This is a genomic window from Salinispora sp. H7-4 (assembly GCF_013416675.1).
GTDB classification, from domain to species: Bacteria; Actinomycetota; Actinomycetes; order Mycobacteriales; family Micromonosporaceae; genus Micromonospora; species Micromonospora vitiensis.
On the sequence record NZ_JABZED010000006.1, the window covers coordinates 1 to 57,671 of the forward strand.

Annotated in this window: 47 protein-coding genes, 4 pseudogenes and 3 riboswitches (1 of these 54 running past the window's edge); of the genes and pseudogenes, 18 read left to right on the forward strand and 33 right to left on the reverse strand. The window is 70.7% G+C overall.

Features of this window, described 5'->3' with window-relative positions; translation table 11 throughout:
* Positions 1–654, forward strand: a 654-nt coding sequence (locus tag H0524_RS06310; protein ID WP_180197813.1) for a S1 family peptidase, incomplete at its 5' end; no start/stop codon positions are given.
* Positions 655–700: 46 nt separating this feature from the next.
* Here H0524_RS06310 and H0524_RS06315 read toward each other — a convergent pair.
* Positions 701–1,396 (reverse strand): pentapeptide repeat-containing protein, encoded by a 696-nt coding sequence (locus H0524_RS06315; RefSeq protein WP_180197814.1) that lies wholly within the window; start codon positions 1,394–1,396, stop codon positions 701–703.
* Between the two features lie 101 nt (positions 1,397–1,497).
* On the opposite strand from H0524_RS06315, the gene H0524_RS06320 reads away from it, so the two are divergent.
* Positions 1,498–1,695: a hypothetical protein gene (locus H0524_RS06320; RefSeq protein ID WP_180197815.1), complete on the forward strand. Its 198-nt coding sequence runs from the start codon at positions 1,498–1,500 to the stop codon at positions 1,693–1,695.
* 36 nt (positions 1,696–1,731) lie between these two features.
* Here the strand turns inward: H0524_RS06320 and H0524_RS06325 are convergent, their stop codons facing one another.
* Positions 1,732–2,070, reverse strand: coding sequence for a hypothetical protein (locus H0524_RS06325; RefSeq protein WP_180197816.1), 339 nt, complete (start codon positions 2,068–2,070; stop codon positions 1,732–1,734).
* Positions 2,071–2,572: 502 nt separating this feature from the next.
* Between H0524_RS06325 and H0524_RS06330 the strand changes: the two genes are divergently transcribed.
* The 3 genes from H0524_RS06330 (at position 2,573) to H0524_RS06340 (ending at position 4,814) form a co-directional block, all read left to right on the forward strand.
* Complete coding sequence (locus H0524_RS06330) at positions 2,573–3,382, forward strand: helix-turn-helix transcriptional regulator (RefSeq protein ID WP_180197817.1); 810 nt, start codon at positions 2,573–2,575, stop codon at positions 3,380–3,382.
* Positions 3,379–3,561: a DUF397 domain-containing protein gene (locus tag H0524_RS06335; RefSeq protein ID WP_026184770.1), complete on the forward strand. Its 183-nt coding sequence runs from the start codon at positions 3,379–3,381 to the stop codon at positions 3,559–3,561. The genes H0524_RS06330 and H0524_RS06335 overlap by 4 nt, the downstream gene beginning before the upstream one ends.
* Positions 3,562–3,740: 179 nt before the next feature.
* Positions 3,741–4,814, forward strand: coding sequence for a nitroreductase/quinone reductase family protein (locus H0524_RS06340; protein ID WP_180197818.1), 1,074 nt, complete (start codon positions 3,741–3,743; stop codon positions 4,812–4,814).
* Positions 4,815–4,996: 182 nt separating this feature from the next.
* Here the strand turns inward: H0524_RS06340 and H0524_RS06345 are convergent, their stop codons facing one another.
* From H0524_RS06345 to H0524_RS06400, 12 genes and pseudogenes are all read right to left on the reverse strand, one after another.
* Entirely contained in the window at positions 4,997–5,500 is a 504-nt protein-coding gene (locus H0524_RS06345) for a hypothetical protein (RefSeq protein WP_180197819.1), read from the reverse strand.
* Between the two features lie 13 nt (positions 5,501–5,513).
* Positions 5,514–7,115 (reverse strand): alpha/beta hydrolase, encoded by a 1,602-nt coding sequence (locus tag H0524_RS06350; RefSeq protein ID WP_180197820.1) that lies wholly within the window; start codon positions 7,113–7,115, stop codon positions 5,514–5,516.
* The gene (locus tag H0524_RS06355; protein ID WP_180197821.1) at positions 7,112–7,426 is read right to left on the reverse strand and encodes a type VII secretion target; all 315 of its coding nucleotides are present in this window, start codon (positions 7,424–7,426) and stop codon (positions 7,112–7,114) included. The genes H0524_RS06350 and H0524_RS06355 overlap by 4 nt, the downstream gene beginning before the upstream one ends.
* Before the next feature lie 119 nt (positions 7,427–7,545).
* Positions 7,546–8,316: a MerR family transcriptional regulator gene (locus H0524_RS06360; RefSeq protein WP_180197822.1), complete on the reverse strand. Its 771-nt coding sequence runs from the start codon at positions 8,314–8,316 to the stop codon at positions 7,546–7,548.
* A gap of 26 nt (positions 8,317–8,342) precedes the next feature.
* The gene (locus H0524_RS06365) at positions 8,343–9,104 is read right to left on the reverse strand and encodes an ABC transporter permease (RefSeq protein WP_180197823.1); all 762 of its coding nucleotides are present in this window, start codon (positions 9,102–9,104) and stop codon (positions 8,343–8,345) included.
* Positions 9,101–9,943 (reverse strand): ABC transporter ATP-binding protein, encoded by an 843-nt coding sequence (locus H0524_RS06370; protein WP_180197824.1) that lies wholly within the window; start codon positions 9,941–9,943, stop codon positions 9,101–9,103. The genes H0524_RS06365 and H0524_RS06370 overlap by 4 nt, the downstream gene beginning before the upstream one ends.
* Before the next feature lie 69 nt (positions 9,944–10,012).
* Positions 10,013–11,065: a ribonucleotide-diphosphate reductase subunit beta gene (locus H0524_RS06375; RefSeq protein ID WP_180198048.1), complete on the reverse strand. Its 1,053-nt coding sequence runs from the start codon at positions 11,063–11,065 to the stop codon at positions 10,013–10,015.
* The gene (locus H0524_RS06380; protein WP_180197825.1) at positions 11,062–13,500 is read right to left on the reverse strand and encodes a ribonucleoside-diphosphate reductase subunit alpha; all 2,439 of its coding nucleotides are present in this window, start codon (positions 13,498–13,500) and stop codon (positions 11,062–11,064) included. The genes H0524_RS06375 and H0524_RS06380 overlap by 4 nt, the downstream gene beginning before the upstream one ends.
* Before the next feature lie 130 nt (positions 13,501–13,630).
* Positions 13,631–13,848, reverse strand: a riboswitch (cobalamin riboswitch).
* A gap of 48 nt (positions 13,849–13,896) precedes the next feature.
* Complete coding sequence (locus H0524_RS06385) at positions 13,897–14,694, reverse strand: alpha/beta fold hydrolase (protein ID WP_180197826.1); 798 nt, start codon at positions 14,692–14,694, stop codon at positions 13,897–13,899.
* Between the two features lie 48 nt (positions 14,695–14,742).
* Positions 14,743–15,543 carry an inositol monophosphatase family protein gene (locus tag H0524_RS06390; protein WP_180197827.1) on the reverse strand — a complete coding sequence of 267 codons (801 nt, stop codon included), beginning with the start codon at positions 15,541–15,543 and terminating at the stop codon, positions 14,743–14,745.
* 29 nt (positions 15,544–15,572) lie between these two features.
* On the reverse strand, positions 15,573–16,289 hold the full coding sequence (locus tag H0524_RS06395) for a hypothetical protein (protein ID WP_255435818.1): 717 nt from the start codon (positions 16,287–16,289) through the stop codon (positions 15,573–15,575).
* 143 nt (positions 16,290–16,432) lie between these two features.
* Positions 16,433–16,723, reverse strand: a pseudogene (locus tag H0524_RS06400) (esterase); the annotation flags it as partial.
* On the opposite strand from H0524_RS06400, the pseudogene H0524_RS06405 reads away from it, so the two are divergent.
* A pseudogene (locus H0524_RS06405) lies at positions 16,682–16,934 on the forward strand (hypothetical protein); the annotation flags it as partial. The pseudogenes H0524_RS06400 and H0524_RS06405 sit on opposite strands and share 42 nt — an antisense overlap.
* Before the next feature lie 372 nt (positions 16,935–17,306).
* Here H0524_RS06405 and H0524_RS06410 read toward each other — a convergent pair.
* The gene (locus H0524_RS06410) at positions 17,307–17,774 is read right to left on the reverse strand and encodes a hypothetical protein (protein ID WP_309225033.1); all 468 of its coding nucleotides are present in this window, start codon (positions 17,772–17,774) and stop codon (positions 17,307–17,309) included.
* A gap of 616 nt (positions 17,775–18,390) precedes the next feature.
* On the reverse strand, positions 18,391–18,783 hold the full coding sequence (locus tag H0524_RS06415) for an SCO5389 family protein (protein ID WP_180197828.1): 393 nt from the start codon (positions 18,781–18,783) through the stop codon (positions 18,391–18,393).
* A 167-nt stretch (positions 18,784–18,950) separates the two neighbouring features.
* Positions 18,951–19,098: riboswitch (cobalamin riboswitch) on the forward strand.
* Between the two features lie 97 nt (positions 19,099–19,195).
* Here H0524_RS06415 and H0524_RS06420 point away from each other — a divergent pair.
* From H0524_RS06420 to H0524_RS25570, 6 genes and pseudogenes are all read left to right on the forward strand, one after another.
* Positions 19,196–19,687 (forward strand): hypothetical protein, encoded by a 492-nt coding sequence (locus tag H0524_RS06420; RefSeq protein WP_180197829.1) that lies wholly within the window; start codon positions 19,196–19,198, stop codon positions 19,685–19,687.
* 88 nt (positions 19,688–19,775) lie between these two features.
* Positions 19,776–19,914: riboswitch (cobalamin riboswitch) on the forward strand.
* A gap of 134 nt (positions 19,915–20,048) precedes the next feature.
* A complete protein-coding gene (locus H0524_RS06425) occupies positions 20,049–21,494 on the forward strand; it encodes a prenyltransferase/squalene oxidase repeat-containing protein (RefSeq protein ID WP_180197830.1) in 1,446 nt (481 codons plus the stop codon).
* Positions 21,491–22,378 (forward strand): hypothetical protein, encoded by an 888-nt coding sequence (locus tag H0524_RS06430; protein WP_180197831.1) that lies wholly within the window; start codon positions 21,491–21,493, stop codon positions 22,376–22,378. The genes H0524_RS06425 and H0524_RS06430 overlap by 4 nt, the downstream gene beginning before the upstream one ends.
* Positions 22,379–22,415: 37 nt before the next feature.
* Positions 22,416–23,564, forward strand: a complete 1,149-nt coding sequence (locus H0524_RS06435; protein ID WP_180198051.1) for a CbiQ family ECF transporter T component — start codon at positions 22,416–22,418, stop codon at positions 23,562–23,564.
* Positions 23,561–25,192 (forward strand): ABC transporter ATP-binding protein, encoded by a 1,632-nt coding sequence (locus tag H0524_RS06440; RefSeq protein ID WP_180197832.1) that lies wholly within the window; start codon positions 23,561–23,563, stop codon positions 25,190–25,192. Before H0524_RS06435 ends, H0524_RS06440 begins: the two co-directional genes overlap by 4 nt.
* A gap of 218 nt (positions 25,193–25,410) precedes the next feature.
* A pseudogene (locus H0524_RS25570) lies at positions 25,411–25,752 on the forward strand (ECF transporter S component); the annotation flags it as partial.
* A gap of 270 nt (positions 25,753–26,022) precedes the next feature.
* Here H0524_RS25570 and H0524_RS06450 read toward each other — a convergent pair.
* The 3 genes from H0524_RS06450 to H0524_RS06460 are packed head-to-tail and all read right to left on the reverse strand — an operon-like array spanning position 26,023 to position 29,857.
* Positions 26,023–28,500, reverse strand: a complete 2,478-nt coding sequence (locus H0524_RS06450) for an FtsX-like permease family protein (RefSeq protein WP_180197833.1) — start codon at positions 28,498–28,500, stop codon at positions 26,023–26,025.
* Positions 28,497–29,219, reverse strand: a complete 723-nt coding sequence (locus tag H0524_RS06455) for an ABC transporter ATP-binding protein (RefSeq protein ID WP_180197834.1) — start codon at positions 29,217–29,219, stop codon at positions 28,497–28,499. The genes H0524_RS06450 and H0524_RS06455 overlap by 4 nt, the downstream gene beginning before the upstream one ends.
* On the reverse strand, positions 29,216–29,857 hold the full coding sequence (locus H0524_RS06460) for a PadR family transcriptional regulator (RefSeq protein WP_180197835.1): 642 nt from the start codon (positions 29,855–29,857) through the stop codon (positions 29,216–29,218). The genes H0524_RS06455 and H0524_RS06460 overlap by 4 nt, the downstream gene beginning before the upstream one ends.
* Before the next feature lie 173 nt (positions 29,858–30,030).
* Here H0524_RS06460 and H0524_RS06465 point away from each other — a divergent pair, with 173 nt between their 5' ends.
* Positions 30,031–30,438: a RidA family protein gene (locus H0524_RS06465; protein ID WP_180197836.1), complete on the forward strand. Its 408-nt coding sequence runs from the start codon at positions 30,031–30,033 to the stop codon at positions 30,436–30,438.
* Here the strand turns inward: H0524_RS06465 and H0524_RS06470 are convergent, their stop codons facing one another.
* Positions 30,439–30,831 carry a helix-turn-helix domain-containing protein gene (locus H0524_RS06470; RefSeq protein WP_018728202.1) on the reverse strand — a complete coding sequence of 131 codons (393 nt, stop codon included), beginning with the start codon at positions 30,829–30,831 and terminating at the stop codon, positions 30,439–30,441.
* A gap of 191 nt (positions 30,832–31,022) precedes the next feature.
* Between H0524_RS06470 and H0524_RS06475 the strand changes: the two genes are divergently transcribed.
* From H0524_RS06475 to H0524_RS06485, 3 genes are all read left to right on the forward strand, one after another.
* The gene (locus H0524_RS06475) at positions 31,023–31,856 is read left to right on the forward strand and encodes an alpha/beta fold hydrolase (protein WP_180197837.1); all 834 of its coding nucleotides are present in this window, start codon (positions 31,023–31,025) and stop codon (positions 31,854–31,856) included.
* Positions 31,857–31,912: 56 nt separating this feature from the next.
* Positions 31,913–32,938: an alpha/beta fold hydrolase gene (locus tag H0524_RS06480; RefSeq protein WP_180197838.1), complete on the forward strand. Its 1,026-nt coding sequence runs from the start codon at positions 31,913–31,915 to the stop codon at positions 32,936–32,938.
* 114 nt (positions 32,939–33,052) lie between these two features.
* A complete protein-coding gene (locus tag H0524_RS06485; RefSeq protein ID WP_180197839.1) occupies positions 33,053–33,523 on the forward strand; it encodes a DNA starvation/stationary phase protection protein in 471 nt (156 codons plus the stop codon).
* A gap of 76 nt (positions 33,524–33,599) precedes the next feature.
* On the opposite strand, the pseudogene H0524_RS06490 reads toward H0524_RS06485, so the two are convergent.
* From H0524_RS06490 to H0524_RS06505, 4 genes and pseudogenes are all read right to left on the reverse strand, one after another.
* Positions 33,600–34,222 (reverse strand): annotated as a pseudogene (locus H0524_RS06490) (sigma factor).
* Positions 34,219–34,629, reverse strand: a complete 411-nt coding sequence (locus H0524_RS06495; protein ID WP_180197840.1) for a YciI family protein — start codon at positions 34,627–34,629, stop codon at positions 34,219–34,221. Before H0524_RS06495 ends, H0524_RS06490 begins: the two are co-directional and overlap by 4 nt.
* A 154-nt stretch (positions 34,630–34,783) precedes the next feature.
* On the reverse strand, positions 34,784–36,196 hold the full coding sequence (locus tag H0524_RS06500) for an alpha/beta hydrolase (RefSeq protein ID WP_180197841.1): 1,413 nt from the start codon (positions 36,194–36,196) through the stop codon (positions 34,784–34,786).
* A 148-nt stretch (positions 36,197–36,344) separates the two neighbouring features.
* Positions 36,345–39,098 (reverse strand): penicillin acylase family protein, encoded by a 2,754-nt coding sequence (locus H0524_RS06505; RefSeq protein WP_180197842.1) that lies wholly within the window; start codon positions 39,096–39,098, stop codon positions 36,345–36,347.
* A 104-nt stretch (positions 39,099–39,202) separates the two neighbouring features.
* Between H0524_RS06505 and H0524_RS06510 the strand changes: the two genes are divergently transcribed.
* Complete coding sequence (locus tag H0524_RS06510) at positions 39,203–39,868, forward strand: hypothetical protein (RefSeq protein WP_180198052.1); 666 nt, start codon at positions 39,203–39,205, stop codon at positions 39,866–39,868.
* A gap of 21 nt (positions 39,869–39,889) precedes the next feature.
* On the opposite strand, the gene H0524_RS06515 is transcribed toward H0524_RS06510, so the two are convergent.
* Positions 39,890–41,929: an ABC transporter ATP-binding protein gene (locus H0524_RS06515; protein WP_180197843.1), complete on the reverse strand. Its 2,040-nt coding sequence runs from the start codon at positions 41,927–41,929 to the stop codon at positions 39,890–39,892.
* Positions 41,930–42,135: 206 nt separating this feature from the next.
* Here H0524_RS06515 and H0524_RS06520 point away from each other — a divergent pair, with 206 nt between their 5' ends.
* Positions 42,136–42,639: a helix-turn-helix transcriptional regulator gene (locus tag H0524_RS06520; RefSeq protein WP_180197844.1), complete on the forward strand. Its 504-nt coding sequence runs from the start codon at positions 42,136–42,138 to the stop codon at positions 42,637–42,639.
* On the opposite strand, the gene H0524_RS06525 is transcribed toward H0524_RS06520, so the two are convergent.
* The 8 genes from H0524_RS06525 to H0524_RS06560 form a co-directional block, all read right to left on the reverse strand.
* Positions 42,561–44,312 carry a discoidin domain-containing protein gene (locus tag H0524_RS06525; RefSeq protein WP_180197845.1) on the reverse strand — a complete coding sequence of 584 codons (1,752 nt, stop codon included), beginning with the start codon at positions 44,310–44,312 and terminating at the stop codon, positions 42,561–42,563. The two genes, H0524_RS06520 and H0524_RS06525, sit on opposite strands and share 79 nt — an antisense overlap.
* A gap of 62 nt (positions 44,313–44,374) precedes the next feature.
* Positions 44,375–45,439: a methyltransferase gene (locus tag H0524_RS06530; RefSeq protein WP_180197846.1), complete on the reverse strand. Its 1,065-nt coding sequence runs from the start codon at positions 45,437–45,439 to the stop codon at positions 44,375–44,377.
* A gap of 12 nt (positions 45,440–45,451) precedes the next feature.
* Positions 45,452–46,861, reverse strand: a complete 1,410-nt coding sequence (locus tag H0524_RS06535) for an MFS transporter (protein ID WP_180197847.1) — start codon at positions 46,859–46,861, stop codon at positions 45,452–45,454.
* Complete coding sequence (locus H0524_RS06540; protein WP_180197848.1) at positions 46,854–51,350, reverse strand: non-ribosomal peptide synthetase; 4,497 nt, start codon at positions 51,348–51,350, stop codon at positions 46,854–46,856. Before H0524_RS06540 ends, H0524_RS06535 begins: the two co-directional genes overlap by 8 nt.
* Positions 51,347–54,661: a non-ribosomal peptide synthetase gene (locus tag H0524_RS06545; protein ID WP_180197849.1), complete on the reverse strand. Its 3,315-nt coding sequence runs from the start codon at positions 54,659–54,661 to the stop codon at positions 51,347–51,349. The genes H0524_RS06540 and H0524_RS06545 overlap by 4 nt, the downstream gene beginning before the upstream one ends.
* Complete coding sequence (locus H0524_RS06550; RefSeq protein WP_180197850.1) at positions 54,658–55,392, reverse strand: DUF6875 domain-containing protein; 735 nt, start codon at positions 55,390–55,392, stop codon at positions 54,658–54,660. The genes H0524_RS06545 and H0524_RS06550 overlap by 4 nt, the downstream gene beginning before the upstream one ends.
* Before the next feature lie 5 nt (positions 55,393–55,397).
* Complete coding sequence (locus H0524_RS06555; protein ID WP_180197851.1) at positions 55,398–56,762, reverse strand: NAD(P)/FAD-dependent oxidoreductase; 1,365 nt, start codon at positions 56,760–56,762, stop codon at positions 55,398–55,400.
* On the reverse strand, positions 56,759–57,671 hold the 3' end of the coding sequence (locus tag H0524_RS06560) for a non-ribosomal peptide synthetase (protein WP_180197852.1). 4,259 nt of this gene lie beyond the right edge of the window; the window shows 913 of its 5,172 coding nt (coding positions 4,260–5,172); the start codon falls outside the window, past its right edge — the gene reads right to left on this strand; its stop codon occupies positions 56,759–56,761. Before H0524_RS06560 ends, H0524_RS06555 begins: the two co-directional genes overlap by 4 nt.

Consider the following 57,671-nt stretch of genomic DNA (forward strand, 5'->3'; position numbering starts at 1 on the left):
AAACTCACCCAAGTCAAAGCAGCAGCCGCCCGCACCAACGGCGCCGTCCGCATCGAAGCCCACACCGGCACCCTCAGCACCGACGTCATCGGCGGCGAAAAGGTCTGGAACCAGAAATACCGCTGCAGCCTGGGCTTCAATGTGAAGGACGACAACGACTACTACTTCCTCACCGCCGGGCACTGCATCACCGGGACCGAAAACTGGTATGCGGACTCCAGCAGGACAGACCTGATGGGAGCCGCGATCCACAAGAGCTGGCCGGGAGACGACTACGGCATCGTCCGCTACGAAGAAGGAAAGCACGGCTACGGCCACGTCAAGGTCGACGGCAGCTGGCGGGATATCACCGCCCGCGGCTACGCCTGGGTCGGCCAGGACGTCACCCGCACCGGCTCCACCACCGGGACACACAGCGGCACAGTGCTCGCTGTTGACGGCACGGCCAACTATCCGGAAGGCCCAGTCTACGACCTGATCGTCACCGACATCTGCTCCGCCTCGGGCGACAGCGGCGGCGCTGTCTTCGCTGACAACTTCGCACTTGGAATCCACTCCGGCGGCCAGGGTGGCGGCTGCCCCAACGACAACGCCCGCGGCTACCACCAGCCGGTGGTGGAGGCCCTGGACGCGTACGACGCCTGGGTCTACTGACCCACCAGTGCCACGGCGGGCCGCCAGCAGTGTCGGCGGCCCGCCGTCAGCCCTCAACGCGGATGCCGGCCGCCTGGGCCAGGCCGTACGAGAGGCTGATCAGATCTTCGTGGTCCACCACGGCGCCACGCCAACTGGAGAAGTCGCCGACACCGGCCAGGGTGCAGCCCCGAAACCGGGTGCCCTCCATCGACGCGTGATGGAACACCGCCCCGGTCAGGTCGCAGCTCCGAAACGTCGCACCCCGCAGGTCCGCGTTGGTGAAGTCGGCGCCCTGAAGGTTGCAGTCCTCGAACCGCACCGCGTCAAAGGTCGTCATCCGCCACGCCGACAGGTCCACGCGGCACCCCACCAGGGTCACATCCCGCAGTACGCCGTCCGCCACCGTCACGCCGGTCATCCTGCACTGCTCCAGCCGCACCCGGGCCAGCTCTCCGCCGTCGGCGCGCAGATTTGCCCAGCTGGAATCCGTCACCAGGCAGTCGGTCAACACCACCTGATCCAGCCGGCACTCGGAGAGGTCCGCCCCACGGAACCGGCACTGCCGAAAAGTCACCGTGGCGGCGTCCTGGCCGGCCAGCCGCACCCGGTAGAGCGCCTGGCGTTCCAGCGTCGACTCCGGCTCCAGCGCCGTCGCCTCGCAGTGGCTGACCTCGGTCGGGGGGACCGGGCTACGGGGTTCTCGCTGCTTCCGTGAGCCGGTGGCACGTCGCGGCGCAGAGGATCGGGCAGGCACACCCACATCCTAGGACCTGGCTGTGACCGTACGGCCGACGTGTCGCGCACCGACGTGGGCGCTGGCGCGACTAAACTCGGTGCTCGAACAAACGTGCCAATCCGGGGGTGCAGGTGTCGAACAATCCCGTAAACCTGAACTGGGTCTTCCGGCCCGATCGCGCCGACCAGGACCGGATCGCCGAGCATGCCGGTAAGCCGATTCACGCCGTGCAGCGGCACGCCGACGATGGGAGCCGGGTGGAGGTTGTCCTCGTTGACGGCGCCCGGGTGCAGGCGTACCGACATGAGGTCGTGCTCGGCTGACCGGCGACTGGGGCTCGCGGTCCGCCACCGCGGGCCTCACCCCGGGCCCGTTCCGGCCGACCGCCGGAACGGCCCCCAGGCGACGAAGCGGTCGAACAGCTCCCGTGGGTTTGGTCCGTCGTGGGGGTTGAGGTGGTAGAGGTCGTGCATGGCTTCGTAGCAGAGTCCGGCGAGGTAGATGGTGAGGCTTGGGTGCCGGGTGTCGTATTCGGCTTTGAGGAGGAGGCGGGCTTCGGCGCAGGGCCAGGGGTGGCCGCAGGCGCGGCAGGCCCACATGGGTCGTAGTGGTGTGTGGGGTGGCCGGTTTCCTGTTCGGTGGCGGGGGTGTTGGGGGTGGGGGCCGAGTCGTGGTTGGGGGAGGTGGTGGTGGTTCACCAGCGGCCTCCGTTGGCTCGCCACTCCTGGGCGGGGGTGAGTCGGCCGACGCGTCCGGGTTGGGGTTCGGCGAGGGTGGGTTGGGTCATCCACGCCGGCAGGTTGACCGGCAGGCTCGCTGGCCGGGTTGGTGGCCGATTTGGTGGCCGGTTCGCCGGCCGGTTTGGTGGTGGTACCGCGGGACGGTACGGGGCGTTCGATCGGTGCGCCCCGGTCGGCGGCTTGTTCCTCCGGCGGCGGCTGAACCAACGGATCTTCACGACTACCTCCTGGTGTCCTTGGACAGGGCCCCACCCGCTCTTGCCGAATGCGGGCGGGGCCCTGGGCAGGACCCATCCCCGCTACCCTCGGCGAAGAACAGGTCCGCATGAGTGACAGTCTCGATAGGACCGGCCGGGTTTCGATACCTGCTCACGCTGATCGAGCAGATCTTGGGCCTGATTGGGCAGCGATGGGCAGCCGTGAGGAGACGCGCGAAAAACCGAGCAGAAAGTGGGCAGCGATGGGCAGTGTCATGGACTACGTGCTGATGGAGCTTCGCTTACTTCGCCAAACCCTGGCTCTCAGTCAGGAGGACTTCGGCCGCAGCATCGGCTACTCGGCGTCGCACGTGAGCGCCGTCGAGACCGGCGGCCGTCCCCTCACGCCGGACTACGCGGTCGCGGTCGACCGGGCCCACGACCCCGCGTTCCGGGAGGGTCAGGACGGCCGATTCAGCCGGATGCTCCGGCAACTCGCCAAGGCCGACCCGGACTGGTTGCGCGAGTGGATCGAGTTCGAGCAGGAAGCGACCCTACTCCGCTGGTACGAGCCGGCGTGGGTACCCGGCCTGCTACAGACGGAGGCATACGCGCGGGCAACCCTGTCGCACAACCTGCTCTACACCGATGACCTTGAGCAGCGGGTATTTTCCCGACTTGGGCGGCAAGCGATTCTCTCCGGTGACCAGCCCGTCCAACTCGTGGCGGTCATCGACGTGATGGTGCTCCGCCGGCCGGTGGTCGGCCAGCCGGGCGTGCTGGCCGAGCAGGTCGCCCACCTGGTGAAGATGGCGGAGCTACCGCACGTGCAGATCCTCGTGGTGCCAGACGAGGCCGGCATCTACCCTGGGCTACAGGGCGGCTTCATCCTGGCCACTCTCGGCGACGGCTCGATGGTGACCCACCTCGATCACCAGGTGCGCGCGCAGGTGGTGAACGGAGCCGATGACCTTGCTACCCTCCAGCGAACGTGGGAGGCGGTCCGGGGTGAGGCCCTCCCCCGCAGGCAGTCCCTCGACCTGATCAAAAAGGCGGCGCAGACATGGACATGACTGGTGCCCGGTGGCACAAATCAACGCGGTCCGGATCCAACGGCGGGTCGTGCGTCGAGGTGGCCGACAACCTGCCCAGCGTCGTGCTCGTGCGCGACACCAAGGACCGGGACGGCGGCACCCTCCAGTTCCACCCGACGGTGTGGCAAACCTTCGTCGACTTCGCCAAGCGACACTGACCAGCCCCGGAAAAGGCCCGGCTCCCTCACGGAGGCCGGGCCTTTTCCGCGTCTACTGCCGTTAACGACGGACCCTAACCCGCTCGGTGATCCGCGCCTCGCGCATGGCACAGCCCCTACTGAATTCCAGCGGGGAACTGCTTGACCTCAATCTAGGTTGAGGTTAAAAAATTGGACTCATGAGCAACGTGGACGGCAAGCTACACGTGGACATGGTGCTGGACTTCATCTGCGTGCACTCGTACATCGGCTTCACCAGGCTGGAGCGCGCCGTGGCCCGATGGCGAGAGCAGGGCGGTGACATCGAGATCCGGTTCGCGCCGTTCGAGCTGGCACCCGGGGCGCCGACAACGGGATCGCCACTGTTGGAGGCGCTGGAGCAAACGTTCGGCGCAGCGGCCGTCGGCAGCGTTGGTCACCTGGCTGCCGCAGCCACGCAGGACGGCCTGGAGTTGCACTACGAGCGGGCGATCGCCACCGGCACCTTCGGCGCGCACACCCTGGTCGCTCGCGCGGCCCGGCAGAATCTGGCGGAGCGGGCGGTTGAGCGGCTCTTCCGGGCGCATTTCACCGACGGGCTGAACATCGGCGACCCGCACACGCTGGACCGGCTCGCGGAGGAGTTGGGCGTAACATCCGACGACGCAGGAGTCGAGCAACAAGTACGCGAAGGCCTGCGCCTGGTTCGGGAGGCGGGGGCCACCAGTGTGCCGATCGTCCGCTTCACCGACGACCGGACCTTCGTGGGTGAACAGCCTGAGGAGGTCTACTGGAACGCCATCCAGGCGACGGCCAGGCCGGGGGCCGCTCCGGAGCCGGCTGCCAACGGGGTGGAGAACAGTAAGGTGCCCTGGGTGTCCAGCCACATTCAGCAGTACCTGGCCACCGGCGGCGAGGTGGGCCACGACTATTACGGGTACCCGTCGCTGCTGCTGACGTACAAGGGACGGCGCAGTGGCAAGCTCTACCGCACTGCCCTCATCTACGGCCGCGACGGCGACAGCTTCGTGGTGGCCGGTTCAAACGGAGCCAAGCCCCGCAACCCGCTGTGGTACGAGAACCTGATGGCCGAGGCCGAGGCGTCGGTGCAGGTGAAGACGGAGAAGTTCACGGTCACGGCGCGCCCGGCAACGCCGGACGAGCGCGAGCGGCTCTGGCCCTTGATGACGGGCATCTTCCCGCAGTACCTCGAGTACGAGAAGCAGACCACCCGCGAGATCCCGGTCGTCGTCCTGGACCCCCGCCAGGACTGAGCGCGGGGTGCAGGCCGCGCCCCTGGATCGCCGGCTCCCGGGCCTGCCCCGGCGTCCGCTGAAGATCTATCGACATGACCCCAGCGTGCAAGGTTGACGCTGCGTCAAGGTCAAGCCCGAAACCACCCGCGTTTCGCTACCGACCGCACCACCTCGCCGGTCGACTGGATGTGACCCCGCCACTACTGCGGCCCAGGCGTCCCAAACTCCCACACACAAGGTGAGCTAGCACCCAGGCGGACATCGTAATGCCCACCCCGATCATAAGTACGAACCGAAAGCTTGTAGCCATCGTCGGTTCGGACGAAGTAGCGGTGCTGGTTGCTAGAATTCTCGTCGATAAATGCCGTGTAGCCCCTGCGCTCCCAGAACTCGGAAAGGATCGACAAAACATCGGTCTCCGACCACGTGCCGGAGACGGGCGGGATAACCTGAGCGCTTCGCTCCGAGAGCACCGGCCCGGTGGAAAGATCGCACGGGACACCATCCAAGTTAGGACGTCTATCGATAGTAGCGTCGGACGGCAACTGGGCGATCGCCTCCTGCAGAATCTCCTCAACTCGTTCAGCCGCTTGCGCAAGCGTCTCGGTAGGTTGCATAGCGCTATCCTTTCCCAAACAGCCAGCCGTCGTAAATGCGATCAAGACAGCCGCGGTCAGCACGGCACCTACCCGCCGATAAGCCATGTCAGTTCACCTTTTATCCAGCTTGACCGGTGACAATCTCTGCAATATTTGTGCGCGCAGTATTATTTTCTTCCCAGTAGGCGGAGTGGGCGCCGGTCATATCAGAGAAGCTACCCGGGTCACTGCGGAAAACCCGCGCCCCGAAGTCAGCCTCACTGGGATCCTTGCCGTGCGTGGAACCCCAGTCCGGAACCAAACCAATAATGTCATGCTTCGCCGTGGTGGCCCAAACCTGATCGGGGCGCAGGCCAGCCAACTCGGAAGCGTGATCAACGCCAACACCAGGCGAACCGACGAACACCACAGCATCAGCATCGAAGTCAGAGTCCCGAGCGGCGTGACCGATAACCGTAGAGCCATAACTATGACCAAGCACCGTGTTGCGCGACGGGCTCTCCGCATCGTGAGTAGCCCGCAGCCCACTCTGGAACCTGTCTAGGACCGGACCGCCGCCCTCGGCGTATGATTCTCCACCAGCATCAGAAATCGCGTCCGGCGCGTCGTAGCCATACCAGTAGACCACCGACGTCTTCTCACCCCCCGCCGCCCAAGCGGCGTCCTGGGCCATGGCGTCCATACGCTTCAGCCCGCCACCGGCACTGGAAAGTTGCTCGCCAGTGCCCGGCACGTAGGTGAGCACATTCTCGGCGGTGTCCGGGTTGCCGACCGAGACGATCGCCCGACCGTCCCCGTCGCTGGAGAACCCGATGAGGTACGCCTCCGGCCGATTCGGATCGTTCAACCGGGAGGTAATCGCGTCGATGCCCCGCAGCTTACTGGCCAGCTCAGCACGCCCGCGCTCGAGCAATAGCCTCGTATCGGCCGGCAGGAGTTCGTGATCGTAAGGATGCTCATTAGCAGCGCGAAACGCCTGTTGCAATAGATCACTCTGACGCTCCAACACCGTACGGTTGGCCACGTCCCGATCAGAGATCGGAATGCCGTCCAGCTGCCCGACCAGGTCCGGGAACTCCCGCAACGCCTGCTCCTGCTGCAACGGAGTCAACGACTCCCACCACGCATGAATCTCAGCCGGACTCCGCCCCGCCTGCGCCTCCAACACCCCACGAGAAACCCCATCGAGCTGACCCGTCCCGAAACCCACCCGCGGCGACGGCACATTAACCGCAATGGCATTAGCAGTCGCATCATCCTGCGCCCGCGCATACTCCACCACCGTCGGCAAATACTGAAGCACCGACTCGGTAGCCCGACTGGCACGATCCAAGCCACCAGCCATGTCCGCCGACGGCGGCGGCGCAGTCGCCCCAGTCACCATGTCCACCCGATAACCAGCCACCCGCGCCGAAGCGACAATCTCCTCTGCCTGCCGCCGCAACCCCACCATCGCGTACGCGTGCTGCTCCAACGCATCCGCGACCCGCTTCGCCGGGTTGTACGCGTTACTCACCTCAGCCCGCAACGCCTCGCCCTTGCCCACCGCAGCCGCCGAAGCCCGACCGTCCGGCCACACATGAACAAGATCCCGGCTCCCCCGGATCAGCTGCTCAGCGGCATCGTCGATCCCCTGCGCAAGCTGACCCCACACCCGCGCCGACTCATGCCACGGATCCGGCCGGAAATCGAGCACATCCCGCAACGTCAGATCACTCACCGCGGTAGCACCCCCGAGCGCCGCAACCCATCAGCGTTCACCTCATCCGCGGCCCGATACTCCCGCGCCGAAGCGCTCAAATCCGCACCGAAGCCATCCAACTCCTCCACCAGCCGGCGCAGCTCCGCCAGCCATGCCCGCTCCGCACCCTGCGCCGCGACCACCGCAGCCGAACCCGGCGGCGACGCCGGCGCCAGCCCGGCACCAGCCACCCGCACCGACTCCCGCAACATCGCCGCCGTCGCCTCCACCTGCGCCCCCACACTCTCCAGGGCGTCCACATCAACCGCGAATCCCGGATGCATCAGCACCTCCCCCTCGTGCGACCCCGCACAGTATCGAAGGTTCGCCAGCTTGGATGTAACAGCAGCCGTCGCGATGGATCATCCAGAGTGACCATGAGTGCACGGGTTCGGCCGCGGGCTCGGGCTCAGGGCTTGCGCCTCTCCACCCGACTCCATCCGGTCCAGCCACGTTCGGCGAGCAACTCGGCCAGCCGGGCGACGACGGGGTGGGCACCAAAGGAGAACGAATCCAGCAACCGGACGAACGCCTGGTCCGGAATCAACTCGTCCTGCTGGTCCAGCACCCCGTTCGCCGCCGCCTCCTCGTACTGGTCGCTCAGCAGGTCCGCGATCTCGCGCAGTAGATCGTCGTTCTCCGATTCCACCTCGAGTCGGCTGAGGAGCTGGTAGAGCCGGCGGACCTTCGGGTCAGCGAGCTGAGCCACCTTGTCGGCGATGATCTCCGTGATCGTCTCCGGGAAGCGCGCGGCCATCAGGATCCACGCGTCGCGCTCCGCCTCGACGAGCATCGGCGGTGCGCCGATGCCCCGGAGCCGCTTCAGGTAGTCGGCCACCTCCTCGGGGACCGCCAGCGACTCGACGGAGCCCAGCTGCGCGACCCGCCGCCGGTGCTCCTGGAGGGTGCGGATCCGCGCCCGCAGCTCCCGGTCGACCTCGATCCTCGCAGCGGCGAACGTCTCCGGGTCGGCATCGAGCAGCTCCCGGACCCGGGCCAGCGGGACGCCGGCCTCGGCGAGGGTCCGGATCCGGATCAGGCGCAGCACCGCGGCGGCGTCGTAGCTCCGGTAGCCGGAGGCGTCGCGTTCCGGCTCCGGCAGGAGCCCGATCTGGTGGTAGTGCCGCACCGCACGGATGGAAACCCCGGCGTAGGAGGCCAGCCGCCCGATCGTCAGCATGGCTACCTCCCCGCCGGGTCCCAACGTCACGTGACCTTGCGATGGTAGACGGCCCTGGCTACGACGTACGCGACCGCGAACAGGCCGACGCACCAGGCGAGGGCGACCCACAGGTCGGCGCCGACCTGCTGCTGCGCCAACAGACCGCGGACCGTGTCGATGATGGAGGTGACCGGCTGGTTCTCGGCGAAGGCGCGTACCGGGCCGGGCATGCTCTCCGTGGGCACGAACGCCGAGCTGATAAACGGCAGGAAGATGAGCGGATAGGAGAAGGCGCTCGCCCCCTCCACGGACGTCGCGGCCAGCCCGGGGATAACGGCCAGCCAGGTCAGAGCCAGGGTGAACAACAGCATGATCCCCGCGACCGCCAACCAGGCCAGCACGCCCGCCCCGGAGCGGAACCCCATCGCGAGGGCGACCAGCACCACCACCACGAGCGAGATCAGGTTGGCGACCAGCGAGGTCAGCACGTGCGCCCACAGTACGGCCGAGCGGGCGATCGGCATGGACTGGAACCGTTCGAAGATGCCGCCCTTCATGTCCAGGAAAAGCCGGTACGCGGTGTAGGAGATGCCCGACGCCACAGTAATGAGCAGGATGCCGGGGAGCAGGTAGTTCACATAGTTATCCGAGCCGGCGTCGACCGCACCGCCGAAGACGTAGACGAAGAGCAGCATAAGGACGATCGGCGTGATCGCGGTCGTGATGATGGTGTCCAGGCTGCGGGCGATGTGGCGCAGGGAACGCTGGGTCAGGGCGGTGGTGTCGCTGAGGAAGTTGCCGGTCATCGGGGGTCCTTAGCTGCTCGTACCGGTGCGGTGGATGCGGTCGGCACGGCGGTGTCCCCGCCGCCGACGATGGCCAGGAAGATGTCCTCCAGGGACGGCTGCTTCTCGACGTACTCCACGGTCGCGGGCGGGAACAGCCGCCGCAGTTCGGCGAGCGTGCCGTTGGCGATGATGCGCCCCTCGTGCAGGACCGCGATCCGGTCCGCGAGCTGCTCGGCCTCGTCCAGATACTGGGTGGTGAGCAGCACCGTCGTACCCTGGCTGGCGAGTTCCCGGACGGCCTGCCACACCTCCAGCCGCGCCTGCGGGTCCAGCCCGGTCGTCGGCTCATCGAGGAAAATCACCGGTGGTTTCCCCACCAGACTCATCGCGAGGTCGAGGCGACGACGCATCCCACCCGAGTACGTCGCCACCCGGCGGTTCGCCGCGTCGGTGAGGGCGAAGCGGGCCAGCAGGTCATCCGCGACCCGACCCGGCTCCCGCTGCCGCCGCAGCCGGGCGACCAGCACCAGATTCTCCCGCCCGCTGAGAACCTCGTCGACCGCGGCGAACTGCCCGGTCAGGCTGATCGACGCACGCACCTTTCCCGCCTGCGCGGCAACGTCGAAGCCGTTCACGGTGGCCGCACCGGCATCCGAGCGCAGCAGCGTGGACAGGATCCGTACCACCGTGGTCTTGCCCGCCCCGTTGGAGCCGAGCAGCGCGAAGACGCTGCCCGGCGCGACGTCGAAGTCGACGCCGCGTAGCACCTGCAGCTCCTGGAAGGACTTGTGTAGGCCGCGTACCTGGATCGCCGGCTCCCGGCTCTGCCCCGGTACCTGCTGAAGATCTATCGACATGACCCCAGCGTGCAGGGTTGACGCTGCGTCAAGGTCAAGCCCGAAACCAACCGCGCGCCCAGCTTCGGATCAGAAGTCGTCGTCGAAGGTGACGCTCCCGCTGACGCCCATCTGGTACGCCGACACCCGCCGCTCGAAGAAGTTCGACAACTCCTGTACGTCCTGCAACTCCATGAAGGCGAACGGGTTCTGGCTGCCGTACATCGGGGTGATCCCCAGCGTGACCAGCCGCCGGTCCGCGACGTGCTGGAGGTATTCCCGCATGTCGGCCAGGGACAGCCCGGACACCCCCTGCTCGAGCAGATCCGCGGCGAACTGGACCTCGCAGTCGACCGCCTCCGCCATCATCTCCCGGACCTGCTGCTCCAGGTCGGCGTCGAAGAGGTCCGGCTCCTCGGCGCGGGCGGTCTCCACCACGTCGAAGGCGAAGGCCATGTGCATGGACTCGTCGCGGAACACCCAGTTGGTGCCGGACGCGAGACCGTTGAGCAGACCCCGGGAGCGGAGGAAGTAGACATAGGCGAAGGCGCCGTAGAAGAACAGGCCCTCGATGCAGGCGGCGAAGCAGATCAGGTTGAGCAGAAACGCCCGCCGGTCCGCCCGGGTCCGCAGCTCCCGCAGCTCGAAGATCGAGTCGATCCACCGGAAGCAGAACTCGGCCTTGCGGGCGATCGAGGGAATGTTCTCCACCGCCGCGAACGCCGCGAACCGCTCCTTCTCCTCCGGCACGTAGGTGTCCAGCAGGTTCAGGTAGAACTGGACGTGCACCGCCTCTTCGAAGAGCTGCCGGGACAGGTAGAGCCGGCCCTCCGGGGAGTTGACGTGCTGGTAGAGGTTGAGCACCAGGTTGTTGGCGACGATCGTGTCGCCGGTGGCGAAGAACGCGACCAGCCGGGACACCAGGTGCCGCTCGGCCGGGGAGAGCTTCGCCAGGTCGGCGAGGTCGGAGTGCAGGTCCACCTCCTCCACCGTCCAGGTGTTCTTGATCGCCTCCTTGAACCGGTCGAAGAAGTGCGGGTACCGCATCGGGCGCAGGGTCAGATCCATGCCGGGGTCGAGCAGCAGCTGCCGCCCGCCACCGGTCCCGGCGGTCGCGGTACGGGTCTCGGCGTCGGTGGTCATTGGCATGCCTCGCAGCTTTCGGGGTTTTCCAGGGAGCAGGCCAGCGCCTCGGCGTCGGCCCCGGCGGAGCTCGACGGGGTCGGGGTGACGGCGACGGTGGCCTGCTGGATCCGCGTCGCGGGACGGGACCGCAGGTAGTAGGTGGTCTTCAGCCCGGACTTCCAGGCGTACAGGTACATCGAGGAGAGCTTGCCGATCGTCGGCGCGGCCAGGAACAGGTTCAGCGACTGCGACTGGTCGATGTACGGGGCCCGGGCCGCCGCCAGGTCGATCAGCGCCCGCTGCGGCAGCTCCCACGCCGTCCGGAACAGTTCCCGCACCTCGGCGGGGAGCTCGGCGATGCCCTGCACCGACCCCTCCGCCCGCTTGATCTCGTCCCGGATCGGGGCCGTCCACAACCCGCGCGTCTTCAGCTCACCGACCAGGTAGGTGTTGACCTGCAGGAACTCGCCGGACATGGTTTCGCGCTTGAACAGGTTGGACACCTGCGGCTCGATGCACTCGTAGCAGCCGGCGATCGAGGCGATCGTCGCGGTCGGGGCGATCGCCACCAGCAGCGAGTTCCGCAGACCGTGCTCCGCGACCCGCGCCTTCAGCTCGGCCCACCGCCTCGGCTGCGCCGGCTCGGCCCCCCACAGCTCCGGGTGCAGTTCGCCCCGGGCGGCGCGGGTCTCGGCGTACGCGGGATGCGGGCCGAACCGCTCGGCGAGCTCGGCGGAGGTCTCCAACGCGGTCAGGAAGATCTCCTCCTGCACCCGGGTGGACAGCTCCCGCGCCTCGGCCGAGTCGAACGGCAGCCGCAGCGTGAAGAAGGCGTCCTGCAGCCCCATCAGCCCGAGCCCGACCGGCCGCCAACGCGGGTTGGAGGCCGCCGCCTGCTCGGCCGGGTAGTAGTTGATGTCGATCACGCGGTCGAGGAAGACCATCGCGGTACGGACGGTCTCCCGCAGCTTCGCCCAGTCCACCCCGTCGGCGCTGACGTGGGTGCCCAGGTTGACCGAGCCCAGGTTGCACACCGCGGTCTCGGCGTCGTTGTTGACCTCAAGGATCTCGGTGCAGAGATTCGACAGGTGAATCGTGTTGCCGGGCGCCCCGGTCTGGTTGGACAGCGCGTTCGAACGGTCCTTGAAGGTCATCCACCCGTTGCCGGTCTGCGCCAGGGTGCGCATCATCCGCCCGTACAGGTCCCGCGCCTTGACCGTACGGACCGCCTTCTTCTCCGCGACCCGGTAGGCGGCGTCGAACTCCGCGCCGTACAGGTCGGGCAGCTCCGGGGCGTCGGACGGGTCCACCAGCGACCAGTCGCCGTCCGCCTCGACCCGGCGCATGAACTCGTCCGGCAGCCAGTTGGCCAGGTTCAGGTTGTGCGTACGCCGGGCGTCCTCGCCGGTGTTGTCCCGCAGCTCCAGGAACTCCTCGATGTCGGGGTGCCAGGGCTCCAGGTAGACGCAGGCCGCGCCCTTACGCCGGCCGCCCTGGTTGACCGCGGCGACGCCGGCGTCGAGGGTCTTCAGGAACGGCACGATCCCGTTCGACCGGCCGTTCGTTCCCCGGATCAGCGCGCCCCGGCCGCGGACCCGCGACCAGGCGATGCCGATGCCGCCGGAGAACTTCGACAGCTTCGCGACCTGGTGGTACCGCTGGTAGATGGAGTCCAGCTCGTCGCGCGGCGAGTCGACCAGGAAACACGACGACATCTGGGTGTGCCGGGTGCCGGAGTTGAACAGCGTCGGTGAGCTGGGCAGGTACGCCAGCGACGACATCAGCCGGTAGAACCCGATCGCCTCGGCCGGCGTCCGGGACAGCCCGCAGGCCACCCGCAGCAGCCAGTACTGCGGGGTCTCCACCACCAGCCGCGACTGCGGGTGCCGCAGCAGGTAGCGGTCCGCGACCGTACGCAACCCGAAATACTCGAACCGCAGGTCGCCGGCGGGGTCCACCGCGTCGTCGAGCTTGCGGGCGTTGCGGGACACGAAGGCGGCGGTGTCGTCGCTGATCAGCCCGAGGCCGTGGGCGTACCGGATGGACTGGCTGAAGCTCGCGACCTGCTGCCCCCGGACCTCCTTGTCCACGTACGCGGCCAGCAGCCGCGCCGCCAGCCTCGAATACTGCGGCTCCTCGCCGATCAGCTCCGCCGCCGTCTGGATCGACAGCCGGTCCAGCTCGGCCGTTGTCGCCCCGTCGTACAGGCCGCTGATCGTCTTGGTCGCCACCCGCAGCGGGTCCACCTCGTTCAGGTCGCCGACCCACCGCTCCACCGCGCGGACAATCTTGTTGACGTCCACCGGCTCGGTGTCGCCGTTGCGCTTGCGGACCTCCATCACCTGCCGCCGCTGCTGCTGCGCCGCACCGGCCGGACCGTCCGTGGCGCGTTCCCGCGTCGTCGTCGTCTCCCCGGCCGGACCGCTCGTGGCACGTTCCCGCGTCGCCGTCATCTCCCCCTCCTCCACCTGCCGACAAGGTCGACGAACGCGCAGGGGGACACCACAATCATTCGCCCGGTGGCTGACCACACCGGGCGGCTGCGGGTGTCGGCCGTCCCGCGCGGCCGCCAACCGCCGCACGCGACGCGTACGGCGCGCTGGCAGGTCTTCGGACTCGCGGGCACGCCCGGGGACCCGGTCGCCTACTGGCCGTCGCTTCCCAGGCTTCGATCAGCCCAGTGCGTGATGACGGCGGTCGTTCCCACTCACCGCTGCGGGGCAGTCCCGGACTTCCACCGGGTTCCCTCTTGCCTCGGCCACTCCCGGTGGGAGCGCCGAACCAGCTACGGGAGACACCATATATGCCACCCCCACCCGACATGCAACACCAGATGTCGTGTCGGCGTGTCAGCGGTGGAGAAACTGCCCCAAGGCGCGCACCCAGGCGCCCCGGTCTTCCAGGTGGACGTCGTGCCCGGCGCCGGCAACAACCACCCGTTCGACATCCGGACGCAGGGACACCATGCGCCGCACCTCGGCGGCGGGGATGATCCCGTGCTCGCCAAACACCAGCAGGGTGGGGGCCTGCACCCGCTGCCACTCGTCCCAGCAGGCCCGGTCGGCGACGGCCGCGATAGCCCCCCGCATCACCCCCGCCTCGAATCGCGGCCAGAGCCCGTCCGGGCGCCGGTCCAGGTCCCGCAGCCAGGCCTGCGCCACCGGGGTGTCGCCCAGAAACTGGGCGGCCTGGCGAACATCGGCGAACGGCACCGGCCACGAGGCGAAGAAGGCACCCAGCTCGGCCGGGTAGTCCCCCCGCTCCTCGCGGCCCCCGACCCCGCCCTCCAGCAGCACCAGCCGACGCACCAGCTCGGGATACTCGGCGGCGAAGAGCAGCGCGGTGTGCCCACCCATCGACTGGCCCACGACCGTCACCGGCACGCCGCCCGCGAGCTCAGCGACCACAGCGAGCACATCCTCGACGTACGCCCGGCGGGAGAGATCCTGCGGCCGCCGGGTCGAGTGACCGTGCCCGCGCTGATCCACCACGATCACGCGGTGCTCCGGCAGCAGCGCCTCCGCCGTCGGCACGAACTCCGCCGCGCTGCCGGCCAGCCCGTGCAACAGCACAACCACCTCGTCGCCGGAGCCGCCCACGAGGCAGGACAGCGCCACCCCGTCCCGATGGATCGTCACCCGCTGCACCGTACTAACTCCCTCACCCTGGCGACCCGGAAACCGCCGCAACCCTACTCAGGCCGGCCTTTGGTTCTCAATGGACTTAAGCAGGGCGTGGTGCGTCCGCTCGTCGGCAGCCACGACCAGACCACCCAGCCCGGAGTGGGGCGGCCGTCCGTCGATTCCGGAGACCACGCAACCCGCCGCCTCGCAGAGAGCGATCCCGGCGGCGAAGTGCACGCTGTCCCGCAACTCGTGGCCGTCGGTGACGTAGCCGGCGCGGCGGCCGGCGGCGACCCAGGTCACGGCCAGGGTGGTGGAGAGCACCCGGGGGCGAAACCGCGCGGTGAAGCCGGCATCAGTCAGGATCCGAGCAGCGTGGAAGACCTCCCCGTTGGGAAACGGCGGATCCAGGTTGAGGTCCACCAGCGCGGAGTCGGCCGAGGGAACGAGCCGCTCGTCCGTACCGCCCCGACGGAGGTGGGCGGCGGTGCCGTCGGTCCAGAACACCTCGTCGTTGAACGGGTCAGCCGCGGCGGCCACCACTGCCTGCGTACCGGCCTGCAGCGCCACATTGACCGCGACCAACATGCTGCGCACCGCATAGTTCAAGGTCCCGCACAACGGGTCAACCAGCCATCGACGTCCGCTGTCGCCAGCGCCGGAGCGCCCGCTCTCCTCCCCCACCAGGAGGTCATCCGGGCGCGCCGCGCGGAGAAGGTCCAGGATCGCCTTTTCCGCCGCGAGGTCGGCCGCGGTGGCGAAGTCTCCGGCACCCTTCGCGAACCGGGCCAGTGTGGATCCATAGTGGTTGCGGACGACCGTGGCTCCCGCCGACGCCGCCTCGATCGCCAACGCCTGATCTGTGCTCGACATACCCGACACCACAGGTACGCGTTGAGCGCTCACCGATCGGCCGGGTCCGCGCGGAAAACCAGCACCGCGGCGGCGATCAGCGGGCTGAGGACGACGATCAGCGCACAACTACTCAGCACGTCGCGCGGCACCCAGATGACGTTGTCACCGATTCCCGCCGAGTTCGCCAGCAGTGCCAACACGTACACCGAACCGAAGGCCGCGAAAGCAATACGGACACGCCGCCACCGGGCATTCCGCCTGCGCGTCCCGGCTGGTCTACGGGCTCGGGGCCGCCCACGTTCTCCGGACGCTACGACCGCATCCACCGTACGCGGAGATGCGATCGTCGTCCTGGCGGGGCGTAGCTGAAGCTGAACGAGGCCGCGGATGGCCCAACCCAGCAGTGGAAAAAGGACCAGTGTCGCGAGCATTGCGTGCACCGCCCAGGCACCCAGCAGGGTAGGACCGCCCCACGCGTCGTAGTAGGTGCTGGCCCATATGCTGCCCTCGTGGCCACCCAGACCGAGCACCTGCCGCAGCGGGTAGCCGACATTGATCAGCATGATGCCGGCGAGCACCACGGTGAGAGCGGTGGTCACCAGTGCGAGAGGTAGGGCAAGGATCGAGGCCACGAAACGGCGGCCCTTCAGCGTTCTCATTGCTGAGGGCACCGTCGTAGTGGCCGTGGCCAGCCGGCGCCACATGTCCGGCCCGTACGTCTGCTCGACATAGCGGAGTAGCGCTGCTGTCACTCGGTTCTGCATGCTGAGCTATCTTTCGCCACGTCGCGACCCAGAGCATCCGGACTGTCCCCTATTTCTCCCTGACCGACCCGGATGCCACGGACCTGCGCCGAACCCGCCATATACATGGCCACCACCATGATCGACGCCCCGTAAGGCGTGTTTCAGACTGTCTGGTGGGAGAGCACCGACCGGAGGGCCTCGATCAGGCCCGTCGTCCTGGGGTCCGGGGCCATGGTGACGCGCAGCCCGTTCGTCACGTACCCGAAGGCGATCCCGCTGGCCGGGTCGGCGTAGCCGAGTGAGCCGCCGTGCCCGGGGAAGCCGAAGGCGGTCGGTGACCACCAGGGCTGCTCCGGCAGGGGCAGGCCGAAGCCGAGCGCCGGCCGGGTCGGCACCCACAGCACCTGGTCAACGCCGTTGGCCTGTTCGCGGGTGGCGGCGAAGGTGGCCGGGACTACCCGGTCTCTGACGAGGGACGCTGGATGGCCACCGCCGAGTGGGGCGGTCACGTCCGGCCACTCCTGGCCGCCACTCCGCCCGGCTGGCTGCTCAACCGCTCCGACACGCTGCGAGACGGCGGCCGAACTCAACGCGCTCGGCATCAGCCGCCAGTCCGCGCACGAGCGGTTCCGCAAGATCAGCCCGCCGAAGCCCCCCAGCTAGCCGATGTCTCCGCTACTACTGACGCATTCCAGGAAATCGCGGAGTAGATGACCACATGGTGTTGAGGTCATGTCGATGCCGTTGGAGTCAGTCCCGCTCACGGAGGTGCTGCACCCACTGAGAGAAACCGCCGAGCGACTACCCCACGCTCGCGCGGTGCGGCTACGCGGAGGCCGAGCAGATGGCGGCGATCAGTCGCGCCTCCTCCACGTCCCGGTGCTACACCCTACGTTTCACCACAACGATGCGGCAATGAAATGGGACGAACTCTTCTCTATGTAAACGACGCAGGCCAATGCTGCGGTAACCCAAGGAACGAAGATCACCGCAGCATTGCACTACCAGATGAAGGAAATACCTTCAGTGGGCCTTCTACGCCCAGCCAGGGACAGGATCCTCGCAATGCTCCTCAGAGTCATCCAGAACCTTACAGACCTTCACCAATACCGGAGTCTCCTCCGCCAAGTTTCCACCCTCCCACGGGCTACAGTAGGGGGATTTATGGCCGTGGGTCGTAGCAACCCGATCAGTCTCCCAGGTTCCGGTGGGATTGATGTCCATCCGAACCTCAACCCGCCAGCCGTCGGGGTAATAGTCGCACGCCTGGATCGAATCCCCCGGAATCGCGTCGACCGGATCTGCATTGAATTTACCGATGCCGATCAGGTTGGCGCCTTCCCAGTACTCCGTCCACACGTCCTGTGACTGGATGCTGACGTCATCCGGATTTTGCTGGGCAACGACATCGGCTTGGGCAGCGCCCGGGAAACCCAGAGCGACAGCGAAAACCGAAGTGGCCGCCAACAGCATACGACCTGGCGATCTTGTCACACTCTTCACGCGAACTTCCCCCAATCGGGGGCGACTCTAACCCACTCGACCCCCGTCGTAGTTAGTGTCGACATAGTTTCACACGATCAGCCCACATCTCAAGTGGCGATATTCATCCCCGTTTGGAACGCACTCCGGAAGCAGAGCCAGCCTTCCCTATGGCGGCAACTAGCACCCAGCCGAGGCTAATGCAACTAGCATCTTTGCTACCTATGGTCCAACTGGCGCAACACTGGCGGTGACACCATTATGACTCTCATCGATCAATACGGTTAAAGGGTAACTTTTCGGGGCGTCTCTACGGCACGCCAACTCCTCGCCGCTACTAATTTGGAGGGGCGAACGGCCAGCCACCCCTTGAAGTCCGGACTGGCCATGCCCACCTTGTTGAACGGGTGGATGCCGCACCGAGGGTGCGCTCTTGCTGGCCAAGCCCGCCGCTCCCCAGGTGCGGGCGAAGCCGACGGTGCGCGAGGGTGCGGCCTTCACCGCGATCGGCGACTTCATGCACCAGTCACTACTCTCGCCGCGGACGAGCGCCGCACTGTCAGGCTACTGCGAAGATCGGGGGTGCCCGACGCCGACGGGGGTGGATCAACCCGCCGGTCGCCGGGCGGTAGCCGGATCAACAGTTGCGCAGCTCGGGAGATTGGTTGAGTAGCTGACCGCGGACGGAGATGAAGCGGCGGTAGGTCTCCGAGTCCACTACGGAGTGCCGGAACGCCGCGACCCGGTGACAGTTCTGGAAGGCCAGCTTGACGCCGAAGTGACGCTCGAGGCTGGACCGGATGGCGTCACTGGCCAGCGCACGCAGGAGCTGACCCCGCTCCTCCTCGGTCGGCGGCGGGACGACGTTGTCGGCGAACTCGGCGTCGGAGGACGCCAGCTCCGCCGCCACCCGGCTGACGGTCTGCCAGGCGTACGGCAGGGAGTCGCGGACGCAGGAGACGAAGGCGCCGTCGTCAACGGGGCCCGACTCGGCGGAGCGCAGCAGGTCCGGTGGCACGGTGAGAGACATGATCCTCCTCAGTTGATAATGATCGTGGTTTTCATTACCGTTGCGTGCTGAGCACACCACGCGACGTCCACCGCGTCAATGACGCCGGATGGCGTGGCTCGGTCGGATTCACCCGATGCGCGGTCTTCAGGACATGCGCCCGTCCCGGGGCATTTGACAGCGCTGCTCGCGCCGCCCCAGACTGTCGCGACAACTGAACCACCGCGTCTGTGCGGGGGAAGTCCGGTCACAATCCGGCGCTGGCCCGCAACGGTAGGCCGTCGAGGTGCATCCCGACGGCGAGCCCGAATACCCGCCACACTCGCGCACTGCTATCCACCCGTCGTGGCCCACGGGTCGGAGGCCCCGACCCGACGCTGACCAGCAGCGATCGGCTGGGTTCTGACGACCGCAGGGCGGAAAGGCACTCCTGATGGTCGTGTCCCACCTCCGAACCACCCTCCGCACCCGCGTCGCCGGCCTGTTGGCCGCCGCCGTCGCCGGGATCGCCCTGACCGCTGTCGAGCCCGCACCCCAGGCCGCCCGCGCCGACGCCTGCGACGGCACCTCGGGCGTCACCGTGGTGATCGACTTCACCGCGTTCGGCGGCGACGTCGAGGTCGCGTGCGCCCCCGGCGACCCGGACACCGGGCTGGCCGCCATCCAGGACGCCGGCTTCGCCGTCGAGGGCACCCTCCGCTGGGGCCTGGCCTTCGTCTGCCGACTCGGTGGACTGCCCACCCCGGACGTCGAGCCCTGCATCGACACCCCGCAGGCCAGCGGGTACTGGTCGTACTGGCACGCGCCCCGGGGCGGTGACTGGGAATACAGCGACAAGGGCGTGCTCAACTACGACCCGGCCCCGGGCAGCGTCGAGGGTTGGTCCTACGGCGCCAGCGAGCCGCCGAGCATCCCCGCCCCCTGAGCCACCGCACCGACGGTGTGACCAGGGGCGCACCTGGGTGCTCGTCTCGGGCTCTGGCGTCGTCGCACGCCCGGGCGATACGGTGACGGGCGCCCGGTGCGCACCGGGCACAACTGCATAAGTCCTGTGTGGGGGGAAGCCGGTGCGATGCCGGCGCTGACCCGCAGCCGTGAGCGAGAGAACCCTCTCGCGAGCCGGAATGCCCCGCCCGGGACGAGCGGCTTCCACTGTCGAGGTCTACAGGGTGAAGTCCGGTCAAGGCCGAGGTCCGTCCACCCCGCTCACCGCAGCACGCGGAGCGGGGTTTTCGTTCCCCGGGGTGCTTGCCGGAGCTCACCCTCCGCTACGAAAGGCACCCCTCATGGCCCTGTCCCGGCGCCTCGCCACCGGTCTCGGCGTGGCCGCGGCAACCACCCTCGCCGCGGTGGCCGCCGCTCCCCCAACCGTGGGGGCGGCACCCGACCCGGACCACGCCGCCGCGGCCCGCGCCGCTGCGTCCTGGCTGGCCGACGAGTTCACCGACGGCGTCCTGCCCAGCCCGTTCAACCCGGAGGCGGGGGACTGGGGGCTGACCATCGACGGTCTCCTCGCCCTCTCCGCCACCGGGGTCGACCCGTCGACCCGGCAGGCAGCGACCGCCCAGGTCGCGGCGAACGTGCGCGCCTACAACAGCTGGGACAACTGGAGCACCGAGGACGTCACCGACGGCGGGGCGACCGCGAAACTGCTCTACGCCGCCTCCGCCGCCAACGCCGACCCCACCGACTTCGGCGGTTACGACCTGCGGGCCGAGACCCTGTCGCTGATCGCCGGAGCGGACACCGACCACCAGCGGGGACGGCTCTCCAACCGGCCCCGAGCGCAGGCCGGCCTGGCCCCCAGTAACACCTTCGACCAGTCCTTCGCCGTGCTGGGCCTGACCCGCAGCGGCGGCGTACCGCAGGACGTGGTGGACTTCCTCATCCGGCAGCAGTGCGCGGCGGGCGGCTTCCGCCTCTACCCGGACACCGCCGACGGGCCCTCACCGTCCTGCGACGACCAACCCGACGCCGCCCTCGACGTCGACTCGACCGCGATGGCCGTGCAGGCACTGCTGAGCGCCGCCGAGGACGGCGCCGCCGACGCCGCCGACGCGGCCGCCGCCGGGGCGGACTGGCTGGTGTCCCAGCAGCACACCGACGGGTCGTTCGCGGGCTCCGGACCGACCGCCGGGAAGAACTCCAACAGCACCGGCCTGGCCGGGCAGGCTCTCGCCGCCGCCGGCCGCGACCCGGAGGCCACCGAGGCGGCGGTGGCGCTGGCCGCTTTGCAGGTAACCGGGGCCAACGGCGGGGCGGCTGCCGCGGAGGCGGGTGCCATCGCCTACAACGCCGAGGGGCTCGCCGCCGTCGTCGAGAACGGACTCGGCGACGGCAGCCGGGACGAGTGGCGTCGCGCCACCGCCCAGGCCCTGCTCGGGCTCGCCCAGGTGCCGCTGGGTCGGATCGGCCTCGACCCGCCGCCGACCGGGCAGCCCACCCCGACCGGCACCGCCTCCCCCACCGCCTCGCCGACCGCCAGCGGATCGCCGACGCCGACCGGCACAGCCACCGCCAGCCCGACACCGAGCGCCACCGGGACCGCCCCGTCGGAGCCCCCCGCCGCGTCACCGACCGCCAGCGCTCCGGTGACTCCCACGCCGACCACCTCCAGCCCGGGTGGGCTGCCGACCACCGGCGCCGCGATCACCAGCTACGTGCTGCTCGCGGTGCTGCTGCTCGGTGGCGGCGTCGGGCTGCTCATCCTCGGCCGTCGGCGGGCGAATTGAGCCGCAGGACGCTCCGTGGCTCCGCGGCCATCGCCCTGGTCGCCGCCGGCTCGGTGATCGGGCCGGGTAGCCCGGCGGCGGCCGCCGGGTCCGCCGGCTACTGCCCGGACGCCTCCGGCGTCACCGTCGTGGTCGACTTCAACGAACTCGGGGGCGGGACCGTGGTCCGCTGCGCCCCGGGCAGCCAGGCCACCGGGCTGGCCGCGCTGAAGAGCGCCGGCTTCCAGATCACCGGCACGCTGCGCTGGGGCGAGGGATTCATCTGCCGGATCGAGGGCAAACCGTCGGCGGGCGCGGAGAAGTGCGTCGACACGCCGCCGGCCAGCGCCTACTGGTCGTACTGGCACGCCCCGAACGGGGGCAACTGGACCTACAGCGACAAGGGGGTGCTGAACCGTACGCCCCCGGCAGGCAGCTTCGAGGGCTGGTCGTTCTCCCTCAACCGCCCCGACGACGCGCCCCGCCCGGGGGTCACCCCGAGCCGCCCCGCACCGCCGCCGCCCGCCTCGCCACCGGCACCGCCGGCACCACCACCGGCGAGCGACGTACCGGTGGCACCACCGCCGGCGGGCGGTGCTGGCGCGCCGCCACCCGCCGACGGTGGTCAGCCCGGGGCAACCGGCGGGCCGACCACCGTTGGCCCGTCGACCTCGGCCACCGCCGCGCCGTCGGCCAGCGCGGCGGGCTTCCCGTCCCCGGAGACCGCTGCCGCCGCCACGCGGCCGGGCTCCGCCGACGAGCCCGTGCTGACCGACGCCGTCGCCGCCCGCGAGGACGGGGGCGTGCCGCTGGGCACGCTGGTCGGGGTGCTGCTGCTGGCCACACTCGCCGCCGGGGGCCTGGTCGCCGCCCGACGACGGCGGGTCGCCGACCCGGATGACTGACGCCGCGGTGGACCGCCCCGCGACCGCCGATCCCCGGATGACTGACGCCGCGGTGGACCGCTCCACGGCCGCCGATCGGTGGTCGGCCCGCTGGTCCGCCTGGCGCCTGCCCCGCGGGCTACACCCGGGCGCCTGGTGGCTGTGGGCGCTCGGGCTGGCCACCGCGGCCAGCCACACCACCAACCCGCTGGGGCTCACCCTGCTGGTCGCGGTCGCCGCGCTGGTGGTCGTGCAGCGACGCGGGCACGCCCCCTGGGCGCTGGCGTTCCGGATGTACGTCTGGCTCGGTGTGGTGATCGTCGCGATGCGGGTGGTGTTCCGGATCGTCTTCGGTGGCGGGCAGGGCGAGTACGTGCTGGTCCGGTTGCCGGAGATCCCGCTGCCGGAGTGGGCGGCGGGTATCCGCCTGCTCGGGCCGGTCGCCGCCGAGCAGGTCCTCGGTGGGTTCTACGACGGGCTGCGGTTGGCGACGATGCTGATCTGCCTGGGGGCGGCGAACGCCCTGGCCAACCCGAAGCGGCTCCTCAAGGCCGTACCGGGAGCGTTGTATGCGGTGGGCACGGCGGTGGTGGTCGCCCTGTCGGTCGCCCCGCAGCTGGTGGAGAGTGTGCTGCGGGTCCGGCGGGCCCGCCGGCTGCGGGGTGCGTCCGGGCGGGGGACGCGGGCGTTCCGGGGGGTCGCGCTGCCGGTGTTGGCCGACGCGTTGGACCGGTCGCTGGCGCTGGCCGCGGCGATGGACTCGCGTGGCTACGGCCGGACCGCGGCGGTCCCCGCCGGGCAGCGGGCGGTCACCGGCACGCTGGTCCTCGGCGGCCTGCTCGGCGTCTGCGCCGGCACCTACGGGCTGCTCAACACCGTCGGACCCGGTTACCTGGGGCTGCCGCTGCTCCTCGCCGGGCTGGCCGCCGCCGTGGGCGGCATGCTGCTGGCCGGCCGCCGGGTCCGCCGCAGCCGCTACCGGCCGGACCGCTGGCGGCTGGCCGAGCTGCTCGTCGCCGGGTGTGGGATCGCCGCGGCCGGCCTCATGATGCTGGCCGGCACGGCCGACCCGGAGCTGCTCTACCCCCCGGTCAGCCCGCTCACCTGGCCCGAGCTGACCCCCCTGCTGCTGCTCGCCGTCGCTGTCGCGGCCGTACCGGCCTGGCTCGCGCCGCCGCCGACACCTGTCCCGAGAGATCAGACATGATCACATTTGACCGGGTGACCGTCCGCTACACCGAGGACGGGCCACCGCCGCTTCGCGACGTGACGCTGACCGTCGAGGAGGGGGAGCTGTGCCTGGTCGCCGGGCGTACCGGGGCCGGCAAGTCGACCCTGCTGCGGGCGATCAACGGCCTGGTGCCGCACTTCACCGGCGGCACCCTGCACGGCTCGGTCACCGTGGACGGCCGGGACACCCGCCGGCACCCGCCCCGCGACCTCGCCGACGTCGTCGGCGTCGTCGGCCAGGACCCGCTCTCCGGGTTCGTCACCGACACCGTCGAGGAGGAGCTGGCGTACGGGATGGAGCAGCTCTCCCTGCCGCCGGCGGTGATGCGCAAGCGGGTGGAGGAGACGCTGGACCTGCTCGGCATCGCCGAGCTGCGCGACCGGCCACTCCGGACCCTCTCCGGCGGACAACAGCAACGGGTCGCCATCGGTGCCGTCCTCACCAGCCACCCCCGGGTCCTGGTGCTCGACGAACCCACCTCCGCGCTGGACCCCACGGCCGCCGAGGACGTCCTCGCCGCGGTCACCCGGCTGGTCCACGATCTCGGCGTCACCGTGGTGCTGGCCGAGCACCGGCTGGAACGGGTCATGCAGTACGCCGACCGCCTGCTCTACCTGCCCGGCGACGGGCGGGTGCTCGACGGGCCACCCGCGGCGGTGCTGGCCGGCGTGGAGCTGGCCCCACCCCTGGTCGAGCTGGGCCGCCTGGCCGGCTGGGACCCGCTGCCGCTGTCGGTACGCGACGCCCGCCGCCGCGCCGCCGGGCTGCGTGGTCGGCTCGCCGAGGGAGCGCCCCCCGCGCCGGCTCCCACCCCGAACCCGACGACGGCGCTGAGCGCGCGGAAGGTCGTCGTACGGTATCCGGGCACCGTGGCCGTGGCCGGCGTCGACCTCGACCTCCAGGTTGGCCAGGTCGTCGCCCTGATGGGCCGCAACGGTTCCGGAAAGTCCAGCTTGCTCTGGGCCGTGCAGGGTAGCGGCCCCCGGCAGGGCGGCGCGGTGACCGTGACCGGCGCGGCGGGGGCCGTCGACCCGAAGAGCCTGCCGGCGCACCAGGCCCGCCGGCAGGTCGGGCTGGTTCCGCAGACCCCGGGCGACCTGCTCTACCTGGAGACGGTCGACGGCGAGTGCCACCAGGCCGACCAGGAGACCGAGGCGGCGGCCGGCACCTGTCGCGCCCTGCTGGACCAGCTCACCCCCGGACTGCCCGGTGACCGGCACCCGCGGGACCTCTCCGAGGGGCAGCGGCTGGCGCTCGCGCTCGCGGTGCAGCTCACCGCCGCCCCGCCGGTGGTACTGCTGGACGAACCGACCCGCGGCCTGGACTACCTCGCCAAGCGGCAGTTCGTCGCGCTGGTGCGGGGGCTGGCCGCCGCCGGGCGCGGCGTGGTGGTGGCGACGCACGATGTGGAGTTGGTCGCGGCGCTGGCCGACCGGGTGATCGTGATGGCCGACGGCGAGATCGTGGCCGACGGCAGCACCGCGGAGGTCATGCTCGCCTCGCCCGCCTTCGCCCCGCAGGTCGCCAAGGTGCTGGCCCCGGCGCCGTGGCTGACGGTGGATCAGGTCGCCGCCGCGCTGGTGGCGGAGCGGGAGCCGGCGTGAGTGTGCTGCGGGTCGCTCCGCGCACCGCCGTGGTGCTGGTGCTCGCGTCGGTCGCCGCGCTGGCCACCTTCACCTGGCCGCTCTTCGTCCCGGTGCAGCCGGAGAGCACCGCCCGCGCCGGGGAGGCACCGCTGGTCTTCGTCGTCATGTTGCCGGTGTTGGTGGCGCTGGTGCTGGCGGAACTCACCTCCGGTGGGATCGACAGCAAAGCCCTGGCGATGCTCGGGGTGCTCGCCGCGGTCAACGCCGCGCTGCGCCCGCTCGGTGCCGGTACCGCCGGGATCGAGACGGTGTTCTTCCTGCTGGTCCTCGCCGGCCGGGTCTTCGGACCGGGGTTCGGCTTCCTGCTCGGCTCCACGTCGCTGTTCGCCTCCGCGTTGCTCACCGCCGGGGTCGGCCCCTGGCTGCCGTTCCAGATGCTCGCCGCCTCCTGGGTGGGGCTCGGCGCCGGCCTGCTTCCCCGCCGGCCCCGCGGTCGCGCCGAGGTCGCTCTGCTGGCCGGGTACGGCGCGCTCGCCGCCTACGGCTACGGGCTGCTGATGAACCTCTGGTTCTGGCCGTTCAGCGCCGGCGCGGAGACCCAACTCTCCTACGTGGCCGGCGCGCCGGTCCTGGAGAACCTGCACCGCTTCGTCGTCTTCACCGCGGTGACCTCCACCTTCGGCTGGGACACCGGACGGGCGATCACCACCGCCGTGCTGATCGCCCTCGCCGGCCCGGCGGTGCTCGCCGCGCTGCGCCGCGCCGCCCGCAAGGCCGCCTTCGGTGCTCCGGTGACCTTCGCCGCTCCGGTGACCTTCGCCGCCCCCGGGCCGGGACTGCCGGCGTCGCTACCGACTTCGCTCCTGCCTCCGCAGGCGGGGAAGCCCGCCGCGGGCCAGCCCCCGGGCCGCGACGATCGCCAGCACGGGTGGGACCAGCACCACCGCCAGCAGGGCGGGCCAGGGTACGTGCCAGCGCAGCTCGACGTTGAAGCCGACGTAGGCCGCCGCCAGCCCGATGCCGGAGATCAGGCCGAGCAGGGTTCCGGCGGCGACGATGAACCCGGCCTGGGCCGCGGCGATGCGCCGGCGGGTACGCCCGGTGGCGCCGACCGCCGCCATGGTGGCTAGGTCGGGGCGGAGTTCGGTCGCTGCCAGCCCGACCGCCACGGTGCTGGCGACCAGGGTGACCAGGACGCTCACCCCGGCCAGCAGGTAGAACATGGTGGTGCTGCGGCGGGTGTCCGAGCCGAGCTCGGCGGCCGCGACGGTGGCCGGCGAGTGCGACCTACCGGCGGCGAGCTGCGCCTGCAGCAGCACCGCGTTCGCCCGGTCCAACTCCGCATCGGTGGGTGTGCGGCTCGGGTCGATGACCACCTGCCGGGGCTGGGTGTCCAGCCCGAGGCGCTGCGCGGTCGCGGGTGAGACCACCAGGCCGGGAAGCTTGGCGAAATATTCCTGTTGGGCGGCCACGACGGCCGGCAGCGAGGTGGCTGCCGGCGAGGTGGGCGCCGCCGAACTGGGCTCCGCCGAACTGGGCTCCGGCCCGCGAGGCAGCAGGGTGACCTGACCGCCCGTGGCCAGGGCGTCGTTGAAGACCACCGCGTCGCCCTGATCCAGGGCAGCCACCTCGGCGGTGGTGGCGGCCCGGCCGGTCACCAGCCGCACGACCTCCGCCCCGCCGATAGCGATGTCGCGCTGCTCGTGGGCGCGAAACACGGTGGGATCGGTGGTGCTGTCGGAGAGGCCCCGGAACACAGTGGGATAGAAGTTACTGGCTGTCCGCAGTGGCACGACGGCGCGGGCCGGCAGGGGCGCGGCCAGCCGCGCCAACCCGGCTGGCCCCAGCAGGTCGGCGAGCTCCGCCGGCACCAGGACCTGACCGGTCCGCGCCTCCACCTGGGTGGGGGTGGCGACACCACGGGCCCCGCCGGCAAGCGCGAGCGCGACGCTACCGGCGACGGCGGCGAGCACCGCGGCCATCGCCGCGGCGGTGCGGAGCCGATGCCGTACGGCGTGGCGCAGCGCCAACCGGGCCGGCATGGGCAACACCCGTGCCAGGGGCGCGCTCACCCGTACCAGCGCGGGTGTGCACATGACGACGCCGAGCAGCAGGGCGACGCCGCCGGCGGCGAGCACCGCCGGTTGACCCTCCGGATTGGCGGAGCCCAGCAACGCGACGGTGGCGACAGCGATCAGCCCCACGCCGGCCACCAGCGCGACCCGGTCCAACCGGGACTGGTCCCGCTGGCCGCCCAGGGCACCGCGCAGGGGTTGCCCCCGGAGGGCGCGCGCCGGCAGCACCGCCGCCAGGACCGCCAGCAGCAGGGTGACCACCGCGGCCCCCGCCACCTGCCCAGCGGGGATCGACACCTCGGTCAACGGGTGGTCGGCGATGCGCTCGATGAGCGGGCCGGCCAGGGCGAAGGTCGCCAGCCCCAGGAGTACCCCGGCGGTCGCGGAGATGACACCGAGCAGCATCCCACCGGCTACGACCACCTTGCGGACCTGCGCAGCGGTGGCACCGGCGGCGGCCACCAACGCCAACTCCCGACGTTGCCGGGCGGCGCCGACGGTGAAGGCCGCACCGACCAGGAGCACGACCTGGGTGCCGGCGAAGCTGACCACGAGCACCGTCGCCGCCGCCTCGATCCGACGTTCCGCGGCGCTGGGGGCACTCCGTTCCCAATACGAGCTAGGCTCCGGCGGCGACCACCCGCTGCCCGGCGGTAGTTGCACCATCAGCTTGCCGCCCGCCGCGGAGAGCGGGGCATCGTTGGGTACGAGCAGCCCGGCGGCGCCCAACGACCGACTCCAGTCGATCAGCCCGACCACGGTGAGCACCCGCTGCGGCATCCCGGCGGTCAGCCGGCCCCCCAACTCCAGGCCCAGCTCGTCGGCCATCGATCGGGTCAGCGCCACCTCGGCCGGCCCGGCGGGGGCCCGGCCGGACCGGAGCACATACCGACCCTGGTTCAGCGGGTGCTCCGGGTCGGTCGCCTCGTAGTCCGACACGCGCAGGTCATCCGGGCCGCGGACCACCGTGCGGGCCTGCGTCAACCCGAGGGTGCGGCTGCCCGCCGGCAGGGTGGCCGCGATCGCGCTGTCGGCGTCTACGATCAGGTCGGCCTGGCCAAACGTGAAGGTGGCGTTCTGCGCCGAGGTGCCGCTGAGGTTGCTCCAACTCGCCAGCAGAACGGTGCCGGCGTACGCGGGGACGAAGAGCATCAGCAGGATCAGCGCGCTCCGGGCCCGATGGCGCAGCGCGGAGCGCCGGGTGATGCGCAGCGCGACCCGCCACGAACCGAACCAGCCGGCGGCGCTCACGACCGCTCCGCCAGCAGGCGCCGGGCGTCGTCGCGCTCCGGAGTGGCGTCCACCAGTCGCCCGTCTCGGAGAAATACCGTGCGGTCCGCCCAGCCGGCGTACCGCGCCTCGTGCGTGACCAACACACCAGCCGCCCCGGCATCGATCCGCGCCCGCAGGACCTGCAACACCGCGAGGCCGGTCTGGGAGTCGAGGGCACCGGTCGGCTCGTCCGCCAGCACCAACCGGCGCTCGCCGACCAGGGCGCGGGCGATCGCCACCCGCTGCTGCTGCCCACCGGAGAGCTGATCGGGGAACCGGTCGGCGACCTCGGGCAGGCCCACTTCGTCCAGCGCGGCGCCAGCCGCCGCGCGCGCCGCCCGCGCACTGCTGCCGCCGAGCTCCAGCGGCAGGGCGACGTTCTCCGCCGCGGTCAGGTCGGTCACCAGGTTGAAGTCCTGGAACACGTAGCCGATGCGGTCCCGGCGCAGGTGGGCCACCGCCGTCGAGTCGAGCCCGCCGAGCCCGACCCCCGCCACCTCCACCGACCCGGAGGTGGGCACCTCCAGACCGCCGGCGATGGAGAGCAGGGTGGACTTCCCCGAACCGGAGGGTCCCATCACCGCGACCAGTTCACCGGCTCGAACGGTCAGGCTGACCCCAGCCAACGCCCAGACCGAGCCCTCGCCGGCCCGGTAGACCCGTTCGACCTCGGCCAGCCGCAACACCACGTCGCTCACCGCCGGGCCCGCCCCGACTCGGCGGTATCGGCAGCCCCGGCAGCCTCGGCAGCCTCGGCAGCCTCGGCCGGGAACGACGCGGGTGCGGAGGCGGAGGCGGAGGCGGGCCGGGTGTACCGCCGCCGCAGCACCGTCCCCTCCACATGATCGAGCCACCGGAGCTCGCCCTCCAGGGCGAAAATCAAGTGATCGAGGAACATCGACCAGGTGAGGTCAACGTCCTCGTTGGCCTGTCGGCGCAGGTCGGTGTAGTCCCGCAGCTGCCGCATCGACTCGGTGCGCTGCTGCTGCACCACGATCGTGATGTCGACGCTCGGATCCTGCGCGGCCATCGCCAACTTGATCGCCAACTCGTTGCGGGGGCGCTCCGTCTCGGGGACCGGGGTGAGGTACCAGTCGGCGAGCGCCGCCCGCCCCGGCTCGGTGAGCGCGTACAGCTCCCGCCCCTGGGCGTCCGCACCTTCGGTGGCGACGAGGCCGTCCCGGACCAGGCGGTCCAGGGTGGTGTAGATCTGACCGACGTTCACCGCCCAGCTGCCACCGGTACGGGTGTCCAGCTCCGTTCGGAGCTGGTACCCGTATTTCGGACCGTCCACGAAGAGGGCCAGCAGCCCCCACCGCACCGCGTTTCGCTGCATAGCCGGGAATTTACCAGGTAAGTACTTACTAAGTAACTCCTGGCGCCGGATGCGGCGCGGCTAGCTGGTTACCGAAAGGTTCTTGGGGTTCGGAAAAGTGCCTTCTTCCCTGCATACGATCGGTTTCCTATGGTGTTCTAGTAACCGAAAGAGAGCGAGAGGAGGCGGTCATCATGGCCGTAACCCTGGTCAACCCGAGCGGACTTCCCGTGGTCGACGTGTACCGGCAGGTGTCGGTGGCGACCGGTTCCAAGCTGATTCACGTCGCAGGGCAGGTCGCCTGGGACGCGGACGGTAATACGATCGGCGAAGGCGACCTGGCCGCCCAGGTCGAGCAGTGCTACCTCAACGTCGGTACCGCACTGGCTGGCGTCGGGGCGTCCTTCGCCGACGTGGTGAAGTTGACCGTGCATGTCGTCGACTGGACCCCGGAGCGGATGCCGGAGCTGCTCGAGGGCATCGCGCGGGCGTCGGCCAAGCTGGGCACCACCCCCATAGCTCCGGCCTCACTGTTCGGGGCCGCGGCGTTGGACGTTCCCGAACACCTGGTCGAGGTTGAGGCGACCGCCGTCCTCGACTGATCACACCTGCGAGGCGTCAAAACGGCGCCGCGACGACTCGATGTGGCTGAAGTGGCGCTGAGTCCAGCCGCACATGCCGTCGACGACGCTCCGTAGCGCCTCACCCGCCCCGGTAAGGGTGTACTCGACCCGGGGCGGGATGGTGGGATACACGGTTCGCTGCACCAGGCCGTTGCGTTCCAGCATCCGCAGGTTCTGGGTGAGCATCTTGTGGCTGATGCCGCCGACCTGGTCGCGCAGTTCACCGAAGCGCATGGTGCGCTGCCCGAGGAACTCGATGATCAGGAATGCCCACTTGTTGGCCACGTCGGAGAAGATCTCTCGTGCCAACGAGTCGGCACGCGCCAGATCGGTGTCTGGCAGCAGTTCGCTCGCCTCGTGTCCGTTACCCATCCACTTACTCTCCATCAGATCCTCAGTAACCACAAGAGAGCACTGATGGCAGGGTCCCGGGTGGTTTTGGTCGTGTGACGAGGGCCACCGCGGGTATATCAGCAAAAGCTAGCGCTGAGAACGTTCGTTCTCTACGGTAGTAACCAACGCAAGGCGAGAACGACCGTTCTCCGAGAATTGAGGGGTTTACCGTGCCGTACATCACTGTGGGAACCGAGAACAGCACCAACATCAACGTGTACTACGAGGACCACGGTCAGGGACAACCGGTGGTACTCATCCACGGCTACCCCCTGGACGGGCACTCGTGGGAGAAGCAGTCCGCGGCCCTACTCAAGGCCGGCTACCGGGTGATCACCTATGACCGGCGGGGCTTCGGTCAGTCCAGCCAGCCCACCACCGGCTACGACTACGACACCTTCGCCGCCGACCTGAACACCGTCCTGGAAACCCTCGATCTCACCGACGTGGTGCTAGCAGGGTTCTCGATGGGCAGCGGTGAGGTGGCCCGCTACCTCGGCCGCTACGGCTCAGCCCGGGTTGCCAAGGCCGCGTTCCTGGCCTCGCTGCAACCGTTCCTGCTACAGACCGACGACAACCCCACCGGCGTACCGCAGGAGGTGTTCGACGGCATCCTCGCCGCAGTCACCGCCGACCGCTACGCCTACTTCACCGACTTCTACCGCAACTTCTACAACACCGACGACACCCTCGGCACCCGCCTGTCCGAAGAAGCGCTACGCAACAGCTGGAACGTCGCCACCGGCGCGTCCTGGTACGCCTCCAGCGCCGCCGTGCCCACCTGGATCACCGACTTCCGCGCCGACATCCCCAAGATCGACATACCCGCGCTGATCCTGCACGGCACCGCCGACAACATCCTGCCCATCGACGCCACCGCCCGCGAGCTTCGCAAGCAGCTACCCGACGCCGACTACGTCGAGATCGACGGCGCACCCCACGGCCTGCTCTGGACCCACGCCGACGACGTCAACCAGGCCCTGCTGACCTTCCTCGCCAAGTAACCCCCGCCGACACCCCTACCCGGTCCCCGGACCGCCGTCACAAAGGAACAACCCGCATGCACCCCGACACCAACCCCGCCCCCGCAGCCGAGACCGGCTCCCGCCGTCGTCCCGGGTGGGCCGCGCTCCTGGCCGCTGTGGCCGTGCTCAGTATCGCCGCCGGCGGCACCGCCATCGCCACCAACAACAGCAGCGAGGCCCAAGCCGGCGGCCCTGCCGCCGCAACCGGCAAGCACGCCGAGCGCAACGAAGGATTCGTCACCACCCGCGACGGCGTCGACATCTTCTACCAGGACTGGGGCCCCCGTAACGGCCGGCCCGTCATCTTCAGCCACGGCTGGCCCCTGAACTCCGACAGCTGGGAATCCCAGATGATGCACCTGGCCGACAACGGCTACCGCGTCATCGCCCACGACCGCCGAGGCCACGGCCGCTCCTCCCAAACCTGGGAGGGCAACGACATGAACCACTACGCCGACGACCTCGCCACCGTCATCAAAAAACTGAAGCTACGCGACGCCACCCTCGTCGGATTCTCCACCGGCGGCGGAGAAGTCGCCCGCTACATCGGCCGACACGGCACCGACCGCATCGCCCAGGTCGCCCTCATCGGCGCAGTCACCCCACTGATGCTCAAAACTCCCGACAACCCCAACGGCGTACCCATCGACGTCTTCGACGGCCTCCGCGAAGGCTCCCTCGCCGACCGCTCCCAGCTCTACCGCGACCTCGCCAACGGACCCTTCTTCGGCGCCAACCGCCCCAACGCCCAGGTATCACAGGGCATGAAGGACACCTTCTGGCTACAGAGCATGCAGGCCGGCCACAAGGCCGCCTACGACTCGATCAAAGCCTTCTCCGAAACCGACCTCACCGAAGACCTCAAGCGCATCGACGTACCCACCCTCATCATCCACGGCGGCGACGACCAGGTCGTACCGATCGAGAACTCCGCCGAGGAAGCCCACAAAATCGTCGCCAACTCCACCCTCAAGGTCTACCCCGGCGGCCCGCACGGCATCACCGACACCCACAAGCAGCAGCTCAACAACGACCTACTCACCTTCGTCAACAGCCTCTAACCATCACCACCGAGGGGTGGGCCGGCCGCACCCGACCGGCCCACCCCTCGCGTCACCACCCCACCCGCCAACAACACCACCCACGCCGCGACAACGCTGAAAAGAGATCCGCTGATGTCCACCACCACCGCCCCCACCGTCGCGCCCACACCCACCCCCGACCGTGTCGGCGGCATCCTGCAGCAGACCCTCATCGACCTACTCGACCTCGCCCTTCAGGCCAAGCAAGCCCACTGGAACGTCACCGGACCTCGGTTCCTGCCCCTACACCAGCAACTCGACACCCTCGCCGACGCCGCACGCGAACACGCCGACAACATCGCCGAACGCGCCGCCGCCATCGGCACACCACCCGACGCCCGCGCCACCACCATCGCCGCCACCAGCCGGCTACCCCAGCTGGACACCGGCGTACTACCGGACGGCACCGTGATCGACAAGATCGGCGACCTCCTCACCACCACCGCAGCCGGAATCCGCCACGCAATCGAGGCCACCACCGACGATCCCATCACCCAAGATCTACTCATCACCACCGGCCACACCATCGAACACCAAGCCTGGCTCCTGCGCTCCCAGCGATAACAGGTTGACCGTTCCAGTGGTCAGGCCCACGAGGGCGTGCACGAAGCCGAAGTCTCCGGCCGGCTTCAACGCCTGCTCAGCTCCGCGGTTGCGAGTTGAGTCGGGCAGCCTGCCGCGTGAGATGGTCACGCTCGGGGAGGCTCGGCGCCGAGCGGGCAGCCTCGGCGTAGCGCCGGGCCGCGGTTACCGGGTCGCCCGCCCGCTCGTGCAGGTACGCCGCGACGGCGGCGTACCTGGGCAGGGCGGGGTCAAGCCCCGCCAGGGCGGCCAGGCCGGTCCTCGGGCCGTCGGCCTCCCCGAGCGCGACCAGGCCCGCGCGATCTGACGGGTGGTCAGACCACCGACCGCGCGCAGCGTGAGCGCGACGGACGAGGCCGGCGTAAGGCAGGGGTGCGCGCAGAGAAAATAGAGCTGCAACGTGTCGTCCACCGCCTCGACCGGCCCGGGGGCGGGCTCGCCCTCGACGCGTACCTCGCGCCGCCGCCGGGAGGTGTCGGCGCGGGCGGCGTCGAGGAACCTGCGCCAGGCCACAGTGATCAACCAACCCCGGGGGTCCCGCGGCGGATTCGCCGGCCATCCGCGCACCGCGTCGACCAGGGCGTCCTGCACCGCATCCTCGGCCGACGCGAAATCCGCACCGCGTCGGACCAGAACCCCGATCACCGCTGGTACGAGGTCCCGCAGCAGCTCCCCGTTCACTCCGGCACAGCCGCCGGCACGCCGTAGAACGGTCGGACCTCCAGCCATTCGTGGATCGGCCTACCGCCCGGCCCGGGGGCCGCCGACAGCTCCCCCGCCAGCTCCACCGCGCGGTCCCACGACTCCACGTCGATGACGTACCATCCGGCGATCAGGTCCTTGGTCTCGACGAACGGCCCGTCGGTCACCGGTGGCCGCCCCTCGCCGTCGTACCGCACGAACGCGCCGTCCGGCGACAGCGCCTGGGCGTCAACGAGTTCGCCCGTCTCCTCCAGCCGCGCCCCGAACTCGTGCATGAACCGCAGGTGCGCGTCGACCTCGTCCGGCGTCCACTGGTCCATCGGCGCCCGGTCCACGGCGGGTGCCGGGCCACCCCGGTAGTGCTTGAGCAGCAGATACTTGGCCATCAACTCCTCCTGACAGGCGACATCTCCGGCAGTAGCTCCGCGCGGGGGCGTACCGACTCCACGCCCCCGCGCGGACACTACTGCGAATCGATCGATCAGGTCGCCTGCCGCACGGGACCGGCAACGACCTCCTGCCGGCCAGCCGACGGTCGGTTCAGGCCGCCGGGCACCGCGCGCCGGGGGCGGGCAGCGTCAAATCGACGAGGTAGCGGTCCACCACGGCCTTCGTGCAGTCGGTGCGCTGGTAGGTGCCGTGGCCCCAACCCTCGTACGTCACCAGGCGGCCATGCCGGCCAAGGTGCTGGGCGACGTTGGTGGCCCAGTTGTAGCCGGTACGGGGGTCGTGCAGGGCGTTGAGCAACAACAGCGGAGTACGGGTCCGTACCTGCGGTACGTGCGGTGGGTTCCGGACCGGCGACGGCCAGCCGAGGCAGGTCTGCACCGCCAGCAGCCCGCTGCCGTACCGGATGTCCGGCCCGGCGGCCGCGGCCACCCGGACCAGGCCGGCGTACTCGGTGTAGTCGCGGATCGGGGCGGGCCAGTCCGCGCAGAAGGCGGCTGCGGAGAGTGGAAGATTCAGCTCGGGGGGCGGGGAGCCGGCCTCCATGTCACGCACGTCGACCGCCAGTTCCGACCAGTCCGGATCGGCAAGCTCCTTGAGCGCCACGGCGGTGACGTCGAAGGCGGTACGCGGCGCGTACTCACCCCGATCCGCCCGGGCCAGCACCTCGGCCCAGACCGCCCGCACGTCCCGACCGTGCAGCACGCACTCGGTGGAGCTGTCGCACCAGGAGACGAACTCGTCGAACGAATCCTGCAGCGCGGCTGCCTGGGTGCGGACGAAGGGGCGCAGCCCCAGGCTGTGGTCGAACACGCCCTCCAGCACGACGGCTCGCACCCGGTGCGGGTACTGCTCGGCGTACTGCTGACCCAGCAGGGTGCCGTAGGAACTGCCGTGGAAGGAGATCTGGCGCTCGCCCAGTGCGCGCCGCAACGCCTCCAGATCGCGCACCGTGCTGAGCGTGTCGGCGTGGTCGAAGACCGGGCTGGTTGGCCGACACCGCTCCCAGAACGCCTGGTTGTAGGCCACCATGGCATCGAAGTCGGCCTGGCTGCCCAGCGGAACCGGCGGCTTGGGCAGCGTCGGGTCCGGGCTGCACTCCGGCGCGGCGCTACGGGCCACCGTCCGTGGGTCGAAGCTGACCACGTCGAACCGGTCGAGCAACTCCTCGCTGAACCGCACACCTTTGCGGATCTTGTCCACTCCAGAGTCTGCTGGACCGCCCGGCCCGAACACCAGCGTGCCCACCCGTTGCTGCGACTCCCGCGCTGGCCGGCGCGCCACGGAGAGCTCAAACGTCGGGCCATGCGGGCGGGACCAGTCCACCGGCAGCCGGAGCTGGGCACACTCCACCGTGCCTTCCGGGGCGGACGCTGGTGGCTCTTCCTGGCATTCACCCCAGGAAAGGGTGGGTGACGCGGGGGTCGGATCGGCCCGGGCCGGCGCGGACACTCCGGCGACCAGGGTGAGCGCGGCGACCGCGGTGGTCAGGGTACGGCTGGGCATGGCGCCTCCTTCAGAACTGCCAAGCCGTCCATACTCGACGAAGGATTCGCACTTGGCTATGGGTGTAGCTCTGGATAGGACCCGGAGCCGCACCCTTAGGGGTCACCCCGCTCCGGCAGGCCCGCACTGCGCGGAAGCCGGCTGGCCGTCACGGCTCCAGGGTGAGCGTCTGCGCCGCCTCCGCCTCGATGCTGGATTCCTTCCAGCGCATCGGCAGGGTCTCCCCGGTGCGCCACAGCTCCAGCTGGTCGTCGTAGTTGCGGTGGAAGGCATGCCCGGAGTTGCCGGTCAGCTGGATCCACCGGGAGGCGTCCAGGTCCGCCAGGTCAACGATCATCCGCATCGACGGGACGGCACTGACCTCGTACCCGTCGGCGGCGTTCCAGCCGGTGGCGTTCACGATCCCGCTGCCGCCGGAGACGCCGACCGGGTCCGCGTTGAAAAGCCACTCGACGACCCCCACCCCCGAGGTGCCGAAGGACTGGTTCCGCACGGTCAACGTGTGCATCCGGCCCCAGCGCCAGTCGGCCGGCTCGTCGCCCTGCTCGCGGGAGAGTTCGCTCACCGCCGCTTCGGCCGCCGCGCGCAGCAGGTCGTCCCGGCCCTCGACGACCTCGGTCTCCGGCCGGTCCCACCACGGCGAGTCGGGCTGGCTGAGCAGACCCCGCACCACCTCGTACGACTGGTCGTTGCCATCGAGCCGGTGGTCCGCGGGCAGCTCGTCGAAGGTCGCCAGGAGCAGGTGCCGCCAGACGGCGTTGTAGTACGCCGCCGCAGCGGAGCGGCGCCCGTCCTCGGTGCCCGGCTCCCCCTCCGCCGGCTGCTGGTAGTCCCACTCCGTCCACAGCTCGGTGGCCGACCGAACCAGATCCGAGGCACCGGCGGCGACAGCCGACCGGACCGCCGGGACGAGCGTCGGCGCGAAACCGTTGCGGTTGTCGAACTGCATGGCCTGCACGTCCGCGACGGTGATCGCCCCGGCCTCCCGGGCCGAGCTGATCAACTCGTGGATGCGCTGGCTGCGGTAGCCGTAGTGCCAGTCGGTGGTGAGCAGGTGCGGGTACGAGGGGCCGATGACGGCCTCGTTGGCGGTGACCAGGTAGCCGGCGGGCGGGTTGAGGACACTCGGCAACTCCGCGAAGGGAAGGAAGCCCTGCCAGTCGTACGCCGAATCCCACCCGGGCGCCATCCACCGCCCGTCTCCCGTGCCCCGCACCGGGATCCGGCCGGGAGCCTGGTAGCCGATGTTGCCGTCGGTGTCGGCGTAGACCAGGTTCTGCGCGGGCACCTCGAACAGCGCCGCCGCGGCACGGAAGTCGGTCCAGTTCGTGGCGGTGTTCAGCTTGAAGATGGCGTCGGCGGTCCGGCCCGGCGCGAGCGCGGTCCAGCTCAGCGCGATGGCGTAGCCGTCGCGCTGCTCGTCGTCGGTGGGCGCCGGCTCGTCGGGGCGCAGCTGCGGGGCGGCGGCGACCGACGCCGGCGAACCCGCCAGATCGACCGGCGGGTTGAGACCGATCTCGCGTAGTTCGGCCGACGCGTCGGAGAGCAGGGGGCCGTGCCCGGAGGCCCGTACGGTGATCGACACGTCCTCGCCGCCGGCGACCTTGATGGTTTCGGCGCGGGTCGTCAACGGCTGCCACTCTCCGTCGACCTGCACCCGGTCGCCGTCCACCCGCTCCAGGTAGAGATCGGTGACGTCGGGGCTCAGGTTGGTGAAGCCCCAGGCGACGTGGGCGTTGTGCCCGATGACTACGCCCGGGATGCCGGAGAAGCTGAAACCGGAGACGTTGATGTCGCATGCGCAGTGCAGGCCGTTCTGGTACCAGATGCCGGGCATGCTGGGGCCGAGGTGCGGATCGTTGGCGAGGATCGGCTTGCCGGTGTCGGTCAGGTCGCCGGCGATAACCCACGAGTTGGAGCCGATACCCCGGCCGGTGCCCACCATGGTGGGCAGCCGGGACAGCCCGCTGGCCAGCGCGGTGACCAGCCCGGTGGCAGCCGTACCAGCGGTGGGATCAGCCGGTTCCGCGACGCCGGCTGGTAGGGCGGTGGCTGGTTCCACCGGGTTCGCGGGGAGCACGCCCCCGCCCGTTCCGGCAGTCTCGGTCCCGGCGGGACCCGAGCGCTCAGCCGGGTCCGGCGAGGCCGGGTCGGCTGCTTGGTCGAAGGCGCCGTCCACGATGCCGCCCGCAACGACGATCGGCTGGTGCCGGTCGAAGGGGTAGCCCGGATACAGTTCCGCAACCTGCTGGCGGGTCAGGCCCGCGGCGAGGAGCGCCGCCCGGGAGATCTCGTCTTTCATGTTGCCGCGCAGGTCCCACGCCATCGCCTTCAGCCAGGCGAGACTGTCCACCGGGTGCCACGCCTCGATCTCATAGCCCGAATTCTGCAGGCCGAGTACGGCGTACTCCAGACTCGCCCGGCCCCCGGCGTTCTCGTCGAGCCAGGCGTTCACCCCGTCGGCGTACACCTGCAGGTAGCGCCTGGTTTCCGGCCCGAGGAGGTCCCACTCCTGCTCGGCGACCCGACGCCACCCCATCGTCCGGAGGTAGACGTCGGTCTCCACCTGGCTCTCGCCGAAGAGTTCGGCGAGCCGGCCCGCGGTGAGATGACGGCGGAAGTCCATCTCCCAGAACCGATCCTGCGCGTGGAGGTAGCCCTGGGCCCGAAACAGATCCTCGGCGGTCTCCGCGTACACCTGGGGGATGCCGTGCTCGTCGCGGTGCACGGTGACCGGCGCGGTGAGCCCGGGCAGCCGAAGTGCACCGTCGTGCTGCGGGAACGCTCGCCGCACCGTCCACACGGCGGTGAGGGTGAGTACGAGGGCCAGTGCGGTGAGGACCGCCACGGTCCAGAGCGCGATCTTACGTATCCGGGGCGAAAGAATACGTGCAGGATTCACACCGAAATCCTAGAGGTTCGATGAGCTATTGGGTGATCTTGAACCTCGGATAACGTTGCCCGGCAGTGGCAGCCATTGACGCGTACGAGCGACGGGAGCGACTGATTAACCCGACGATCGCCCTTCTTCCCAGCGCGCTGCTCGGACCGGCCGTCTGGCAACCGGTGCGGGAACGACTCCGCGCCGCCGGCCGGGACGTCATCGTCGCCGGGGAGCCGGGAGCGAGCGGGACCTCCGTGGTCGAAGTCCTGCGGTGGTACCTGGACAGCCTGCCCACCGGCCGCGACTACGTGCTGGTGCCGCAGAGCAACGCCGGCCTGTACGTCCCGGCCATCACCGCGCAGCGCTCGGTGACCGGGCTCGTCTTCGTGGACGCGATCCTCCCGCCCCAGCAGGGCACCGCCCCGGTGGCACCGCAGCGCCTCCGGGAAATGCTGCAGACCCTCGCCGGGCCGGACGGCGAACTGCCGGTCTGGACCTCCTGGTGGCCCCCGGAAGAGGTCGCCGCCCTCTTCCCGTCCGAACAGGTCAGGGCGGAGGTGTCCGCACAGCAACAGCGCTTTCCGCTCAACTACTTCGCGCAGCGGGTGACCATCGCCGCCGGCTGGTCCGACCGTCCCGCCGGCTATCTCGCCTTCGGCGACGCGTACCAACCCGAACGGGTCACGGCGGAGAGTTGGGGCTGGCGCTCGGTCCGGCTCGACGGCGGGCACCTGCACATGCTGAATGCGCCGGGCGAGGTCGCCGCCGCGATCGCCCGGCTGCTCTGATCAGCTCCGGCGCCGGCCGCGTCACGGTGTGTTCTTGCCGGCGGCAGCGGTCTGGCGGGGTAGCGACCCGGGAATGTCGTAGCCGGCGGCTTGCAGGGTGAACAGCTCGGCGTACCGACCGCCGGCCGCGAGCAGGTCGTCGTGGGTGCCGGCCTCGACGAGCCGGCCGTGGTGCAGGACGTAGATGCGATCCGCGTGGCGGACGTTGGCCAGCCGGTGGGTGATGAGGATGGTGATCCCGTGGCCCTGCCGGTCGCGGATGGCCTGGAACAGGGCGTCCTCCGCGCGCGGGTCGAGCGCCGAGGAGGGCTCGTCCATGATGAGCAGGTCGGCGTCGCGCAGGAAGCCCCGGGCGGCCGTGATGCGTTGCCACTGCCCACCGGAGAGGTCCTGACCGCCGGCGAAGGTCCGGTCGAGCAGGGTCTCGTAGCCGTGCGGCAATTCTTTGATCATGTTGTGGGCGACGGCACGGGCGGCGGCGGCCTCGATGCGACTGGACCGCGGGGTGGTGGTGAGGTCGCCGATGGCGATGTTCGTGGCGGCGGTGAACGGCCACTTGTGGTATTCCTGCGTCACCACCGCGATCCGGGCCCGTAGCGCGTCGGTGTCCCAGTCGTCGGTCGGCCGGCCGTTGTAGCGGATGGTCCCGCCGGTGGGCGTCCGCAGGGTGGCGATCATTGTGGCGAGGGTGGACTTGCCGGAGCCGTTCTCCCCCACGAACGCCACCGTCTGCCCCGCCGCGATGCTCAGGCTGACCTGGTCAACGGCGGCGGCCTCCCGATCGGGGTAGCGCAGGCTGACCGCGTCCACCGCGACCGCGCGCAACCGCTGCGGCACCGGGCGATCAGCGGCACCGGTACGCGGCTCGGGCAGGCGGTCGGCGGCACCGGTACGCGGCTCGGGCAGGTAGTCGGCGGCGCGGGTCATGAAGCCGGTGTAGTCGCGGAAGTGCTGGCCCTCGGTGTAGGCGCGGTCCATCTGGAAGGTGACCACCGCCAGGGATCGCTGGGCGGACTGCACGGCGATGACGCCGGTGGCCGCGGCGGCGAGGGGGATGTGCCCCTCGACCAGCAAAAAGCCGAGCAGCACGTAGACCACGGCGGTGGCGATCCCACCGATCATCGCGCCGACGGTGGTGGTCGTGGTGACCCGACGGGCCAGCGCGAGCTGGATCCCGGTCTCGACCCCCATCACCCGGTCGTACTGGTCGAGCAGGAAGGACCGCAGCCCGTAGCTGCGCAGCTCGGGGGCGGAATCGCGTTCGGCCATCAACCGGTGCAGCAGCCACAACCGACGCCGCCGCACCGACCCCGCCGCGTACGTCTGGTAGCGCAGGTGCCCGGCGCGCAGCGACGCCCACCCGTTCGGCACCGTGGCGACCAGCAGGGCGACCAGCAGCAGCGGGTGGATCACCACGACGGCGACCGCGACCGCGAGCACACCGGTGAGGCCAGCGAGCAGGTTTATCGACGCCTGCACCAGGCCGGTGGTGGAGTCCGCACCCCGGGAGGCCCGCTCCATGTCGTCGGCGAAGGCGTCCGCGTCGAACGCCTCCAGCCGGACCGCCGTGGTCACCTCGAACAGGCCCCGTTCCACCTCCCGGTCGACCTTCGGGCTCAGGCCGTTCTGGGCGTACCCCATCGCGGTGGCCATGCCGGCGCGCAACGCGGTCACCGCCGCCAGGGCGACCAGGGCGGGCAGCGCGGCGAGCACCTTGTCGGCGGTCGGGCCCCCGGCGAACAACTCCACCAGGACCCGCTGCGCGGCGAGGAGCCCGAAGGCGGCCAGCACTCCGGCGCCCACCGTGGTGCCCGCCACGATCGCGGTGCGGAGCCGGTCAGCCCGCCAGCTCACGGCCAGCGCCGCGCCCACCAGTCGGGGCAGCTCGGAGAAGACCGCGAAGAGACCGGCCTGCGCCCGCGCTCGCACCCCGGTCTCCCACCACATCTGGCGCAGCTCCGGTAAGGCCGAGTCCCGCACACCCGCGGGATCGGGGCGCGGGTGTCGCTGGCTCGGCTTCGGCTGGTCGGACGGGCGGTCGGGCAGGCTGGTCGTCGACATGCGGGAAACGTAGGACCGGTCGGGGGGACACGCCCGCAGCACCGCGCGCCGACAATGTCGGTAGCCGCGACACCGATTCCGACATCGTCGGTAGTAGCGACACCGATTCCGACATCACCCGAACGCGTCGGCGACACCGGGCGGAAGTGTCACCAGCGACAGCTACGGTGTTCGCTCATCGTGACCGCGACCCGGGGGTGGCAGCGATGCGCGACACCGACGACACCAGGACCGCCCGCCACGCCCTCGGCCGTCGCCTCGCCGAGCTGCGCCGCGCCGCCGGGCAGACCCAGCACAGCCTCGCTCGGCTCGTCCAGTACGGACGCAGCTCCGTGGCGAACACCGAAACCGGTCGCCAGCACCCGGAACGGCCCTTCTGGGCCCGCTGCGACGAGGCGCTGCGCACCGGTGGGGTGCTCACCGCCGAATACGACCGCATCGTGCACCGGGAGCGCCGTCATCGCGCGGTCCCGGCGCGTAGTGACGGCGCCGCCCCGACCAGCGGCCCCCCAGCCACGTGGTGGGAGGCCGTGGACGACACCGAGGGCTGCTCACCGGCCGCTCTGGTGGACCGGCTCCGTCTCCTGCGCCACGATGTGGACCGCGCGATCGTCGCGCTGGCCTGGCTCGGCTACCACCCCACCGCGACGATCAACCACTCCGGGTCGCCGGCGGAGATGAACGAGGACTGGTCCGCGACATCGTCGTAGGGGAAGCCGTAGGAGAGCCCGTCGATGGACTGCTCGTGCCAGAACTTCGCGTAGTAGTTCGCCGGTGCCTGCTGGTAGAAGAGGGCCGGGTCCTCCCACTGCGACCGGGGCAGGTGGGCGACGTGCCGGTTCAGCGCGGCACAACCGTCCGGGTTACTCGCCAGCGGTCCGGAGCAGCCGAAGATCTGGGCGGTGGTGGCGGGGATCCCGACCGATGACGCGTACCCGCTCAGGTAGTCGGCGTACTGCCCGCCCGGGCGGAACTGGGGCGTGTTGCCGGGGGACGGCACCCGATACGGCGCCTCGATCGTGGCGAGGTGCGTGAACTCGGCCGGCATCGCGTCCGAGAACCGTTGGAACGTCGCGTCGCGGCCCTCGGTGAAGATCGTCTCGGTCTCGCCGACGGCTCGGTCGTATCCGCCACCGGCGCGCAGCCGCATCGCCAGTGGGAGCCCGAACGCGTCCACTCGGGTGGTGTTGCCGTTGAAGCGGTCCGCGGCCACGGTGAACTCGACGAAGTCCCGGTACTGGCTGGTCGGCGAGCCGAGGTGGAAGTACATCCGACCGGCCGAGTTCGCCGGCATGTCGAGGTACGGCTGTTCGGCGATGGAGCGGGTCTGGCCACCGAAGCTCCAGTACACCTGGCTGTCGGGGTAACGGCCGTTGGTCCGGTTCAGGATCTTGACCGTGAGGACGTTCTGGGCGGGCGGGATCGTGCTGGTGTCACCCCAGAAGTCGTCGCTCGGCGGCGGTGGTTCCGACCCCGTTGTACGTACCACGAACTCCCAGAGCGAGTAGCCGTACGGGGTGTTGCGGGCGGTGCCGTACATCCGCACGTACCGTCCCGTGCCGGAGACGTCGAGCGTCTGCACCCCACCGGCGCCGGTCGTGGTGGCGTAGCGGGTGGTCCACGGTCCGGCCGGACTGTCGGCGGTCTGGAGCGCGAACGCCCGCGCGGAGGCCGCCTCCCACCGGAGGACGACCTGGCAGATGGTCCGGACCGCGCCGAGGTCGACCCGAAGCCACTGCGGGTCGGCGAAGGCGCTCGACCAGCGGGTGGCGGTGTTGCCGTCCACGGCCGCCGTGGCCGGGGTGGTGGCGGACTCGACCGAGGAGGCCGTCACGTCCCGACCGAGTGCGGCATTACCCGTACAGGTGGGGGTGCTGGTGCCGTAGACCTCGAACTCCCACAGGGAGTAGCCCCACGCGGTGCCCCGGGCGGTGCCGTGGAGCCGGATGTGGCGCCCGGTGCCGCTGACCGTGAGGTTCTGGGTGCCACCTGTCCCGGCGGCCGTCTGATAGATCGTCTGCCAGGGACCGGCGGGGTTCGCCGAAACCTGGATCTGGAAGGCACTCCCGTAGGCGGCCTCCCAGCGCAGGGTTACCTGACTGATCGTGGCGGTGCCGCCCAGGTCGACCTGGAGCCACTGTGGATCGCTGAACTCACTCGACCAGCGGGTGCCCGGGTCGCCGTCGGTGGCGGCGGTGGCCGGAGTGTCGTCGAGTTCGACGGAGGAGGCGGTGGTCGGCTTTCCCTGGGAGAGCAGGACGGCTGCGGCCTGGGCCCGCTGGGCGGGAAGCGTCAGGACGGTGGCGAGCAGGATGAGCGGGACCGCGAACGCCAGGGCGCGGCGGTAACGCGGACGGTGGGAGATCAGGCGGGCTGTCGGCATGATGGGCTCCCGGACGGGTGGTGGTGGCAGAGAGCGCTCTCAGCGTCATCGACAGCCTCGAATTAGTCAAGCGTCCTGACCTGCGCGATCACCAGATGATCCGTCTCCGAACCACCGAGAACCTGCTGCCGTACGTCGGTGAAGCCGGCCTCGCGCAGCAGCCCGACGAGTTCGTCGTGGCCGTACGCCCGGCCGCCCTGGGTGTGGAAGAGATTCAGGCTGAACATCCGGACGAACGCCGTACCCAGCCCGGCCGTCGGCTGCTCCGGCGCCGTGGCGAGCGGCTCGAGCAGGGCCACCCGGCCACCGGGGCGGAGCGCGGCGGCAACCCGACGCAGCAGGGTCAGCGTCTCGGCCGCCTGGTGGCCGTGCACGACATTGAAGAGCAACGCCAGATCGTGACCGGTACCGAAGTCGACCTCAAAGAGGTCACCCGCCCGCAGCGTGCACCGGTCGGTCAGGCCCGCGGCGGCGACGGTCTCCGCCCCCTGAGCCAGCGCACCGGCCAGGTCCACCACGGTGGCCCGCAGTTGCGGATGTGCGCTGAGGAAGGCCACCGGATAGCTCGCATGCCCGCCACCGACGTCCAGCAGGCTACGCGCGTCGGCCGGCACCGGCAGCAGCTCGACGATCTCCGCGCTGAGCCCGTCGGCGAGTCGACGCAGCATGGTCTGAAAGTCCGCCAGGACCTCCGGTCGCTGCTCCAGCCAGGCGTAGAAGTCACCGGCCGGAGTGCCGGAGCAGATCGACCACTCCAGGTCGTGCCACCAGCCGCTGAGCAGCGCCGACCAGAAGGCGAGCACCGGCGCGAAGCTGTCCGGGACGGCCCGCAGGAGCCAGCGGGTCGTGTTGGCGCTGTTGGCGTACCCACCTTCGGCGTGGATCAGGTAGCCGAAGCTGGTCAACGCGTCGAGCAGGAGCCGCAGACCGAGCGGATCGGTTCCGGTACGGACGGCGAGCCGCTCGACCGGGAGCGGTCCGTCGGCCAGCTCCTCGAAGACGCCCAGCCGGAGCGCGGCGCCGGCACTACGGAAGGAGACCGCGTCGAGCAGGTCGAGAAACGCGGCGGGGGCGGCGTCGGAGGCGTGGAACTGCCGCGCCTCCTCCGGGCTCAACGGCACCGGCATGGCAGGGCTCCTTCAGGTGGCGGGTTGGCGGTCGGCGGAGACGGTCCCGGGACCCGGAGTGTCGTCGGGAAGATCGTCGGGATCCGGGGTGTCGTCGGGGGGACCGGCGGGACCCGGGGTGTCGTCGGGGAGGGCGTCGGGTAGATCGTCGGCCCCGCGCAGCACCGGTCGGGTCCAGGCGAACGCGGCGAGGAGCACCATCGCCACCCCGGTGACCGCGAAGAGCAGCGCGATACCGCGGCCCTCCCCGGTGCCGATCACCCGGCCGACCGAGTCGGCGAGCACCCCCTCCGGGCGCAGCAGCGGCTCGAAGAGGCCATCGGCGATCGGCCCCGCCAACACGTACGCCAGCGGCACACTGGCGTCACCGATCACCCGGGCGGTGGCGAGCACCCGGCCCAGCACGGAGGGCTCGGTCTTGGTCTGGATCAGCGTCATGGTGGAGCTGTTCACGATCGGCAGGGTGAAGAGGAAGAGCGGGGCCACCACCGCGATCAGCCAGGCGGACGGAGCCGCCGCGTGCAGCGCGAGGGCCACTCCCCCGAGCGCGAGCCCACCACAGACAGCGGTGACCCGACGGGTCGGCCCGCCCCACACCCCCATCACCAGGCTGCCGGCGAAGAGACCGGCGCCCCCCGCGGACATCAGCAGGCCGAGGGTGTCCGCCGTGGCGAACGAGAGAATCAGTGGCTGCACCAGGACCCCGGCGATGCCGAAGAGAAAGTTGAAGGCGCCGAAGACCACCATGAGCGCAAGCAGGCTCGGCCGTTGCCGCAGATACCGCCAGCCGGTGGCGGCTGTCCGCAGCACCGCCTCGGCGGGACCGGAGCCGGTCGGGTGGGTCACCTCGGCGGGCAGCCGAACCAACAGCAGGGTCGAGGCCGCGACCACGAACGTACCCAGGTCGATCGCCATCACCCCGCCGATCCCGACGGTCACCACCAGCACCCCGGCGATCAGGGGCGCGGCGATCTGTACCGCCCGGGAAATCTGCATCAGCCCGTTGAACCGGCCCAACTGTCGCTTACCGACCAACGCCGGGGTCATCGCCTGGTAGGCGACCTGATGCACGGTGGACGCGGTGGCGCTCACCGCGGTACCCAGGTAGATATGCCAGACCTGGAGGGCGTCGGCGACGACCAGCGCGGCGAGTGCCGCCGTCCCGGCGGCAGCCACGGTGTCGGCGACCAGCATCAGGCCGCGGCGGTCCCGACGGTCGGCCAGCGCCCCGGCGAACGGCGCGAACAGGACCGCCGGCAGGGTGGCGGCAAGAAAGATCAGCGAGAACTGGGTGACCGAACCGGTGCGCTGATAGACCCAGACCCCGAGGACGAACGCGGTCAGGCTCGAACCGACCAGGGAGACGAGCTGGCCGAGCCAGATCGCGGCCCACCGAGCGGTGGGCACGGTGCGCTCAGCCATGGGCCCTCCCGGGCGGCGCGGTGAGGAAGCCGGCGGCCACAAACGCCGACAGGTAGGTGTGCAGTAGCCGCTCGTCGGCCGGCGGGCAGGTGATCCCGGCCGCCGCGAGCGTCGCCTCGGTGCCGGTGCAGTCGAAGTCCGGCTGCGTCCGGACCGGGGTGTCCACCCCGAAGAGCGGGGCGAGCCCGGCCAGCGCGGCATCCGGCCGCTCCAGCAGCGCCGCCCGCCAACGCGGGTACGGCACCGAGGTCACCGGGTAGCCGAAGCTGGCCAACGCGGCGGCCAGGGCCGCGTACGACATGGTCTGGTTGTTGTAGTAGTGGTGGTCCGTCGTCGCGCCCGCCCGGGTCAGGTGCCCGATGCCGGCGCCGACGTAGGTGACCGGTGCGAGATCGGCGGGGTCGTCGATCTCCGGTACGGCGCCGAGCTGCACGCAGGTTTTCAGCAGCCGGCTGAAGTAGTCGTCGGTGTTGCCGAGGCCGCTGTCGGCGTCCCCGGTGATCCGGGCGGGCCGGTGCACGCTGACCGGCAGCCCCCGCTCCCGGGCGGCCCGGACCAACGCGTCGGCCACCCACTTGCTGGAGTTGTAGCCGTCGGGGAGCCCGGCGCAGTCGGCCGGGATGTCGCCCTCCCGCACCAGGGTGCCGCGGTGCGACGGGGTGACGAAGACCCCGAGGGTGGAGATGAGGTGCACCGCGCTGGGGCGGCCGGTGCTGGCCAGCCGGAGCACCTCCCGGGTGCCGCCGACGTTGGCCGGGCGCAGCGCCGCGTACGGCGCGACGAAGTTGACCACGCCGCCGTTGTGCACGATCGCGTCCAGACCCTCGCCCAGCTCGGCGAAGTCCGCGCCGTTCAGGCCGAGTCGGGGTGCACCGAGGTCGCCGGGGACACCGATCAGGCGGGCGGCGTACTCCGGCCGCCAGAGGCCGTACCGGCGCAGGTTGCCGCGGACCCGATCGAACGCGGCGGCCGGGGTGTCCGCCCGGACCAGACAGTGCACGGTGGCAAAGCTGTGGGCGAGCCAGTCGGCCAGCAGGTACGCCCCGAGGAAGCCGGTCGCCCCGGTGCAGAGCACCGTCCGTGCCGGCGCAGCCGACCTCCCGGACGGTACGGCCAGGTCGGCGGGGAGCCGGGCCTCGGCACGGAGCAGGTCGACGTCGTCGTCCCGGGTGGGCCCGGCGCCGTCGAGAACGGCGGCGAGGCCGGCGAGGTCGGCGGTGGAGAAGAGCGCCCGTAGTGGCAACTCCACCCCGAGCGCGGCCCGGATCCGGGTCGCCAGACTCGCCGCGAGCAGGGAGTGTCCACCGAGGTCGAAGAAGTTGTCGTGCCGACCCACCGGGCCGGTGTCGAGCAGCTCGGCCCAGATGCCGGCGAGCGTCTGCTCGGTCGGGGTGCTCGGTGGATCGTGCGCCGGCCGGTCGACCTCCTCCGGTCGGGGCAGGGCGGCCAGGTCGAGCTTGCCGTGCCGGTTGGTGGGCAGGTCGGGTACCCGGATGACGGCGGTGGGGACGAGGTACTCCGGCAGCCGGCGGCGCAGCGCGATCCGGGCCTGGGGACCAACCGGGGTCGCGTCGTCGCCGACCAGGTAGGCGACGAGCCGGGGGCCGGCCGGGGCGTGGTCGGCGACCACCGCGGTGCGGCGCACCCCGGGCAGGGCGGCGCAGGCCGCCTCGACCTCGCCGAGCTCAATCCGATGGCCTCGGATCTTGACCTGCTGGTCGGTCCGGCCGAGGAATTCGAGGCTGCCGTCGGCACGGTGCCGGGCGAGGTCGCCGGTGCGGTAGAGCCGCGACCCGGCGGGGCCGTACGGGTTCGGGACGAAGCGGTCCGCGGTTTCGCCGGGATTGTCGAGGTATCCGCGGGCGGGTGCCGTGCCACCGACCCAGACCTCACCGGCCAGGCCGATCGGCACCGGCCGCAGATCGGGATCGAGGACGTGCACCTGAACGTTGGGCACCGGGCGGCCGATCGGCAGCCGGGTCAGGCCGGGCAGTTCGGTGGCGTCCACGGTGGAGTGGGTGGTGGCGCAGACGGTCGCCTCGGTCGGGCCGTAGTGGTTGTGCAGCGTGACCCGGCCAGCGGTGAGCCGGGCCCAACGGCGCACCGTCGCCAGGTCCACGGGTTCCCCACCGACCATCATGGCCCGCAACGCGCCGACGTCGAGCGCACCGGGTCGCGCGGCGAGGTCGGTGACCCAGCGGGCCCAGAGCGGCGCGGCGGTGTCGACCAGGGTGAGCCCGTGTGCCCGGCACAGCTCGACCAGGCCCGGGCCGGTGATCGCGGCCGGCTGCCGGTGCACCACGATCAGGGCCCCGCTGACCAGGGCCGGGAAGAGGTCACCGACGGAGGCGTCGAAGCTCAGTGGGGGCAGCATGAGCAGCCGGTCACCGGGACCGATGCGGTGCACGTCGACGAAGGCCAGGGCCAGGTTGACGGCGGTGCGGTGGCTGACCATCACCCCCTTCGGGACGCCGCTGGAGCCGGAGGTGTGGATGACGTAGGCGAGCTGGTCCGGGTGGACCGGTCGGGGAGCAGCAGCTGGCGGCTTCCCGGCCGGGCCCGCGTCGGCCGGTTGGCCATCCGGACCGACAGCGAGCACGGTACCGCCGTACGGCGGGTCGTCGTGCGGGTCCGGCCCGGCGGCCAGGGTGGCGGCGAGCTCGGCCTCGGCCAGGCAGACCGGGGCGCCGGCGGCGGTGAGCAGGGCACGCAGCCGGGCCGGGGGGTGGCTGGGGTCCACCGGAAGATAGCCGGCGCCGGCCTTGAGGATCGCCAGGATGCCGGTGACGGCGGCCCGGCCGGCGGCCAACGCGAGCCCCACCGGCTGGTCGGGACGGACCCCACAGCGGCGCAGGTGCGCGGCGAGCCGGTCCGCGTCGGCGTCCAGCCGGCCGTAGGTCAGGGCCGGCCGGTCCGGCTCGCCCGGGCTGATGTCCAGCAGGGCGGGCGCGTCCGGGTCGGCCGCCGCCCGTGCGCTGACCAACTCGTGCAGCCCCAACCCATCCGGGTACGCCCGGTCGGTGTTGTTCCAGGAAGCCAGGTCACGTCGCTCGGCGGGGCCGACCAACTCCAGCGCGGAGAGCGGCAGTTGCGGCCGGGTGGCCAACGCCCACAACACGGACCGGAACCGGTCGACGAACCGGGCGATGGTCACCTGGTCAAAGAGGTCGGTGTTGTAGTCGACCCGGGCGCTGAGGCCGGCCGGCGACTCGTACACCGCCACGGTGAACTCCATCCGGGCGGTCTCCCGCAGCACCGGCACCGGGCGCACGGCGAGACCCGCCCGGGGGCCGGCACTGACCTGGTTCAGGACCAGCATCACCTGGAACAGTGGGTTGCGGCTCGGGTCGCGGGGCAGCCGCACGGTCTCGATGATCCGCTCGAAGGGCAACTCGGCGTGCGCCAGGGCTTCCACACAGGTACGCCGGACCCGGGCCAGCGCCTCGGCCAGCGTCGGGTCCCCGGACAGGTCGGTGCGCAGCGGCAGGCTGTTGACGAGCAGGCCGACCAGCTGCTGCTGCTCGGGGGTGGCGCGCAACGTCACCGGGGCGGCCACGCAGACGTCGTCGGTGCCGGTGAGGCGGGCCAGCAGTACCTGCAGACCGGCGAGCAGGATCATGAAACGGGTGCAGCCGGTCCGCTGTGCCAGGCCGTCAAGCGCCGCGATCAGGTCATCGGTGAAGGCGAAGCCGTGGGTACGGCCGGCGAAGGTCAGCGCGGCCGGTCGCGGCCGGTCGGTTGGCAGGTCGAGCACGCCGGAGCAGCCGGCCAGCCGGTCGGTCCAGAACTCGCGCACCCGGTCCGCGGCGGCGCTGGCCAACCAATCCCGCTGCCAGAGCACGTGGTCCGGGAAGTGTGTGGCCGGTGGAGCGGTCGAGGCGACCACCCCGGTGCGCCGGCGGTGGTGGCCGTCGAGGAGCCCGGCGAGCACGATGTCGAGGGACCGCTCGTCGGCGATGATGTGGTGCAGGGCCACCACCAGCAGGTGCTCGTCCCGGTCCAGCCGCCCCAGCCGTACCCGCAGCAGGGGTGCCCGGCCCAGGTCGAACGGCGTTTCACTCTCCCGGCTGGCGACGGCGGTCGCGGCGGCGTCCCAGGCGTCGGGCGCCACCGTGGTCAGGTCCTCCACGACGAGCTGACACCGGGCTGCCGGGTCGGTGGCGGGCAGGACGACCTGCTCCACCTCCCCGTCCCGCGGCACGAACCTGGTCCGGAGGGCGTCGTGCGCGGCGACGACCTCGTCGAGCGCGGACTGCAGCGCGACGGGGTCCAACCGGCCGGTGAGCTGCACCGCCCGGCTCAGCACGTACGCCGCGCTGCCGGGCTGGAGTTGGTCGAGGAACCACATGCCCTCCTGCATCGGGGACAGCGGCACCCTGGCACCGGGGTCCCGAGGGGTAATCCCGACCGGCTGCGCTCGGCGGGTCAGTCCCCGGCGGGCCATCAGTTCCCGGATCAGCTGTTCGCGGTCCGGCCCGGAGGTGCTCATTCCGGGCCGCCCAGCAGGGCCCGTAGCTCCTCGTCGGAGAGGTCGGCCACCTCCATCCGAAGGGCGGCGACGGCGTCGGTCTGGCCGGCGGTCTCCTCGGTGGAGCGCAGCGCGCAAGCCATCGCGTCGATCGTCGGCGCCTCGAAGAGGATCCGGATCGGCACCTCCGTCTCCAGCGCGGCGCCGATCCGACTCAACGCCTGCGCGCCGAGGAGGGAATGACCGCCGAGGCGGAAGAAGTCGTCGTGGACACCGACCCGCTCGACGTGCAGTACCTCCTGCCAGATCCCGGCGAGCAACTGCTCCAGGGGGTCGCGGGGGGCGACCCGCTCCACCCGCGGGTCGGTCCAGGTGGGGCTGGGCAGGGCCGTCCGGTCGACCTTGCCGTTGGCGTTGAGCGGCAAGGTGGTCATCGGCACCAGGGCCGCGGGAAGCATGTAGTCCGGCAGCCGGCCGGCCAGGTCGGAACGGACCTGGTCGGCCAGGGAGTCCGGGGCAACGCCGTACGCCGGCACGGCGTACGCCACCAGGCGGGTGTCGCCGTCCCCGCCGGCCCAGGTGCCGACCACCGCCTCCGCGACCAGGTCGTGGCCCCGGAGCAGGGCCTCGATCTCACCCAGCTCGATCCGGAACCCGCGCACCTTGACCTGGTGGTCGGTGCGGCCAAGGAACTCCAGCCGGCCGTCGGCCCGCTGCCGGGCCAGGTCACCGGTGGCGTAGAGCCGGGCGCCAGGGTGGTCGGCGAACGGGTCGGGGACGAACCGATCGGCGGTCAGTTTGGGTCGGCCGTGGTATCCACGGACCACACCGGACCCACCGATGTGAATTTCTCCCACCACGCCCACCGGCACCGGCTGGTACGCCTCGTCCAGCAGGTAGATCCGGGTGTTGGCAATCGGTGCACCGAGGTCCACCGCGGCCGGGGCCGGCGCCACGGGGGCCGCCGCGGACCAGACGGTGGTCTCGGTGGGCCCGTAGCAGTTCCACAGTGTCCCGCCGTCGGCCTGAAGGGCGTCGGCGAGATCCCGGGGCAGGGCCTCCCCGCCGCAGAGGCGCAGCCGCAGCGTCGGCGGCACCCCGCCGGACGCCAGCAGCAGTCGCCAGGTCGCCGGGGTGGCCTGCATGGCAGTGATGCCCGCTTCGACGAGCCGACGCCGCAGGGCCGGCCCGTCGGCGACCTCATCGGCGCCCACGACCAGCAGCGGGACGTCCAACAGCAGCGGTACCAGCAGTTCCAGCACCGAGATGTCGAACGACAGGGTGGTGACCGCGGCGAACCGGTCCGCCGACGTCAGGTCCAGGTCGTCGTGGAAGGAGGCAACGAGGTTGGTCACGCTGCGGTGCGGGACCGCCACCCCTTTCGGTCGACCGGTCGAACCCGAGGTGTAGATCAGGTATGCCAGTCCGTCCGGGTGCGCCGGGACCACCGGAAGTGGCTCAGCTGGGCCGGGAGCGTCGGTGACATCGTCGAGCAGCACCGGCACCGCGCCCGCCAGCACCGGGTCGAGCCGCGCGGCGACCGACCGGTGGGTCAGCACGACCCGGGCCCCGGAGTCCGCGAGCAGGTGGCGGAGCCGCTCCGGGGGCAGGGCGGGGTCGAGCGGCAGGTAACCGGCCCCGGCCCGCCACACGCCGAGCACCGCGGCGACCAGGTCGACCCCGCGATCCAGGCAGATGCCGACCGGGGTGTCCGGGGCGACGCCGGCGGCGAGCAGTCGCCGGGCGATCTGTCCGGCCCGCCGGTGCAGCCCGGCCCGGTCCACGTACCCGTCCGGACCGGTGACGGCAGGGGGAGCGCCGGACTCGGCGGGTTCGGTGGGGAGCAGGTCCAGGAGGGTGTCGACCGGCAGGGCGCCCCGGTCGGTCTGATTCCACTCGACCACGGCACGCCATCGCTCCACTCCGCGCAGCAGCGGAATCCGGGTCAGGGGACGATCCGGCTCGGCGACCGCCGCGTCCAGCAGAGTGCACAGGTGCCGGGCCAGCCGGTCGACCGTGCCGGCATCGAACAGTTCGGTGTCGTACTCGAAGGCCAACCGCAGGACGCCCTCGGCGGTCAGCTCACCGGCGAGGGTGAGGTCGAACTTGGCGGTGCCGCTGTCGACCCGCAGGGAGGTCGTCGTGCAGCCGGCCAGCTGAAAGGCGTTCTTCGGCGCGTTCTGCAGGATCAGCTGGGCCTGGAAGATCGGCGCGTGGGCCAGGCTGCGTGCCGGCTGCAGCTCCTCAACCACCTTCTCGAACGGCACCTCGGCGTTGCCGAGACCGGTGAGGGTGACCTCCCGTACCCGGTCGACGAGTTGCCGTAGCGACGGGGAGCCAGCGGACGACACCCGCAGGGCAAGCGTGTTGACGAAGAAGCCGACCAGCCGCTCCAGGTCGAGATGCTCCCGACCGGCGACCGGTGCGCCGATCACGATGTCGTCCTGCCCGCTGTGCCGGGACAACACCGCCTGGAACACGGCGAGCAGGGTCATGAACATGGTGACCCCCGCCCCCCGGTTGAACTCTTCGACCCGTCGAACGGCCTCCGCCGGCACAGTGACGTAGTGGCAGGCACCCCGATACGAGCGATTGGCCGGGCGGGGCCGGTCCGTGGGGAGGCTGAGCAGGGCCGGCGCCCCACGCAGGTGCGTAACCCAGTAGTCGAGCTGTTGGCGCAGCGCGTCACCGGCGAGCTGCTCCCGCTGCCAGACGGTGAAATCGACGTACTGGGTGGGCAGGTCGGGCAGGTTGGCCGGGGTACCCGCCAGCACCGCCGCGTACGCGGTCTCCAACTCCTGGAAGAGCACCCCGGTCGACCAGGCATCGAAAACGATGTGGTGCACGCAGAACGCCACGCGGTGCCGATCCGGGGCGGTCCGGATCACCGTCACCCGCAACAGCGGACCCGCGGCCAGGTCGAACGGCCGCCCGGAGTGCGCTCGGACAAGCGTGGTGGCCTCGACCTCACGCTGCTCTGCCGGCAGCCCGGTCAGGTCTGTCTCAGTGAGATCCACCTCGGCGGTCGGCTGCACCACCTGCACTGGTTCGCCGCCGGATTCACTGAACGTGGTGCGCAGCGCGGGATGCCGGTGGACGAGCGTGGTCAGTGCGGTACGCAGCGCCGCGACGTCCAGTGGCCCGTGTACCCGGAAGGCGACCGGGATGTTGTAGGCCGGGATGCCCCCGGTGAGTCGGTCCAGGAACCACAGCCGCTGTTGGCCGAAGGAAACCGGGTAGCTGCGGGGCGCCTGGGCCCGCTCGGCGATCAGGCGGGCCAGCAGGGCACGCTTGCCGCCGCTGCCGGGTGCGGTGGAGTCGGCGGTCGTCATTGAACCCCCTGGTTCGTGTTCGGGTGCAGGATGCCGACGTTGGTGCTGGGTTCGGGCATCGGCAGGCCGTACCGTTGGGCGGCCGCCTGGACCTGCCCACGCAGCGACGCCGGACCGCCGCGCCCGAAGTACCGCAGGTAGCTGGCGAGGGTCACCGGGTCGTCGGCGAGGAACGGCAGATCACTGGCGACCATGTACCGGACCACCAGCATCGGAACGGGGCTCCGCAGCGGCCGGAAGTCCGGGTTCCACAGGCCGCCCTTGGCTGGCGGTCCGTCGTGGAACTCACCGAGCATCAGCCCCTGGTCGGTGTAGTCCGGTTTGAGCCGCAGCTGGGTCCGATCCACGATCTGTCGGGCAACATCGCCGGGCAGGTCCGGTAGCGTCAGCAGGATCGTCTTGAACTGGGCGGACGGTCCGGTGAGCGGGTCCAGCTGGTGAAACCAGTCCCGGTAGACCGCCAGCACCTCGTCCAGCTCGGCCTCGTTGACGGTCTCCCCACGACGCACGGCCAGGTAGAAGATGCTCCGGTCCAGAGAGCCCTGGGCGTACGGACAGACCGGGCCCTTACGGCCCAGCTCCGGATGGGGTGCACAGAGGTACTCCCGGGCCCAGGCCACCACGGCCCGCACCTGGTCAACCACCCCGGCCAACAGCGGGTGCAGCGAATCGGCATCCAGGTCGGACTCGGTGAGCAGAATCTGGTCGGGGTTCATCGGAGCCCTCAGCACCGCCCTCACCGCCGGGTCGCGCGGCGCCGGCGGCCGACGCGTCGGGCGGCGGCGGTGGCGGCAAGACCGGCGGCCAGGGCGAGCCCGACGCCGGTCCGGCGCAGGATACGGTCCTGACGGTTGGCGCGGGCCAGCGCGTCGCCGTACGGGATGGTGGTGTGCGCGACCATCGCGTACAGCGGCACCCAGCGTTGCGGAAACAGCCGGGCGAGCAGCCGGTCGGCGGCAGCGACGGCGCGGTAGTCGAACCGGTGCACCCGATCCCGCAGGTCCTCGAAGTTGGTGGTGGACAGGTCCGCGAGCACATCGGTGTGCGGCTTCCGGGCCGCCTCGTAGGCGGCCAGCGCGGTGGCCCGGTCAGGGTGGGCGGTGAGACATTCATCGAGGACCACGCAGTCCTCGAAAGCCGAGTTCATGCCCTGGCCGTAGAACGGGTAGACAGCATGGGCGGCATCACCGATCAGCACCACCCGGTCCGCGTACCGCCAGGGGGCGGTCCGGACGGTGACCAGGTGCCCGACCGGGTGCTCGGCGATCTCCCGGACCAGGTCCGGCATCAGCTCCTCCGCGTCGGGAAAACGCTGGCGGAAGAAGTCCCGGATCGCCGTCGGGGTGTCGAGGGCGGCGAAGCTCACCGGGCCCTCGTACGCCATGAAGAGCGTGCAGGTCAGCGAGGCGTCCCGGTTGGGGTGCGCCACCATCATCGCCTCGTGACCGGGCCAGACGTGCAGCGCCTCCAGTCGCACCCGGGGCTGGCCGTCGACACCGGCCGGGATGGTCAGCTCCTGGTATCCCCAGGGCAGGAACTCCTGGGCGTGGTTGGCACGCAGCCCGTGCTGCAGCTGCTGCCGGACGGTGGAGAACGCCCCGTCGGCACCGACAATCAGGTCCGCGGTGACTGTTCTCGGCTCGCCACCGGTGGTGGGCGCGACGTGCACGGTGCCGGTCTCCCGGTCGAGGCCGGCCAGGAGGTGGTCGAAGTGGAACCGCACCTCCGGTTCGGCCTCGGCGGCGGTCACCACCAGTGAGATCAGCTCCTCCCGGAGTACCGAGTGGAGGATCTCGTGCTCGCGCACCCCGTACGGCTGGGCGCGCACCCCGCCGTCCGGCGAGTGCACCACCCGCTCGCGCATCGGCACGCTGTGCTTGAGCACGTCGGCGAGGAGCCCCGCCCCGTCCAGCGCCCGCATGCCCCGGGCGGAGAGCCCCAGGTTGATCGACCGACCCTCCGGCCGGGCCAGCGCGGAACGGGGGTCCGGGCGTCGCTCGAACACGTCCACCTCGTTGCCCTGCCGGGCGAGGTACAGCGCGGCGAGCGAACCGGCCAGGCCGGCCCCGACGACGACCACACGTTCTCTACGCCTGTTCATACGCCCTCCTCGGCGATCAGACTTTCCAGGAGCTCGTCAACCTCACGGTCGGAGAGATCGTCGAGCGAGGTGAGCAGGTGCTGCCGGCTGGCGTCAGCAGGACCGATCCGGTGCGGTTCGCCGGGGGCACCCGCCGCGGCGAGCTGGACCGCGAGTTCGGCGACGGTGGGCGCGGCGAAGAGACTCCGCAGCGCCAGCTCGACGCCGAAGCTGGTGCGGATGCGGGCGATCAGCCGGGTTGCGGTGAGCGAATGGCCACCCAGGGCGAAGAAGTTGTCGTGCACGCCGACCTCCGGGCGGCCGAGCACGTCCTGCCAGAGCGTGGTGAGCTGCGCCTCGACCGGGGTACGGGGGGCGGTTGGGCCGCTACCGGTGGTCTCCCGCCAGGTCGGCTCGGGCAACGCCCGCCGGTCCAGTTTGCCGCTCGCGGTGCGGGGCAGCGCATCGAGCAGAACCAGAGTGGCCGGCACCATGTACGCCGGTAGCCGCCGGGCCAGACCGGCCCGGAGCACCGGCCAGACCACCGCCGGGTCAACGGCGACGGGCTCGGTGACCGCGTACGCGGCGAGCCGGACGTCGTCGTCCCCACCCCAGGTGGTCACCACGGCATCCCGGATGCCGGGCTGGTCCCGCAACGCTGACTCGATCTCGCCGAGTTCGATCCGGAATCCCCGCACCTTGACCTGCTGGTCGGCACGGCCGTGGTAGGCGAGACGCCCGTTCGGCAGCCGACGGGCCAGGTCGCCGGTGGCGTAGAGCCGCCCGCCGGGGCTCGGGCTGAACGGGTCGGGGCGAAACCGGGCCGCGGTGCGAACCGGATCACCGTGGTACCCACGCGCCACTCCGGTGCCACCAATATGGATCTCACCGACCACACCGTCCGGGACGGGCTGACCGGCGGGGTCGAGC

Excerpts from the sequence above, each read along its gene's own strand:
- H0524_RS06435 (WP_180198051.1), top strand. The coding sequence starts at position 22,416 with ATGACTGACGCCGCGGTGGACCGCTCCACGGCCGCCGATCGGTGGTCG.
- H0524_RS06330 (WP_180197817.1), top strand. The coding sequence starts at position 2,573 with ATGGGCAGTGTCATGGACTACGTGCTGATGGAGCTTCGCTTACTTCGC.
- H0524_RS06375 (WP_180198048.1), bottom strand. The coding sequence starts at position 11,065 with ATGACCACCGACGCCGAGACCCGTACCGCGACCGCCGGGACCGGTGGC.
- H0524_RS06525 (WP_180197845.1), bottom strand. The coding sequence starts at position 44,312 with ATGCCGACAGCCCGCCTGATCTCCCACCGTCCGCGTTACCGCCGCGCC.
- H0524_RS06420 (WP_180197829.1), top strand. The coding sequence starts at position 19,196 with ATGGTCGTGTCCCACCTCCGAACCACCCTCCGCACCCGCGTCGCCGGC.
- H0524_RS06470 (WP_018728202.1), bottom strand. The coding sequence starts at position 30,831 with ATGGGTAACGGACACGAGGCGAGCGAACTGCTGCCAGACACCGATCTG.
- H0524_RS06495 (WP_180197840.1), bottom strand. The coding sequence starts at position 34,629 with ATGGCCAAGTATCTGCTGCTCAAGCACTACCGGGGTGGCCCGGCACCC.
- H0524_RS06520 (WP_180197844.1), top strand. The coding sequence starts at position 42,136 with ATGCGCGACACCGACGACACCAGGACCGCCCGCCACGCCCTCGGCCGT.
- H0524_RS06540 (WP_180197848.1), bottom strand. The coding sequence starts at position 51,350 with ATGAGCACCTCCGGGCCGGACCGCGAACAGCTGATCCGGGAACTGATG.
- H0524_RS06555 (WP_180197851.1), bottom strand. The coding sequence starts at position 56,762 with ATGAACAGGCGTAGAGAACGTGTGGTCGTCGTCGGGGCCGGCCTGGCC.
- H0524_RS06530 (WP_180197846.1), bottom strand. The coding sequence starts at position 45,439 with ATGCCGGTGCCGTTGAGCCCGGAGGAGGCGCGGCAGTTCCACGCCTCC.
- H0524_RS06480 (WP_180197838.1), top strand. The coding sequence starts at position 31,913 with ATGCACCCCGACACCAACCCCGCCCCCGCAGCCGAGACCGGCTCCCGC.
- H0524_RS06360 (WP_180197822.1), bottom strand. The coding sequence starts at position 8,316 with ATGCTGACGATCGGGCGGCTGGCCTCCTACGCCGGGGTTTCCATCCGT.
- H0524_RS06380 (WP_180197825.1), bottom strand. The coding sequence starts at position 13,500 with ATGACGGCGACGCGGGAACGTGCCACGAGCGGTCCGGCCGGGGAGACG.
- H0524_RS06500 (WP_180197841.1), bottom strand. The coding sequence starts at position 36,196 with ATGCCCAGCCGTACCCTGACCACCGCGGTCGCCGCGCTCACCCTGGTC.
- H0524_RS06370 (WP_180197824.1), bottom strand. The coding sequence starts at position 9,943 with ATGTCGATAGATCTTCAGCAGGTACCGGGGCAGAGCCGGGAGCCGGCG.
- H0524_RS06335 (WP_026184770.1), top strand. The coding sequence starts at position 3,379 with ATGACTGGTGCCCGGTGGCACAAATCAACGCGGTCCGGATCCAACGGC.
- H0524_RS06425 (WP_180197830.1), top strand. The coding sequence starts at position 20,049 with ATGGCCCTGTCCCGGCGCCTCGCCACCGGTCTCGGCGTGGCCGCGGCA.
- H0524_RS06440 (WP_180197832.1), top strand. The coding sequence starts at position 23,561 with ATGATCACATTTGACCGGGTGACCGTCCGCTACACCGAGGACGGGCCA.
- H0524_RS06535 (WP_180197847.1), bottom strand. The coding sequence starts at position 46,861 with ATGGCTGAGCGCACCGTGCCCACCGCTCGGTGGGCCGCGATCTGGCTC.
- H0524_RS06365 (WP_180197823.1), bottom strand. The coding sequence starts at position 9,104 with ATGACCGGCAACTTCCTCAGCGACACCACCGCCCTGACCCAGCGTTCC.
- H0524_RS06485 (WP_180197839.1), top strand. The coding sequence starts at position 33,053 with ATGTCCACCACCACCGCCCCCACCGTCGCGCCCACACCCACCCCCGAC.
- H0524_RS06460 (WP_180197835.1), bottom strand. The coding sequence starts at position 29,857 with ATGCAGCGAAACGCGGTGCGGTGGGGGCTGCTGGCCCTCTTCGTGGAC.
- H0524_RS06390 (WP_180197827.1), bottom strand. The coding sequence starts at position 15,543 with ATGTCGAGCACAGATCAGGCGTTGGCGATCGAGGCGGCGTCGGCGGGA.
- H0524_RS06395 (WP_255435818.1), bottom strand. The coding sequence starts at position 16,289 with ATGCAGAACCGAGTGACAGCAGCGCTACTCCGCTATGTCGAGCAGACG.
- H0524_RS06545 (WP_180197849.1), bottom strand. The coding sequence starts at position 54,661 with ATGACGACCGCCGACTCCACCGCACCCGGCAGCGGCGGCAAGCGTGCC.
- H0524_RS06415 (WP_180197828.1), bottom strand. The coding sequence starts at position 18,783 with ATGTCTCTCACCGTGCCACCGGACCTGCTGCGCTCCGCCGAGTCGGGC.
- H0524_RS06465 (WP_180197836.1), top strand. The coding sequence starts at position 30,031 with ATGGCCGTAACCCTGGTCAACCCGAGCGGACTTCCCGTGGTCGACGTG.
- H0524_RS06515 (WP_180197843.1), bottom strand. The coding sequence starts at position 41,929 with ATGTCGACGACCAGCCTGCCCGACCGCCCGTCCGACCAGCCGAAGCCG.
- H0524_RS06345 (WP_180197819.1), bottom strand. The coding sequence starts at position 5,500 with ATGGCTTATCGGCGGGTAGGTGCCGTGCTGACCGCGGCTGTCTTGATC.
- H0524_RS06340 (WP_180197818.1), top strand. The coding sequence starts at position 3,741 with ATGAGCAACGTGGACGGCAAGCTACACGTGGACATGGTGCTGGACTTC.